Here is a 53,408-nt window from a genome sequence, read left to right as displayed (position 1 = left end):
GCACCCACGGCAACTCCACCACCGGCCGCTGCTCGATGCCGCGCACCGGTGGGCCCAGGGTGATCCAGGCCAGGTCGAGCGTGCCGTCGGCCAGCGCGTCGAAGCTGCCCCGGCCCGAACTCACCGTACGGAACTCCAGATTGACCCGGGGGTGCCGCCGCCGGTACGCGACGACCGCCTCCGACATGAAGTGCCGTACGGTCGTCGCCCCCGTCGCCACCCGCACATACCCGCTGTCGCCGTCGACGAGATCCCGCAGTTGCCGCACCGCCAGGTCCAGCCCGGATATCCCTTCGGCGGCCGCCGCCTCCAGCACCCGCCCCGCCTGCGTCGGCACCACCCCGCGAGGCTGCCGCTCCAGCAGCGCGACCCCGGTCTCCCGCTCCAGCCGTTTCACGTGCTGGCTCACGGCCGACTGCGTACACCCCAGCTCCCGCGCCACCGAACTGAGACTTCCGGCCCGGCACACGGCCACGAACACCCGCAGGTCGTCGAGAGTCATGACACCCAAGTTAATCCTTGGGGCTCGCCACAAATCCCAAGGATTGACTGGGCTTTGCCCGATGCACGACGATCCTGGACGGGCCCGGGCGGCAACCCGCTCCTCGCCCTCGCCGGATTCCGGACCGGTGCGGGGGAGGGAGCGGGTGCCGACCCAAAGACGACCGCGAGATCCGAAAGGACCGCACATGTCGACTCCCGTCGCTGTCGCCGAGTCCCTTCTGGCGGATCTCGGCGCCGGGACCGTCCCGCACCCCGGTGGCACCCTCCTCGCCCACCTGCGTCGCGTACGGACCCGCCTCGCCCGCTGGAGCGCCCGCCCGGCTCTCCAACTCGCTGGCCTCTGCCACGCGTTCTACGGCACGGACGGCTTTCCGACGGCCCTGCTGCCGCTCGACCGCCGTGGCGAACTGGCAGGGATCATCGGAGCGGAGGCGGAGTCGATCGTGTACCTCTATGCCTCCTGTGACCGCGCGGCCTCTTGTCCGACCCTCGCGGACGAGGGCTCGCCCTTCCGTGATCGTTTCACCGGTCACCTCCACGCCCCGGACACCGGCCTGCGCCGCGACTTCGCCGAGGTCACCGCCGCGAACGAACTCGACCTGGCTGACCACGATCCCGCGTTCCGCGACCACTACGGCGCCGACCTGATCGCCCTGTTCACCCGCTTCCGGCCGTTGTTGAGCCAGGCAGCCTGGGAGGACTGCCTGGCGCTTGACTGCACAGGACGGTGACCCATGAGGTGACCACTGACGCCGAGCCCTACGCGGCGGCCTTGCCGACGCCTCCCGGGGCCTGGTCACTCACACAGGTGATGTTGATCGATGGCCTGCCCGGTCGGGGAACGTGTGGGCTAGGTTCACGGCATGTCACGCTTCCGGCTGTACCCGACGAGCGAGGAGGCGAGCATCATGCTCGACCACTGCGCGCACGCCCGGTACGTCTGGAACCTCGCCGTCGAGCAGCACTCGCACTGGCACAAGGGGCGCAGGGCCGCGCCCGGCTTCGCCGAGCAGTGCCGCCAGCTCACCGAGGCCCGGCGGGAGAACGCATGGCTCGGGGCGGGTAACGCGGACGTGCAGCAGCAGGCCCTGAAAGACTTCGCCAAGGCCAAGAACGCCCGGTTCACCTCCGGGTTCGGTGAACCCGTCTGGCGTAAGAAGTTCCGGCATGAAGGCTTCCGCGTCATCGGAACCGACCGCGTACCGGAGTTCGAGGCGGACGGATCGCTGAAGCTGAATGCCAAGGGCAAGCAGGTCATGGGCCGCTGCGTGGTGGTGCAGAAGCTGAACCGGCGCTGGGCGCAGGTGAAGGTGCCCGGCTGCGGCTAGGTGCGCTTCCGCCTGTCCTGCAAGGGCAAAGGTGCCACCCTGCCCGCCGCGAAGACGTACCGGGTCACCTTCCACAACGGGCAGTGGCATCTCGCGTTCGCCGTCATTCCCGAGCCGATCGACGCACCCGGCACGGGGGAGATCATCGGCATCGACCGGGGTGTGAAGATCACCGCAGCCCTCTCCGACGGGCGGAAGCTGAACTGCCCGCAACTCACCGTCAAGGAACGGGCACAGATCCGCAAGCACCAGCGCCGAGCTGCCCGCGCCCCGAGGGGCAGCGAGGCCAAGACCGCAGGGTACGCCAAGGTCGCCAGGCTCAAGGCGCGCGAAGCCGGTCGGCGTAAGGACTGGTGCGAGAAGACCAGCACCATGCTCGCCCGCACCTATGGTCTGGTGCGGTTCGAGAAGCTGAACATCAAGAACATGACCCGCTCGGCGAAGGGGACGGTCGAGCAGCCTGGCAAGAGGGTCGGGCAGAAGGCCGGGCTGAACCGGGGGATCCTCGCCCAGGGCTGGGGGCTGTTGCGGCGACGCACGCGGGACAAGGCTCCGGGCCGGGTCGAGGACGTTCCCGCACCCTTCACCAGTCTGCGTTGCTCCGCCTGCGGTTGGATCGAGAAGAAGTCGCGCAAGAGCCAAGCCGACTTCGTCTGTGTGTCCTGCGGGTTCACCTGCAACGCGGATGAGAACGCAGCGAACAATGTCGCGGCAGGACAGGGCGGGATCCCCCGTCCCCGGCGGTCAGCCGGTGCCGGAGGGGTGACAGCGGCCGCCGGCCGTTCGAGCGCCCGTGAACCTCAACCTATCTGGGTTGGAATCCCCCTCTTTTAGAGGGGGAGGATGTCAAACGATGTACGACGTCAGGCGGCGGCGGGTTTGCGCACGCTCAGGAACGCCTGCGCGACCGTTTCGTCGAACGCCGGGTCCGGCTCGCGGACCGTCCGGGAGACGAGGGCGAATCCGGCCGCCGTCAGCAGCTCGGCGATGTCCTCCGGGCGGCGGCGCAGGAAGGTGAGCGCGACCGGGTGACCGAAGGGCCGGTCGTGGTGGCGGTGCTCGTCGCCGGCCTGGAACGCGACGAGCAGCGGCGCGCCCGGCGCCAGTACGCGGTGGAACTCGGCGAAGAGCGCCGGGAGCTGCTCCACCGGGGTGTGGATGGACGAGTAGAACGACATGGCGCCGGCCAGCGTGCCCTCCGGGATGTCCAGCTCCAGCATGGAGCCCCGCTCGAAACGCAGCCCCGGGTTCTCACGGCGGGCGATCGCCAGCATCGACTCCGACAGGTCGACGCCGAACACCGGCAGCCCCAGCGCGGCGAGATGCCCGGTCGCCTCGCCCGGCCCGCAGCCCAGGTCGGCCACCGGGCCGTCCCCGTCGACGAGTTCGGCGAACAGCGCCAGCATCGCCCGCTCCAGGGGCCTGTTCGCGAGGGCGTCCTTGAAGACGGTCGCGTAGTCCTCGGCGATGGCGTCGTAGAAGGTGCGGGTGGTGGTGAGGAAGTCGGCTTCGGTCATGGCCGGGGACCCTAGCGGAGGAGGACGGCTACTCGCCTCCGTCTTCCTGCTCGTCGGCCCGCATCCGGCCGACACCGACCCCGGTGCCGACGGCGACGCCCATGCACATCCCCACCGACAGCCCGAGGGCCAGGTTGTCGAAGACGGTCATCCCCAGGACGACGCCGATGCCCACGCCGAGGCTGAGCCCGACGGACATCCCCATCGCCAGTTTGTTGCCCGCGGCACTCCCGCCGCTCTCCCCGTGGTCGTTCTCTTCCCCGTTGGTCATCCGGCGATTCTCCCATGAGCCCCCCTCACGCCACCCCCGCCGCCCGCAGCAGCGCGGTGGCCCCGGCCGCCGCCAGCACCACCAGCGGGAACGGCGCCCCGCGCCACGCCAGCACACCCGCGACCAGCACCCCGACCGGCCGCGCCCACCCCGCGAAGCCACCGCCCTCCGTCAGCGCCCCCGTCGCCAGCAGCGCCACGAGCAGCACCACCGCGGCCGCCGACAGCAGCTCCTGGACGCGCGCGGGCAGCTCCACCCGCCCGTGCAGCGCCGGGCCGACCAGCCGGAAGGCGTACGTCCCCACCGCCAGCGCCAGGATCATGGCAACCGTGACGTTCACGCCGACGCCTCCCCACGGCCGTACCGGACCAGCCCCGCCAGTGCCAGCAGCACCGGCACCCCCGCCGGGACGGCCGGTGTCACCGCCAGGGCCAGTGCGGCGCCGAGCAGCGCGCACCGTCGTATACGGGCGTCCGTGCGCAGGGTCGGCAGGACCAGGGCCACCAGTACGGCCGGGAAGGCGGCGTCGAGGCCGTAGGTCGCCGTGTCGCCGAGCGCGGTCCCGGCGAGCGCGCCGGCGAGGACACCGGTGTTCCAGGCGGCGAACAGGCCGAGCCCGTTCACCCAGAAGGCCGCCCGGCGCTGTGCCGGGTCCCGCTGGGCGAGCGTGAAGGCCACCGTCTCGTCGGTGACGAGGTGGGCGCCGAGGAAGCGGGCGAGACGGCCGCGGCCGCCGATGACATCGGCGACGGCCAGGCTGAACGCGGCCGTCCGGGTGTTCAGGAGCAGCCCGGTCGCCGCCGCGGCCAGCGGCCCGCCCCCGGCCAGCAGCACGCCGACCGCGCTGAACTGCGCCGAGCCCGCGTACACGACCAGTGACATCACCACCGGCACCCAGACCGGCAGCCCGCCGGCGACCGCGATGGCGCCGAAGGAGACGCCGACGACCCCGCTCGCCAGCCAGACCAGTGCACTGTCGCGTACCAGAGGTGCCATCATCGGGGCCATGGGTGTTCGGAGAAGCGAACGCATGTTTTCCAGAATGAACAAGTGGAGGTCCGTTCGTCAAGGCGAACGAGCGTACCTGTATGCCGAACGACGGGAAGTGAAGCCATGAGCGAGCCCCCCCTCACCTGGATCGCCGCCTCGCTGCGCCGTGAGCGCACCCGGGCCGGGCTGTCGCTGTCCGAGCTGGCGAAACGGGCGGGGATCGCGAAGTCCACGCTGTCCCAGTTGGAGGCGGGCGGCGGGAACCCCAGCGTGGAGACGCTGTGGGCGCTGGGGGTCGCGCTCGGGGTGCCGTTCAGCGTGCTGGTGGAGCCGCCGGCCTCGGCGGTGCAGGTGATCCGGGCGGGTGAGGGACCCACGGTCGCCTCCGAGCGGGCGGACTACGTGGCCACCCTGCTCTCGGCCAGTCCGCCCGGCGCCCGCCGGGACATCTACCACCTGCGGGCGGAGCCCGGCCCGGCCCGCGAGTCGGAGCCGCACATTCCGGGGAGTGTGGAGCATCTGATCGTCAGCACGGGGCGGGTGAAGGCGGGGCCTCGGGGCGAGGAGGTCGATCTGGGGCCGGGCGACTACATGTCGTACCGCGGGGATGTGCCGCACTCGTACGAGGCGCTGGCGCCCGGGACGACGTTCGTGCTGGTCATGCAGCACATCTGAGAGGGAGCGGGGGCTCCGGGAAAAGGCAGGAGCCCCGCTGCCTTGCGGCGCGGGGCTCCTTGGGTACTGCTATCCGTTCCGGATCAGAGACGCTGCTGGCCTCAGATGGCGGTGACGTTCTCCGCCTGCGGGCCCTTCGGACCCTGGGTCACGTCGAAGGAAACCTGCTGGTTCTCCTCCAGCGAACGGAAGCCGTTCGCGTTGATCGCGGAGTAGTGAACGAAGACGTCGGGGCCGCCGCCTTCCTGGGCGATGAAGCCAAAGCCCTTTTCGGCGTTGAACCACTTAACGGTTCCGGTAGCCATAAGCCCTCCTTGGGCCCAAAGGGTTGCCCTGCTCCAGAACCTGCAAGTGTGAAAACAAGCGCCGCACATCTGCATACGTCTGAAAACGACTAGAGCCCGCGGTCACATGCTCCGCAGGCTCTGTACTGCAAGGGAAACCAAACTGCAACTTGCGGCGAGCCTAGCACGTGGGCAGCCGAAAGCAATAGAGGTCAAGATCACGTCACTCGGACGTTTGAAGGCCTGCGACATGTTGACGTCGGGTGGCTGTGGCGAGGGTGTCACGACCCTGAAGGCTGCACGCTACCTCATGGGGTCTAGTCTCGCGATGTGGACAATTCTCGCACCCGGCCGCGCGTGGGCCACATTCAGTTCCTGAACTGCCTGCCCCTGTACTGGGGGCTCGCGAGAACGGGCACCCTGCTCGACTTCGAGCTGACCAAGGACACGCCGGAGAAGCTCAGTGAGCAGTTGGTCCGGGGCGACCTCGACATCGGGCCGATCACCCTGGTCGAGTTCCTGCGCAACGCCGACGACCTGGTCGCCTTCCCTGACATCGCGGTCGGCTGCGACGGTCCGGTGATGTCCTGTGTGATCGTCTCGCAGGTCCCGCTGGACCGGCTGGACGGCGCCCGCGTCGCCCTCGGCTCGACCTCGCGCACCTCGGTGCGCCTCGCCGAGCTGCTGCTCGCCGAGCGCTACGGCGTCCGGCCCGACTACTACACCTGCCCGCCCGACCTCAGCCTGATGATGCAGGAGGCGGACGCGGCCGTACTCATCGGAGACGCGGCCCTGCGGGCGAACCTGCTGGACGGCCCGCACTACGGCCTCGAGGTGCACGACCTCGGCACGCTCTGGAAGGAGTGGACCGGCCTGCCCTTCGTCTTCGCGGTGTGGGCGGCGCGCCGCGACTATCTGGAACGCGAGCCGGTCATCACCCGCAAGGTCCACGAGGCCTTCCTCGCCTCCCGCAACCTCTCCCTGGAGGAGGTCGGCAAGGTCGCCGAGCAGGCGGCCCGCTGGGAGGCGTTCGACGAACGGGTCCTGGAGCGGTACTTCACGACCCTCGACTTCCGGTTCGGCGGCCCGCAGCTCGAGGCGGTCGCGGAGTTCGCGCGCAGGGTGGGGCCGACGACGGGATTCCCGGCGGATGTGAAGGTGGATCTGCTCCAGCCGTAAGGCGGCGGGGTGAGCGGGGTGACGCGAGGCGATTCCGCATTAACCTGCTGACGGTTCCTACGGGGGAGGGGTGGACGCCGATGCAGCCGCTCGGAGCGGACGAGCCCACGGTCGTCGGGCCGTACCGGCTGCTCGGCCGGCTCGGCTCCGGCGGGATGGGGCGGGTGTACCTGGGGCGCAGCGCGGGCGGCCGTACGGTCGCCGTCAAGATCGTGCATCCGCACTTCGCCCTGGACGAGGAGTTCCGCGCCCGCTTCCGCCGTGAGGTGGAGGCGGCGCGGCGGGTGGGCGGCGCGTGGACGGCGCCCGTGCTGGACGCCGATCCGGAGGCTGCGGTGCCGTGGGTGGCCACGGCGTACGCGGCGGGCCCGTCGCTGTCGTCCGCGGTCACGGACTCGGGCGCGCTGCCCGCGCATTCGGTACGGGCGCTGGGGGCCGGGCTCGCGGAGGCGCTGGCGGCGGTGCACGAACTGGGCCTGGTGCACCGGGATGTGAAGCCGTCGAACGTCCTGCTCACCCTGGACGGCCCGCTGCTGATCGACTTCGGCATCGCCCGCGCGATGGACGGCACGGCATCCCTGACCTCGACCGGCGTCTCGATCGGCTCCCCGGGCTATATGTCGCCCGAGCAGATCATCGGCAAGGGGGTCACGGGTGCGGCGGACGTCTTCTCGCTGGGCGCGGTGCTGGCGTACGCGGCGACCGGCGAGCCGCCGTTCTCCGGGGACTCGTCGGCGGCGCTGCTCTACAAGGTCGTCCACGAGGAGCCCGAACTCGACTCGCTGACCGGCGAGTTGCGGGACCTGGTGGCGGCCTGCCTGACAAAGGAACCGGCCGCGCGCCCCACCCCGGGCGAGGTGGCCCGACGACTCGCCCCCGAGGGCGCGACCCGGCTGGTGACGGGCGGGTGGCTGCCCGGGGCGCTGGTCGAGCAGGTCAGCCGGGGTGCCGTGCGGCTACTGAACCTGGAGGCGGAGACGGATGCCCCGTCGGGGGCGGATGCTCCGTCGGGACCGGACGTTCCGTCGGGACCGGTCGGGTTCAGCCGGCCTTCGGTGGGGGCGGGCGACTCGGTGGGCCTGGGGGCTGCGACGGCCGGGGGCGAGAGGGTCGGCGGGGCGGCGGCTGGGGGAGAAGGGGCCGGGCAGGCGACGGCCGGGGGTGAAAGGGCCGGGCAGGCGACGGTCGGGGGCGAAAGGGCCGGCGGGGCGGCGAGTGAGGGAGAAGGGGGTCGGGAGGCGACGGCCGCAGGAGAGGGGGCCGGGCAGGCGGCGGCCGGAGGTGAGAGGGCCGGGCAGGCGACGGTCGGTGGGCATGGTGTGGGGCCTGTGACGGTCGGGGAGTTCGGGCCGCCGCCGGTGATGCCGGTCCCCGGGGCTCCGGGCGCGCCGCCCGGCGCCGTACCGGAACCGCGGGACGCCCCGCCCGCAGCCGTACCGGAAGCGCGCGGTGCCTCGCCCCACGCGGACACGGCGCCGACTCCCGGCAAGCTCTCCGTCTCCGTCGCGGCGGCCTCGACGCCGGGGGAGGGCGGCCGTGGGCGGCGGGTGAGCTGCACGGTGGCGTTGGCGGTCGCGGGGGCGATGGCGGCGGTGACCGTGGGGTCGGCGTTCCTGTTCGACCTGTTGCCGGGCGGTGGGGACCAGGACACCAACGCGGGTGCCGACGCCTCCTCCTCCGAGGCGCCGGGCAAGGACACGAGCACCCCGGCCAAGGGCACCGTCCCCGCCCGCTACCTCGGCACCTGGGAGGGCAAGGCCACCGCCCTGAACGGCACCCTCCCGGCCGGCACCTTCCGGCTCACCGTGCACAAGGCCGAGGTCGGCGACGAGGTGGGCACCCTGCGCCAGACCGACCTGCTCGGCGGCGTCTGCAACGACGTACTGACCCTGAAGCAGGTGACCGCGAAGCAGCTCGTCGTGACGTCCGTGGGCCGCAGGAGCAACCACCGCGGCTGCAACCCGACCCCGCACACCGTGCGGATCACCCCGGCCGGCGACGACCTGGTGTACCGCTCGGAGAGCAGCGACGAGGGGAATCCCGAGGCGCGGCTGTCGAAGGTCGGGTAGCCGAGGCCGAGTAGCCGTAGTCGGGCAGTCGGGCAGTCGGGTAGTCGGGTAGTCGAGTAGTCGGAAGTCGAGCAGGGAGCGGTACGTGGGGGTCAGCACGTCGGCCGTGGTCGTCGCGGCCGGGCTGTGGGGCGCGGTGGCGGGTGCGCTGCTGCCGCGCGCCGCGTACCGGTTCTCCGCCCCGGAGGAGGAGGCCTGGCGGGACCGCTGCCCGGGCGGGCATCCGATCCGGGGGTGGATCGGGCGGGCCCGGTGCCGGCGGTGCGAGACCCCGGTGCCGTACGACCCCGGCGCCCCGGTGCTCATGATCGCCACCGCCCTCGTCTGCGCCGCCCTCGCCGCCGCCACCGGCACCCGGCCCGAACTGGGCGTCTGGCTGCTCCTCGCACCCGTCGGCGTACTGCTCACGGTGGTCGACCTCCGGGTGCGGCGGCTGCCCAACCCGCTGACCCTCCTCTTCCCCGGCGCCGCCCTCGCCCTGCTCGGCCTGGTCGCCCTCGTCCCCGAGCACGCCGGGGACTGGCCGACCGCGCTGTGGGCCACGCTCGCGGTCGGCGCCGGCTATTTCGTGCTGCACCTCATCAACCCGGACGGCCTCGGCTTCGGCGATGTGAAGCTCGCGTTCGGGGCCGGGGCGGTGCTGGGCTGGTACGGCTGGGCGACGGTCATGCTGGGCGCCTTCGCCGGGTTCCTGTTCGGGGCGCTGTACGGCTGGGGGCGCGTCCTGCTGCGGCGGGCCGGGCGCGAGTCGGCGATCGCGTTCGGGCCGTTCCTGCTAGCCGGGGCGTTCGCGGGGCTGCTGATCGGGGCGTTCGCGGCCTGAGGTCGGCGTCGCAAAAGCCCTGGCGTAGGCTGGTTCGGTCCGTCCACAACCCTTGACGAAAGGGACGCCCCCGGTGACCGAGAAGGCCGACCTCCAGTCTGTGCTCGACCGTGCCGCAGCGGGCGGGCGGATCACCCCAGAGGAAGCGCTCGACCTCTACCGCGACGCCCCGCTGCACGCCCTGGGCGCCGCCGCCGACGCCGTACGCCGCCGCCGTTACGCGGGCACCGAGCACATCGCGACGTACATCATCGAGCGCAACATCAACTACACGAACGTCTGTGTGACGGCGTGCAAGTTCTGCGCCTTCTACGCCGCGCCCAAGGACAAGGACAAGGGCTGGACCCGCGACCTCGACGACATCCTGCGGCGCTGCGCCGAGACCGTCGAACTCGGCGGGACGCAGGTCATGTTCCAGGGCGGTCACCACCCGGACTACGGCGTGGAGTACTACGAGAAGCACTTCGCCGCCATCAAGAGGGAGTTCCCGCAGCTCGTCATCCACAGCCTGGGGGCGAGCGAGGTCGAGCACATGGCCCGGATCTCCGGCGTGTCGGTCGAGGAGGCCATCACCCGGATCCACGAGGCCGGCCTCGACTCCTTTGCCGGCGCCGGAGCGGAACTCCTCCCCGCCCGCCCCCGCAAGGCCATCGCCCCGCTGAAGGAGAGCGGCGAGCGCTGGCTGGAGATCATGGAGGCCGCGCACAAGCTGGGCGTGGAGTCCACCTCCACCATGCTGATGGGCACCGGCGAGACCAACGCCGAGCGCATCGAACACCTGCGGATGATCCGCGAGGTGCAGGACCGCACCGGGGGCTTCAGGGCCTTCATCCCGTACACCTACCAGCCCGAGAACAACCACCTGAAGGGCCGCACGCAGGCCACGATCTTCGAGTACCTGCGGATGATCGCCATCGCGCGCCTGTTCATGGACAACATCGCCCATATCCAGGGCTCCTGGCTGACCACGGGCAAGGAGATCGGCCAGCTCTCCCTGCACTACGGCGCGGACGACCTCGGCTCGATCATGCTGGAGGAGAACGTCGTCTCCTCGGCCGGCGCCAAGCACCGCTCCAACCGGATGGAGATCATCGACCTGATCCGCAAGGCGGGGCGGGTGCCGGCGCAGCGGTCGACGACGTACGAGCACCTGGTCGTGCACGACGACCCGGCGAACGACCCCGTCGACGAGCGGGTCGCCTCCCACATCTCCTCGACGGCGATCGAGGGCGGCACGGCACACCCCGAGCTGAAGATCCTCGCCTCCAACTGATTCCAACCGACGTACTCGTGCTGACGATCCACGCGGACTCCAGGGGGCGGGCGCTCGCCGTCGAAGGCGCGTGGATCGCCGACGCCGGGCAGTTGACGGACCTGATCGCCGCCCATCCGCGGGCGCGCGTGCGGCAGTGGCCCGGCATCCTCACACCCGGACTGATCAACCTCCACGGCAACGAGCTGCTGGAGGAGGCGTACCACCCGGATCCACGCGAGTCCGCCGAGTTGGGCACCGACCCGCTGACGGGGGACGCGCTGGCGGCCCTCACCATGGACGACGCCCGCTGGGGCGCGAGCGCACGGCGGGGCCTCCAGCGCATGCTGGCCCACGGCACGGTCAGGGTGGCCTGCGAGGAACCGCGCAACCGAGCGGTGCGGGATGCCCTGCATCGATCCCGGTTGGCCATGGGCCGGTTGGGTCGTCCCGGGGGCACCCCCGCACTCGACCCGTACGACTCCGGATGGCCGGTGGAATTCGCGCAGGTCCGGGAGCGGCACTCCGCCGCCCGGTTCGCCGTGTTCGACGTACGCGACGAGGACGAGCTGGCGCAGCGCGGGGCGGGAACGTGCGTGGCGACGGTGGTGGACGGCCGGTTGGTCTATCGCCGGCGGTGAGTGCGCGCCCCTGTGGGGGCGCGGGGCTGTATCGATATGCGGCTCCGCCCGTGGGCGCGATCAACCACGAACAACCCGCACCCCGCGTACCACAGAACCACCCGAGCTCACCCCGAAAACGCCTCCCCAACCGCCCCGTCCTCCTGATCCACCGGATCGACTTCGCCGGACTCGCCCGTTTCCCCCGGCTGGATCCTGATCGCGGTCCTCGTCCTCGCGTGCGGATGGGTGGAGGACGTGGCGGCGAAGAAGAAGCCGGAGCTCGTGCCGGGCGGCCGTACTGCCACAATGGGCCCGTGACCCGCGCATCCCTGGACAAGCAGCCGCACGAAGTCGCCTCGATGTTCGACAACGTGGCGGAACGGTACGACCTGACCAACGACGTGCTGTCGCTCGGCCAGGACCGCAGATGGCGCAAGGAGGTCGCCAAGGCCGTCGACGCCCGCCCCGCGCAGAAGGTCCTCGACCTGGCCGCGGGCACGGCCACCTCCTCGCTGCCCTTCGCGCGGACCGGTGCCTACGTCGTGCCCTGTGACTTCTCCCTCGGCATGCTCCAGGTCGGCAAGCGCAGGCACACCTGGCTGCCGTTCACGGCGGGCGACGCGACGCGGCTGCCGTTCAAGGACGACGCCTTCGACGCCGTGACGATCTCCTTCGGACTGCGCAACGTCCAGGACTTCGACGCCGCGCTGCGCGAGATGTACCGGGTCACACGGCCCGGCGGCCGGGTCGTGATCTGCGAGTTCTCGCACCCGACCTGGGCGCCCTTCCGCACCGTCTACACCGAGTACCTGATGCGCGCCCTGCCCCCGGTCGCGCGCACGGTGTCCTCGAACCCCGACGCCTACGTCTATCTCGCCGAGTCCATCCGCGCCTGGCCCGACCAGCCGGCCCTGGCCGAGCGGCTGCGCAAGGCGGGCTGGTCGAAGGTGGCCTGGCGGAACCTGACCGGCGGGGTCGTGGCCCTGCACCGCGGCTTCAAGCAGAGCTGACCACGGGGTAGGGGTCGCCGGGCTCGTCGAGTTCGCGTTCCAGCCCGCCGGAGGGCGGCCGCGGTATGCGTGGCTCGCGTACGCCTCCGCCGCCCTCTCCCTCGCCGAAGTCGAACCAGATGTAGACCATCGAGTCCCGCGGCACCTCGGCACCGGGCTGGGGGTACTGGCGTACGACATAGTCGACGACGGTGAGGTGGAAGTCCGGCCGGTCCGGCGCGTTCAGGAGCAGGCCGTGCGACTTGGCCGCCTCGCGCGCGTCCATGGCCATCAGTCCGACGAGTTTCGGTACGCGCACCTCGGGCGTTTTGGGTGTTATGCGCACAGATGTCACCCCCAGCGGTACTGGCAGGGTAACCGGCCGGGGGTGCCGTCCGGAAGCTTCAAGTACCTTTCTGTAACAGTCGATTACTCTGCGTGAGACAGTCGTTGCGGGTGTCGGCGGGCAGCCCTTCAGCAGGGTGATCAACGCCGCTGAATAGACTGCCCATGTCCTGTGCCTGGTCGGCACACAGATTGCGAACTTGGGGAGATCCCGCCGTGACCGAGCCCCTCTCCGAAAACACCGCCGATGTCATCGTCGTCGGCGCGGGACCAGCCGGCTCCACGACCGCGTACCACCTCGCCAAGGCCGGACTCGACGTACTGCTCCTGGAGAAGACCGAGTTCCCGCGCGAGAAGGTCTGCGGCGACGGCCTCACTCCGCGCGCCACCAAACAGCTCGTGGCGATGGGCATCGACATCTCCGAGGAGGCCGGCTGGCTGCGCAACAAGGGCCTGCGGATCATCGGCGGCGGCGTACGGCTCCAGTTGGACTGGCCGGATCTGGCCTCCTTCCCCGACTACGGTCTCGTCCGCAAGCGCGACGACTTCGACGAGCAACTCGCCCGTCAGGCCCAGAAGGCCGGCGCCCGGCTCTACGAGCGCTGCAACGTCGGCGCCCCGATCGTCGACGACCGCACCGGCCGCATCACCGGCGTCCACGCCAAGCTCGGCGAGGAGAAGCGCGAGGTCACCTTCCACGCCCCGCTGGTCGTGGCCGCCGACGGCAACTCCACCCGGCTGTCCCTGGCGATGGGCCTGCACCGCCGCGAGGACCGGCCGATGGGCGTGGCCGTACGGACGTACTTCGAAAGCCCCCGCCACGACGACGACTACCTGGAGTCCTGGCTGGAACTGTGGGACCGCCGAGGGCCGGGAGAGGACCGCCTGCTGCCCGGCTACGGCTGGATCTTCGGCATGGGCGACGGCACCTCGAACGTCGGCCTGGGCGTCCTCAACACCTCCGACTCCTTCAAGGAGCTGGACTGGCGCGAGGTGCTGAAGGCCTGGTGCGCCTCCATGCCGGGGGACTGGGGCTACACGCCGGAGAACATGACCGGGCCCATTCGCGGGGCCGCGTTGCCCATGGCGTTCAACCGCCAACCCCACTACACGCGCGGCCTGCTGCTGGTCGGCGACGCCGGCGGCCTGGTGAACCCCTTCAACGGCGAGGGCATCGCCTACGCCATGGAGTCCGGTCAGATCGCCGCCGACGTCATCGTCCAGGCCCACGCCCGCTCGACGGCCGCCGGGCGCGAACTGGCCCTCCAGCGCTACCCGCGGGTCCTGAAGGACACCTACGGCGGCTATTACACGATGGGCCGCGCCTTCGTGAAGCTCATCGGCAACCCGAAGGTCATGAAGATCGCGACCCAGCGCGGCCTGACCCACCCGCTGCTGATGAAGTTCACGCTGAAGCTCCTCGCGAACCTCACGGACCCGACCGGCGGCGACGCGATGGACCGGATCATCAACGGGCTGAGCAAGGTAGCCCCACGTTCATGATGATTCAACCGGCATCGCTCCGCGCCGGGTTGTGCGCGTGTGGCCCTCGGGCTTAGTCCCTTCCCACCGTAGACATGAATCCGCCCGCCGGGGGCGCAGGCCCCGGCGGGCGGATTCAGCGTTTCGCGGTCTGCTATCGCAGGGTCAGCTCATCCCAGAGCGGCCCCGGGGCGACCTGAGGAGCGCAGTCGGGGCAGGCGTAGACGGTCACGCTCGGGCCGCTGGCGCGCTCGACACGGCTTACGGGAACGGGTGCCTCGGTCTCCCGCGAGCAGCGGCAGCAGTAGACGGTCATACGGCCACCGCCGCAGTCACGTCGTACTCGATGCCGAGGGTTGCGAGGGCCGCGGCGGTCCGCCGTTCCCTTTGCAGCCGGCGCTCGCGATCGCGTTCGTGGGCGATCAGGTACGGGCGAACGAGGGCGACCTGCTCGGCGTCGAGCGGACGCAGCCGCTCGACGACGTGCGGCGGTAGGGGCCGCTCGTTGTGCGACGGTCGCGAGGCGGGGCGCGGCGGGGTGGGGGAGAGGTATGCGGCGCTGTGGCGTCCGGGCCGTGTGTGGCCGAGCAGGGCTCTTAGCCAGTGGGTGAGCAGGGCGATAAGGTCGCGCATGTCGTCAGCTCCTCGATAGCTGGTGGCGCTGCCTCGGCGGCCGGTCCTACGCGGTCGCCGGGGCGTTCTTGGGCTCTATCTTGTCTACCCTCGTATACCTACGTCTACCAACGTTGGTCAACGCGGTCCAACATGGCCGGTTGTCTACCCTCGTGGCATGGCAGAGAGCGAGATCGACCACGGGTCGGCGACCCCCGTCTACATGCAGATCGCCGCCTACGTGATCGCGGACATCGAACGGGGCGAGATCCCGGTCGGTCGTCGCATCCCCTCGGAATCCGCGCTCGTGCAGCGCTTCGGCGTTGCGAGGGACACCGCCCGCGCGGCCGTGGCTCACCTGCGCGACAAGGGGTACGTGCATACCGTGCCGCAACGGGGATCGTTCGTTGTCGACCGGTCAGGGGAGGGCAGCGACTAGCGCGGCTCTACTTGCCTGACTGCCAGTAGTCCAGCCAATCGTGGGCCAGGCGGGACATGTTCTTTTTCCACGTCTGGGGATCGGTGCTGGCGATCTCGTCCCACGTGCGGGCGTTCGCCTCGGAGAACACCCGCACCGACGCGTCGGGCGCCGTTGCCCATGAGGGGAAGCGTTCGCGCGCCCACGCGTCCGCCGAAGATGCGGAGTGTCCGGCTTCCATCAGGCGCAGGATGAGAACAGCAGGGTCAATCCATGCCGCTCCACGGGTCGGCCATGCCCAGTCGATGAGGTGCGCGCGCGTCGTGATGAGCATGTTGTGCGGCGCGAGGTCCGTGTGAAGCAACGTGTCGCCGACGAGTTGCTCGACGCCGGCAGGGCCTGCGTATCCGCTCCATCTGTCCTCGGCGCGCTTGAGCTCGATGTCAGGGCATGGGGTGTTCTGTAGCTCCACCAGCGCACGGGCGACGAGCGGCAGGTCGGACGAACCAGGGGTGTAGTCGGCGTGGCGACCGACGAGGTGCTCGTAACCGATCAGGTCCCAGCCCGCGGCTTGGACGTGCCACAGCAGCCGGGGGCACGACGGCGGTAGGTAGGGGTTGATCGTGGCCTCGCGCTGCTGTGTCCGAGCCTGGGGGTGATCGGTGGGCACGCCCTTGACGAACAGGGTCGCGTCAGCGGTCTGAACAGTGGCGGCGATGCCGGAATTGGCGCCCGCGTCGGCGGTCTGGGCGCGCACTACCGGGCCGGTGTGCTGCTCGACGGCGTCGCGTGCGGCGAGCGGTAGGTCGTCCCAGTGGATGCGGTCTACTGGCATGTCGGGTTCCTGGGGGTGGACGGGCGAGCCGCCCCCGACCCTACGCGGGCGGGGGCGGCCCCGTGGTGCGTGCGGGATTTAGTACGGCTGGTCGTCGTCGGCCTGGCACGAGCAGCCGAGGCTCTCGGAGAACGTGCCGATCTCCTTGGTGATCCGGAACTCGTCGTCAGCGATCGGCCGGGACGTGATCGCGACCGGGAGCGGTCCGGGTGTGGCGGTCGGCCGGGGGGAGATCGCGACGAGGACGGGGCCCGGGGCGGCGGGCGGGGCCTGTTCCGTGGTGCGGGGCTCGATGGCGGTTGCCATGGTTCACCTCACTGGTTCGGGGTCGGGATGCTGGCAGTACATATTTCGTGGTGCCTTCGCCTCCTGGTAGAGCTTGGCCATGGGGCGGCAGGTGGTGCAGCCGCCCGGGTTGCCGTCGGCGTCTTTCTGGCCGAACGTGCAGCCGGCGCAGCCTCCGGTGCGAAGCTGTAGGCCGTCGGCGATGCCGCCGAGGCGTTTGAGTCCCTCGATGCCTTCCTGCATCAGCGGGATGTGTGGGTCGCGGCCGATCTTGCATATGGACGCGTGGCCGAACGGGTCGGCGTGAAAGAACGTGTGTCCGGCGTTGCAGCCGGTGAACGGCTTCCGCTTACGGAGGTACTTGGCGGCTTGTTCGGGGATCGGCGTCGCGTCGCCCTGGATGGTGGGCGACATGTTGGTGAACACGAACACCTGGCCGTACCGCTCGGCGAGCTTTTCCATGGCGATGAACTCGTCGGCGTTGTCCTGCGTGACGACGATGTTCAACTGCAAGCGCAGGCCGGCCTCGCGGGCGGCGTCGAGTCCCCGGATGAAGCGGCCGAACGCGCCCCGGTTGCGGGTGAATCCGTCGTACGTCTCCTCGGTGGCGCCGTAGACGCTCAAGGACAGGTGATGGGGCGGGCGCTCGGTGAGCGTCTCCAGGATCTTCGCCTTGTGGAGCTGCGATCCGTTCGTCGAGATCGTCAGCATGATGCCGAGGTCATAGGCGTACGAATACGCCTCGGGAAACTCGCGGTCGATCAGTGGTTCGCCGCCCGTGATCTGGAGCCACAGCACGCCGGCGTCGCGCATGATGTCGAGCAGCCGGACCTTGTCGGCCCACGGCATTCCCTCGAACCGCTTCAAGCCGAGGTAGCAGTGCGGACAGTCGTAGTCACAGCCCTTGTTGATCTCGTACGAGGCGCGCGCCATGCCGTAAGGCGAGGGAGCGCGTACGAGGACCGAGTCGTGCAGGGGCCGGTCTGCGGGGATGTCGAGCCCCCATGCCTGGCGGGCGCCCTCGACGAGCCACTGCGGGGCCTCGGCGCCCGTGCTGCTCGCCTTGCTGAGTTCGAGGTACCGAGCGAACGGGATCTGCACGCCGTTGTCGTCGCCGGGACGTAAGACGAGGTACTCGTCGAGGAACGGGCTAGCGATCAGTTCGGGCATGAGTCCTCCATCTGGAAGCGGAAGCGCGGCGGTGTCGACCCCCACCCGCAGGGGTGGGCGATGATGCGGCGGGTGCCGAAGACGTCGAAAGGGAGGCGTGGTCTTTCGCGAGCGTGGTGCGCAGCACGAGTTGGTCGAGGCGATGCAGGCAGCCGCGGCAGGCGTACATGTCGGCGTGCAGTCCGCTGGACTGGACGGGGCCGAGCCATGTCACCTCGATGTCTTCTCGGGCGCACCACAGCCAGCAGGCACCGAGGTGCCACTCGTGGCGATCCCACAGGGCGTGTACGTCGGGCTCGCCCGTCTCCGGGTCGATGTCGCGGCGGGACGGCCTGAATACGGCGTCGGCTTCGAGCAGGCGCACGGGGCGGAGAGTCGTCGCGTTCATGTGGTGCCGCCCAGGCGATCACGGACCCAGGCGCGCGAAGCGCGGCGCACGTACGTCTTGCCCATGAGTAAGCGGTCATTGACGGCGGCGAGAGCGAGGTAGTCCTCGACCCTCGCGAAATCGGCGCCCTGGGCCAACTCGTCGAGGCCCAGGGCGATCGCGACGGGTCCGCCATCGGCGACGAAGCGGGTCCACTCGCCCGAGCCGACGGGTACGCGCAGCCGGTAGTCGCACCGATCGATGTCGAGAATGATCGCGGTCTGCCCCTGAACACGGAGGCGGCCCCCGATGTCCGGCAGCAATTCGGAGGACGGGGCGAGACGGAGAGCGGCGGCGAGGCCGCGCATACGAGTTTCGATGACGGCGGGTGTCTCGTCACCGCGACGGGCCGGCGGGTGGGCGATGAGCAGAAACGCCACATAGCCCGGCGGGGTGACGTCAAGCCATGTCATCACGGCGACGGAGGCGAGTAGTCCCGCGTCTGGGGTCGGCAGCGCCGGCTCGGCCGCGGTCAACACGCGTCCCCCGCCGACGTCGTCACGCCTGCCTCGACCGCGACTTTGAACTCGGTCCACACGACCTTTCCGCGCGGCGAGCGCGGTTCGACACCCCACCCGTCGGCGAGGCTGCTCACAAGCAGCAGGCCGCGACCGTTGGGGTCGTCGACTCCCGGCTGCTGGGCACGTGGACGGCGGCGGGAGGGGTCGTGTACCTCGACGCGTAACCGTGCGTCGTTCTCGGTGAGCTTGACGAGGAACCGTTCGTTCGCGACGGTGCCGTGTCGTAAGGCATTGGTTGCGAGTTCGGAGACACAGAGCAGAACGTCGTCGACCTGGTCCGAGGCCGTGATGCCCCACTCCTTGAGTGTGGTCCGCGCGAAAGTACGGGCCTGCGGAACGGCGCGGGCATCGCAGGGGAACCAGCGGGTCATCTCGGACACGAGGCACCTCCTGTCGCTGCGCGATGCGGCGCTGAGGCACAGGCCAACGGGGATAAGCCCCGTTCCTCCCGCGCCCTCGGCCGAGGCTGGTCGGCGTCACGCGCGGTATCAACGTCGACGTCGTGCGCCATTGCTGAACTCCCGCCGCTTGGTGCTTGGTTCGTCGTACAGGCAACCGCGGCAGCGTGCAGAGCGGTACCGTCAGCAGGGGTGGCGGAAGGTGTCACTTAGCTACCACCCATGACCGAGGGGTAAGGGTTCACCATGAAGAATCCGAACGAGGATCTCGAACGCTGGCTCACGCGGTCGGGCATGAGTCGCAAGGAACTCGCGCGTCGCGTGAAAGCCGCAGCTCAGACGTGGGGACAGGCGCACATCACGCCGGACGCGACGACCGTACGGCGTTGGCTGGCCGGCGATCAGCCGCGCCCGCCCGTGCCCGAGATCCTCGCCGACGTCTTCTCGGCGCACTTCGGATACCGGGTCACAACATACGATCTCGGGCTCGGTGAAGGTCAGGCAGTCGAACGCTCGCTCATTTACAGCTCGTCCTTCGCGGTTACCGTGGAAGCAGTGACCGACTTGGGGAGGGCGGACGTGGACCGTCGCAACTTCTTGGCCGCAGCGCCGTTCGCCGCTGTGGCGGCCGTCGGACCGTCCCGCGACTGGCTGCTCAACACGCTTGACCAGCAACCGGAACCGGGGCCGCGGGTGCGTCTGGAGGACGTGACGGCGGTCCGGAACATGTTCGGTGAGTTCCAGAAGATGGACGTTCTACAAGGCGGCGGCTCAGGCCGACTCATCCTCGCCGAGTACATGAACCAGCATGTCTATCCGCTGCTGCGCCGCACTCACACCGAGGAAGTACGGCGGGCGCTGTGCGAGGCGGCGGCCGAACAGACGTACTTGCTGGGATGGATGGCGTACGACAACGGCGAGCACGGAACGGCACAGCGATACCTCATCCAGTCGCTTCGACTGGCCGAGGAATCGACGAACGCCGCGCTCGGCGCGCATGTGCTCGCCGGCATGGCCGATCAGGCGACGTTGCTCGGTAATCCGGAGGAAGGGCGCCGGCTCGCCCAGGCCGGTCGCGCCGGTCTCGGGAACGGGAACTCTCCCGCTTGTCTGGCCGACTTGTGGGCACTGGAAGCGCGGGCACTCGCCAAGCTCGGCGACAAGGCCGCGGCAGCTCATGCCGTGACCCAATCCGAGACGGCGTTCAGCCGAGTACGCCCGGAGAAGGAACCGGAGTGGGCGACGTTCATCGACCCCGCGTACCTGCACGGCGAACACGCAAACACCTTCCGGGACATCGACGATCCGGCGAACGCCGCGGAACACGCGCGCCAGTCCATCGACCACGCACGCAGGCAGCGGCGCGCGCGGCGGGGGGCGATGTCGCAGGCTGCGCTCGCGGTCTCGCACTTGCAGCGCCGGGACCTGGAGGCCGCGCACTCCGCCGGTCTGCGGACGTTGTCCCTGTCGCGTCAGGTGAAGAGCTCGCGCTGTGTCGAGGCGGTGCAGGACTTGCAGCGGCGGATGCAGCCGTACGGCACGCATCGGCTCGTCGCGGACTTCAACGAGCGCGCCCGCGAACTCGTCGCCGCGGCGTAACGACAAAGGTGCCCCCGCCCGCCGGCGCAAGGCCGGTGGGCGGGGGCGCTTCGTGCTTCAGGCTCAGCCCGATTGGGCGCGAGGTCGAGCTGTTGACTGATTCGCCAGGTACCAGCGTCCGCCAGCGTTGCTTGCTACCCCATGTTTCCGGAGGTACGACAGGCTCGCACTCACGGCGTCTGGCGTCGTAGGAAGCCCGTCCTCTGCCAGCTGATTGACGATCTCGGTGCGGGTGAGGGGGGAAACTGCCTCGGCCAGAAGCGTGCGAACGGCAGGGGTGATGCGGATCCGCCCTGTAGTGGGGGCTGTCTGGTTCGACTCGGCTTCCGGTGGAGTCGGCTTCGGTCCGCCTGTCAGACGTGCCAGGGAAAGGGACAAACCATACTCTTCGTCCCGCAACTGCTGAATGCGCTCGGAGGCTGCCGCAATCTCGCGTCTGACCTCAGCCAGTCGCGACCGTAGTGCCTCCGCCTCGTCCACGCGGCTCAAGTTATCAGGCGGTCGCCTCATACCCTCCCCCTTCACGCTTGACTTGACTTGACTTGAGTTCTGGGGATGCCGTACCCTCGTGAGGGTTCAAGAAGATGTTGCTGAGGTGTAAGCGCGAGGGGAGTGTCGGTGGGCCTTCAGGCGAACCGCGTCGTCGATCTCTTTTCCGGCGGCGGCGGCATGAGCTGCGGCTTCTACGCGCACCCCGCATTCGATCTTGTCGGTGCTGCCGACGTGGAGGTTGGAAAGCCGAGTACGGGGCACGGCGCGATCGGCTGCAACGACACCTACGAAGCCAACCTCAAGGTGCAGCCCCTGGCCGTGGACCTGTCGGTCATTACGGCTGACGAGCTGGCGGAGAAGATGCCGGCAGATGTGGAGGACCTTGAGGTTCTCTTGGCTTGCCCGCCCTGCACTGGTTTCTCTCGCGCGGTGTCGAAGAACTGGGCCGAGGATGACCCCAGGAATTCTCTGGTTGCGCGTGTGGCTGATCATGTGGCGCGCATGAGGCCTCGGGTGTTCATGATGGAGAATGTTCCGCAGCTCTTGAACGGGAACTTCCGGCACCACTTCGCCGCCCTTCGGGAGAACCTCCAGGGCATGGGCTACAAGGTTCACGCCTCCTCGCACGCGCTGTCACGCTTCGGACTCCCGCAGCAGAGGGAGCGAGCCCTCGTCATCGCTGTTGCATCCGACCTGCCCCTCTATACCCTCGAAGATCTCTGGCGGGGGTATGAGGTGAGCCCTCAGGCCGTTACGGTGCGACGCGCCATCGCGCATCTCCCCGAGGTCGCCTCGGGCGAGACCCACCCGGACGACCCCAATCATTCGAGCACCCTCCTCAAGGGTGAGTCGCTCGAAAGAATCGCCGCGATGCCTCACGACGGAGGTAGCTGGCCCGACCTGCTCGGAAATCCCGACACGGAGAAGTACCTGATCCCGTCCATGTGGAAGGCTGTCGAGCGGGGCCGGCTGAACTCCTATTGTGACGTTTACGGGCGCATGTCCTGGGACAAGCCCGCTGCCACCATCAAGCGTGAATGCTCGCACGTTGGCAACGGGCGTTACGCTCACCCCGAACAAGATCGTCAGTGCACGGTTCGTGAACTTGGCATCCTGAACGGGTTCCCATCTGACTACATGTTCACCGGTGGAAGCCGTAAGAACCTCTACCGTCAGATCGGCGACGCAGTCCCCCCTCTTGTTTCACACCAGCTCGCGTGGGTCGCTCAGTGGATCCTCACCGGCGAGAAGCCCGATCTCGATCAGGTGGTTCTTCCCAAGACCTCGCTGCGCGCGGACGACTTCGTTGCTGCGGAATCGGCGCAACTCACACTTGTGTAAAGAGGGTCAGCTCATCACTGTCAGGTTTGGACACAATCCATGAGCCGTGGTGGGTGCAGTACTTTGTCTGGTACCAGAGTCGAACCTTTTCCACGCTGGAATCCAGAAGCATCCTGAAGACCTTGTCCCCATTGGTTGGGTGCGAGAAGTCCGCGCCGAAGCTGATCCCCGGCTTTCCGCCGCGGTCCTTCTTCGTGAACATCTCAGGGGTGGCCGAAGTGAAGCAGTCGAGCAGGACCTTTTTCGGTACCTCCTCCAAGGTGTAGGCGAAGCTGTCAGGTCGTGTTTCCGCGCGCAGGACTAGGATGCGGTCGTACCCGTCCATGTGACGGGGAAGGCGTTCACGAACCTCTGCTGCGCATAGCTCAGCAGTTGTTGCTTCGCGTACCCAACGGGCCTCGGAGAACTTTTCGATCTTGACCTGGGTAGCGCTCAGTCCTTTGGCGGCTTCCGTCTTCAGTGACCAGCGCTCGCCGTTCCCGAAGACGTCGTAAGCGGACTCTCCAGGCGCCGGGTTGAGATCGGCCTCGTTATGGCCTTGGGCAATCAGGCAACGCTTCATCGCGTACTCAAAGGGCTTCTTGTTGAGCGGCGCCTCGTGATTTGAGTGGTGGAGACTGAGGAGATTGGACATCTCCTCGGCAAATGCCGCATCTACGATGTCTACGCCTGAACCTGGGATGAACTGGACAGGGATGTTGAGGCTCTTGACCATTGATGCCACGGTCTCAAGCTGTCGCATCGACAGGTGGTTAAGCCCACTGGTGATCTCATTGGTTACCCGCTCACGGTCGCTGCTCATGCGCTGAGACTACGGTCAGCTGACCGCCTCGTCGAAGGCGTCGGCATGAGGCCGGGTCCACACCCCAGCGGCAAGCCGTGGCGGGGCTGTGTCTACCTGAGTTGGGCGAGCGTGGCGAGGGCGAGGCCAGCGAGGCCGACCAGGGCGCCGATGCTCGGCAGAGGCCAGCGGCGACGTTCGAGCTCGTCGACGCGCGCTTCGAGTTCGTCGAGTCGTTCGTCGGTCTGGTCGTGCCGTTGCGCGAGCAGGTCGAGCCGTCCGTCGAGGCGGGCGAATCCCGCTTCGACCGCGCCGCGGAGTCGCTCCAGTTCGAGGGCGACGTCGGACGGCGAGGGGTCTGTCACTCGGCGGCCCCCTTGTCCGTGCGGTCGAGGGCGAGCAGCTCGTCGTCGCGGTGCGGGGCGGCGCGCAGCCACCGGGGCAGCAGGCCGTCGACGATGGGCAGGGCCATCACGCGCGTGATGCCGGCGGCGACGGCGAGCACGACGCCGACGCCGGTTGCGGTCTGCGGGATGCCAGCGGCGTCGATGATGAGCGGGGCGCCGGCGGCGAGGGCGAGCACGGTCTGCACGACGGTGCGGACGGTGCGGCGGGCGGCGTCGGTCATGGGCGGTACCTCTTTCGTAGAGAAGGGAACGGGCCGCCCGCGGTGGGCGGGCGGCCCTTAGGGCGAGCGCGCTCGGTCAGACCGTGGGGACCTTGAGCGCGTCCCAGGAAGCGCGGCCGGGCCACCCGTCGGCGTCGTCGCCGCGGTAGCCGAGGTGGCGCTGCCACCGCGCGTACGACTGCCGGTCGGACTCGGTCCACTGCGGGCCGGGGCCCTCGCGGTAGGCGCCGCAGCCGACGGCGACGAGGCGCCGGCCCATGGCCGTGATGATTGGCGAGCGGGGGTGCTTCTTGAACCACGCGACGCCGGGGAAGGGCTCGTATTTGGGGGCGGGAGTCGGCTTGGGCCGCTCGGGCTCGCCGCCGAGACGGCGGTCGATCCGTGCGCGCATCTCCGTCATGGAGAACCCGCGCGGGTCCGTCTTCTGGTTCGTCCACTCCTTGTGTCCGATCACGGACGCGGCCGACCATCCGTAGGCACGGCAGATCGCCGCCGAGGCGCGCTCGATCGCGTCGAGCTGCGCCTCGGGCCACGGGTCGCGGCCGTCGCCGAGGTTGACGCACTCGAACCCGTAGAAGTGCGTGTTCCCGTCCGCGCTGCGGTCGTTCGGGGCTGGCAGTGCCCGCTCGTCGACGACGGCGGCGAGCACGTCGCGGTCGCCCGCCCCGGCGTGGTTCGCGCGCCCCGAGCTGATCAGGTAAACGGAGCCGTCCTTGGCGATCACCCCGTGACACAGCGGTCCGGGGAGGTCGGCGTATCCGTCGTAGCAGAGCCGCACCGAGTTGTCGGTGCCGGACGAAACGGTGTGGTGGATCATCACGCCGTTGATCGGGCCAAAGCTGCCCTTGTGGTTGCGGTTGTGGGTGCGCCACTGGCCGTACTCGATGACGCGTACGCCCTCGGCGCGCAGGATTTCGACGAGCCGATCGGGCGTGAAGGGGGTTGCCATGGGTGGGTGTCTCCAGACATGAAAAACGCCCTCGGCGACTGCCGGGGCGTGCGGTTGAAGGAGTAGGGCTAGACCATGGCGAGAGCCATGATTGCCGGGTCGAGGCCAACCTCGCCGGTCGCTTGGTTGACCGTGGCCGGTAGCGAGGTCTGCGAATTGAGGCACCACGCGCGCTGAAATGCCGTGCCCAGGAAGAAGTTCGCGGGCGCGCTCGGGGACTCGTTCTGAACGTGCATGTAGTAGAAATCCGTGGCGCTGCCTGCGGATAGCAAGAACGAGGCCCAGTAGCGGCCCGGGGCCAGAGTCGCCGTGGCCGTAAGCGGGATGGGCACGGCGCCGATATGGTTGTCGGCTCCGCCCGGGGCGGTGCCGGTGATCTGGCCGGCGGCCGGCAGGCTGGACACCAGGCCGGACGTTGCGACGCGCGTTCCTGCCTCGTTGTAGATGCCAGCGTAGAAGCGGGCGGCCGGGACGGCGGTGGAGCCGGCCCACCCTCGCGCGAAGATCACCACCCGGTTTACCTGGGTGCTCTCCGTGATGTTGATACCGCTCATGTAGACGCGCTGGAGTACCGCGGCCTTGGTCGTGGTCGGGTTGCTGACGTGCGCGGGGTCGCACGACCAGGCCGCGAATCCGAGGGCCTGCGGTGTCCACACGTTCCGAGGGACGACGGTGGGGAGCTGTGCGACGGGGATACGGGTGGACGCGTCGAGGGACGCGACGCCGTTTGCGGCTCCCCGGGTGGTCGTCGCGAGGGCGCCCACCTGCGCGGCGGTGTGGGTGTGCGAGGCGGTCGCCGCGCCCACGTCCGCCGCGGTGAGGGTGACGACGCCGGTGTACCCGTTGACGGACTCGACGGCGCCCCCACCCGAGGACTCCGGGAGCTGGGCGGCGGGAACCTTCCCGGACGCGTCGAGCTGCGCCACACCCCCGGCGGCGCCGGCCGCGGTCGAGGGGATCGCTCCGACGTCGGCCGCGGCGAGGACGACGTCGGCCTGCGACTTGCCGTTGACGGACTGGACGACGCCGGCCGGACCGGTGGGGCCGGCCGGCCCGGTGGCTCCCGTGGGGCCAGCCGGCCCCTGCGGGCCGATGGGTCCGACGGGGCCCTGCGCACCCTGCCCACCGGTGGGGCCGGCCGGTCCCTGCGGTCCGGTGGGACCGATGGGGCCCGGATCACCCTTGGCGCCGGCGGGGCCTACGAGGGAGACGAGCCACTGCTGCTCGGTGCCGGCGAATCCCTCGGCGACGGCGACCTCGTACGCCGAGGCGCCCCGCACGGCGACGTATTGCGGTTTGCTCGGGTCGCGCGGGGCGACGTCGGCGAGGTCGACCTCGGGCTGCTCGGCCGGCAGCAGCAGCGCGTACGAGCGGCCGGGCTGGATACCGGCGAGCTGCTCAGTGACGGTGTACGACCAGTCGGCCGGGTCCATGCCCGGCGCGTCGGTTGCTGGCAGCGTGACCTCGATCGCGCCCTGTGCGTCGAGCTGGGCAACGACCGGGCCACCGAGGATCACGTCGGCTTGCGGGAACGTGACCTGACTCGGCGCGCGGAAGACGCACGACCCCGACAGGGGGCGGCCGTCCGGTGACAGGAAGCGCGCGCGAACCGTAACGGTGGGGATGGACTCAGGCAGCACTGTCGGCGGGCCCCTCCTCTCGCTGATCGGTGGAGATGTCCGCGCCGGCCTCGAACGCGACGGCAGCCGCGGCGGCGGTGCGCGTGGGCACGTCGGGCGCCTCGTCGGCGGTGAAGGTGTTACGCGTGTAGGCGGAGAACATGCGGGTCTCGATGGCGCCCGTTGAACTGCTGTTGCGGTGCTCGATCTGAAACACGACGTCCTGCCCCCACTCGGCCCCGTCGAGCGGCTGAGTGATGGTCTTGTTGAGCCACGTCGAGCCGCTCGGCACGGTCCACGTTCCGAGGGTCTGCGTGGTGCCGCCCGGTCTCGCGTAGTTGACGCGTACCTCGCCGCCGGCGCTGGAGATGGTGGAGAAGTTGAGGACGGCGACCGCGTTCTGTGCGGGGCCGCGCCCAATCCATGCGTACTGCCATGACGTCGTGCCCTGCATGGCCGAATTGGGGGTCGGGTACATGGGGAACGGCAGCCATGGCCGGCCGAGGAATCGATCGCTGTAAAAGTCGTCCATGACGAGGACGCGGTCGGGGGAGTCCCGATCACGCGACCACATGCGAATCATTTGCCGGTCGGTCGCGACATCGTCGCCGACGGTCAGAGCCGCGGTGCCGTTCTCGCGTCCGATGCCGACGCCCCAGTCTCCTTGCGGTGTCTGGCCGACGATGAACGTGCGCTGCCCGGCGGGGGTCTGGGCGATGAGCTGTCCGCCCTCACCGATGATGATGTCGCCGTGCAGGACCTCGGTAAGGGCGGGTCGGATCTGTGAGCGGCCGGCGAGCTCGCGCACCTTGCGTTCGAGCTCGCGGATTCGGTCGAGTAGGTCTTGTGGGATCGCAGCCACTAGGCAGCCTCCAAGTACAGGCGGGCGGTTTCGGGCCGGCCGCGCAGGGGTGGAGAGATCGCGAGGCCGACGACGCGGTATCGCTCGTCGAGGCCCTCGGCCCACCACAGATCGCGAATGCGGAGTCGGATCGTCGCGCCGAGCAGTGCCGGCGACAGGGCGACGCGGTCGAGCGCGACGGTTACCTCGGGGATGGTGCGGGGGTGCAGCGAAGCGGCGAGGTCTGCCCGTGCGTGGGCGGCGAGGGTGGCCGTCTCGGTAACGGTGGAGTAGTCCGAGGTGCCGTCCAGCCGTGGCCAGCCGGCGGCGAGTTCGTCGTCGGCGACGAGGAGCTCGGACATGAGGGGTACGGATTCCTGCGCCTGGTTGCGGTTGTCGCTCGCGCCTCGCGTTTGCCACACATTCGCCTGCACGGTGGCGTCGATCGGCCACCCGTAGGCCAGCACGGGGCCCGGGTGGTCGAGCACGATCTCGGATGTGCCAGCCCGGATGGTTGGTGAGCCGAGCTGTAGTCGCTTGATGCGCCGGCCGCTGCCGGGGTCGCGGTGGCTTGCGATGCGCCACTCGAAACCGTTCTCGACTGCGCCGAGTTGGTCGATCAGTTCTCTAATGCGTGGCTGGTCGTAGCGGCTGAACGTACGGTCGCGCACCACTCCGGAAAGCTCAGGGTCGTACTCGATGCCGATGTCGCCCCCGGGCAGGCTGGCGACGTAGTCGAGTAGCGCGCGGACGAGGTCGAATTGATCGGTCTGCTTGGCCTCTTGGGTGTGGAACAGCACGCGGTGATCGAGGTAGCTCGCCCACCCGCCAGCCTGTACCTGAAGGCCGAGAAAGCCGCGGTCATCGCTCGCGAGGTTGGCTGTCCACAGCACGCCGCCCCACCACAGCTCGGGCCCGCGCTCGATCCACAGGGCGGTACGGCCCGGGACCACAGCCGCCCGTGCGCGGGCGGCGAGCTCCCGGTTCGGTAGAGGGATCGTCGCCGAGGCGGCGCCTACCTTGCCGATGTAGTCGTCGAGGGACACGTCGCTGATCGGCAGCGCGTCGAGGACCTGATCGCTTCGCAGGTCGCACAGCAGCGCCCGGTACGTGGGAGCGGGCAAGGCTCACCCCCCTTTACGCGTCGAGCGGGTACTGCACTCCGGACAGGGCGGCCCAGGTGGTTACTCCCGAGCTGCTGATGAGTCGCAGTTGTCCGGACGTCTGCGCGTCGAGCTTGATGTCGACGCCGCCGGCTGCGATGGGTAGGGACGTGAGCGCGGCCGGCCGGCAGTTCGCCGGCAGCACCGAGGCGAGCAGGTTTCCCGAGTTGGGGATCGAGCCGGACGTCGCCCAGGACACGCCGCCGCGGAGCTGGAGGAACGGAACGCCGGCGAGCGTGATGCGTCGGTATCGCACGGTGCCCTGCGCGTTGCCGCTGTTCGAGAACCCTGCGGCGAGCGTTACCGCAGTCCACCCGACGGACGGTTCGAGGGGCTGCCAGGCAGTACCGTCCCAGCGATCGAGGCCAGCCCCGTTGTCGCGGTACTGGCCCGGGTAAGCGCCGGCGAACGACAGTCCCCACCCGCGGGGGATGATCCCGCCGTACGAGGCGGTGTACCGCCGGCGATCGGCGAGCGCGCTTGCCCACGTGATCCCGCCCGTGCCGGCCGAGGCGCCGGCTGGCACGGTGATGTCCCACAGCCGCAGCGTGCCGGCCGGCAGCGTGGGGGCGGTCGGCGTCGCCCTCGGTTCCCCTTGGATGACCTCAACAGCGACCGCGGTCTGCTCGCTGGTGTCGTATAGCCCGTCGGACACGTGCAGCACTACCGAGTCGATCCGGGCGTACTGCGCGTTACCTTCAACGAGTGTCAGAGTTTCGGGACTGGTGATCGCAACCGGGTAGGCACCTTGAGCGGTGGTCCCCTGCACGATGGCGCGGCCGGTGCCGATCTGCACCTGCATGGCGGTGACCCCGGTCGCGGCGAAGGGGTCGCCGCCGGCGATCACGCCGTCGCGGCTCGTCATGGCGGTCTCGGGCGCCATAGTCCCCAGGGGTACGAGGCGCGTGTCTTCGCGGGTCTGCCCCGCCGGCAGCAACCATCCGGCGCGCACGGTCACAGGGCGGTCACCTCCTTACCAGTAGGCCGAGCGCCACCTGATCGAGCACGAGGCGCGCGGGTCGACGGACCCAGGGGCGGCGCGGAAGGACAGCGACGCCGTGCCGGGGGCGAGGGTGAACGTGTTCTCCGGGACGCTGCGCGCGGTCGCGGTGTAGAGCCGGCTCGCGGTGCGGTTCAGGGTCACCGTGCCGGCCGCGGTGTCGACGAGCAGCGTGTCGTCGGCGGCGAGCTCGATGTCGTATTCGAGGACGTCGCCGGTGCGGAGATTGGTGATCGAGGGCAGCGCCACGGGGCCGCGGAAGCTGATCAGCGGGTGCGTGAGCGCGTCGCCCTCGTTACGGGCGACGACCGTTCCGGTACTTCCTGGTTCGCCGAACACGAGCGGGTACGCGAGGTGCTCGGGCCCGGGGTCGAGGTGCCAGTCGAGGCCGGCCTCGGCCATGGGCAATCGGGTCTCGACCTGTTGCTCGACGAGCGCGTACCGGCGTGGGTCGGATGCCTCCCACTGGATAGCGGCACCCGTGATGGTGCCGACCCGGAAGCCGATGCCAACAGGCACGGCGCGGCGGACGACGCGGGCGCCGGCGAGCAGCGGTCCGCGCTCGTCCAGCCACACGACGAGCGGCAGCTCGGCGTCGACGACCGGCGTCGCGGCGTTCAGCGCGCTCAGCGTGGTCCCGATCGTGGCGGCCGGCGCGCGCACGATCACGTCGTCGACGGTGATCATGCGCGGCTGAGCGAGCAGGCGCCCGGGATAACTTCCGTGCGCATCACTGCGGTTGACGCTCCCGGAGTCCAGGGCGGGGAGTTCTTCCCAGCCCGACAAAGAGCGCCACCGGAACGGGGTACCGGGGCCGAGCAGCAGCTCGTCGCCGTATTGGATATGCCCTGGGGTGGTGACGCGGTCGCCCGCGGCCATGCCTCACCCCCTCTGTTTCATGTGCCAGGCGAGCGCGGCGGCGTTCTGTTCGGGCGTGCCGGTGCTCGCAGCGTGCCAATGCTCGATGCGCACCGTGGGGCCGGCCGGCGCGGCGAGGCCGAGCGGCCCCTGCGAGTCGTACGCCGCAGCTCCGGCCGGGGTAAGGGCCGGCATCCTCGGTGAGGGGATGAGCGTGCGCATGGTGCGGTCGACCGCGCCCTGCCCGGAGCGAATACCCTTGACGACGCCGGCGGGAATCCAACGGCCGATGTCCCGCGCCATCACGCGTGACGGTGAATTGATGCCAAGTGCTTTGGCGATTGGCCCCGGGATCATGTTTTTCGCGAACGAAATTAGCTGGTTTTTCAGCCACGTTCCCATACTTCGGACGCCGTTTAGGAGACCTCGGATTAGGTCCTTCCCTTTGTCGTACAGCATCGATCCGAAGTTGCCGAAGAATCCGGCGATCTGGCCCGGCAAGCCGCGAACGTAAGCGAGCATCTCGCCCGCTTTCTTCCTCGTTCCATCCTTGATCGACTGCCAATGCTTGATAATCAGCCCGATCAAAGTGAAGTTGAGAAAGAAGGAGAGGAGCTTTCCGGGGATTCCCTTTACGAAGTCAACCGTCGCATTCCAGACGCGCAAGGTTCCCGATTTTATGGAATCCCAATGTTTGATGATCAAGCCAACCAAAGTGAAGTTGAGGAAGAACTCGACGAGTTTCTCGCCAACCCACTTGATCTTTTCCCAAATCCAGTCCCAGGCAGCGAGCGTTGCGTCGCGGATCGTGTCCCAGTTGGCGACGATCAACGCGACGAGACCCACAACCGCGGCGATCACGAGGGCGACGGGGCCCATTGCGATCAGCCAGGCCGCGGCCATGCGCGCGGCCTGTATGAGCGACTGCGTACCCATGAGCACCCATGCGCCCACCACCCGCAGCGCCGCGCCGCCTGCTGCTACGCCTTGCGCGAGCCAGCCGGCGACGATCACGGCGTTCGTGGCTACGAACCGAGCTGCCGCGGTGATGCTGGCGGCGGTCTGCGTCGCCCAGCTCGTTACGGTGGCGACCGACGTCGTGTACGCCTGCGTGGCAAGGCCGATCAGCGCCGGCAGCATGACGAGCGTGATGATGCCGGCGACGATGCCGAACGCGACGCCGTGCTCGGAAACGAACTCCGCGCCGGTCGCGAACGCTGAGCCAACGGCGATCGCTCCTTCGGCCGCGGCAGACAGTGCCGGTACGACGAAGTTGCCGACGACGCTCACAAAGCCGTGCTCAAGAGTGCGGGACAGTTCCGTGACGCGTGTCGCGGCGTTATCCCGCATGGTGTCGCCGGCGCGCTTGGCGGCACCATCGACCTTGCCGAGCGCGTCAACAGCCGAGGACGGGTCGAGCGCGAAAAGGGCGCCGGCGAGGTCCTCGGCCTGCGTGCCCAGCAATTGAACGGCCAGACGCGAGCGCTCGGTCGGGTCCTTTACCGCCCGTAGGCGGTCCATGATCTGATCGAGCGCCGCATTTGCGGCCGGACCACCCTTGGTGAACGCCGCGGCCATTTGGTCCGCGTTCAGTCCAAGCGCCTTCAGCCCCTCGGCCGCCGAGCCGTCCTTGACTCGGATATTCAGTTCTTTGAACGCGTCAGCGACGATATCGGCGTCGCGCGCGCCCGCGTTGAGCCCCTGCTGAATGAGGCCCATCGCTTGCTTTCCGTTGACCCCCAGGTCACGGAACTGTGTTCCGTATTCGCCGAAGACGTCTAGCAGATCCTCGGCCTTGTTCGCTCCGTTCTGTGTTCCCTTAACGAGGATGTCGAACGCTTCCTCAGCGTTCGCCGCCATTCCCGTTTTGAGCATTTGGCCAACCGCGGCCGAGGTGGGGCCGACTTCCTCGCCCATGATCTGCGCGACCTGGGAGAGGCGACCGCCTACCTTTTCGAGCTCCTTCTGCGTCGCGTCCGCGGGTACGAGGCCCTGCTGCCACAGGGCCTTCAACGCCTCGTTGGCGTCGGCGACTGAGTCCGTGTACCCCTTGCTGTAGAGGGTGCCGGCCGCCTGGCCGAGCCGTTTTGCCTGTGCCGGGTCGGCGCCGAGCTGCGCGGCGAGGAGGCTGTTCGACTTCTGCTCGTCGAGTGCTTTCGTGACTCCGCCGAGCAGAGCCGCGCCGACGGTCGCGCCGAGGGCGGCCCACCCGAACGCGCTCAGCTTGTCGCGCAGTCGGCCGCTGGCCTGATCGGCTCCGTCCTCGGCACCGTCGGCGAGCCCCTCGCCGAGCTGCTGTCCGGCGCGGTCGCCGGCTCGGGCGGCCTCGGCGGTGATGGCCTCGGCCGCGGCGACGACGCTTTGCTCGGCGCGCGCGAGGCCCTGCTCGGCGCCGGTGTCGTCGACGTCGATCGTCGCGAGCAGCTCGGCCACGGTGAGCGCCACAGCAGATCACCCCCCATCGGCCGGGCCGGCCGGTAGGCCGGTGATTGCTGCGATCTCCGCCGGGTCGTCGACCTCGCGGGGCGTACGGGCCCACGCGCGGGCGAACTTGGCCTCGGCCGGCAGTCCGGCGACGAGGACGAGGAATCGGCGGGTGGACAGGGCGGCGAGCTGCGCGGCGGTGAGGCCGTACTCGCGGGCGAGGTCAGCCTCGACCGCGGGCCAGTGGGTTAGGACCGCGCGCCAGAACGCGCCGGCCTGCCCTTCTTCTTGCTCGCCCGACGGGCGGCTCGGTTCGGGGCCGGCGCCGCTTTTCCCTCCTTGGCGGCTTCCTGCTCGTCGTGCAGCTCGGCGGCGCGCTGCATGGTCATCGAGCCAGGCCGGCGGACGTTGGCGGCGGAGTAAATCAGCACGACGCCGAGCTGACGGTCGGTCATCCCGCGTTCGGCCCACGTGTCGAGGGCTCCCTCGCCGAACAGCGTCGCGAGCATGGCGCGCACGTCCTCGGGGTCCGAGCTGTGCTGTACCTGCTCCATCTTGAGCGTGAACAGCAGCGGCAGGGAGTCGGGCAGGGTGTACTCGCGCCCGTACAGGGTGAACGTCACCCGGGGCCGGGCGGGGGCCTGCTCGGCGAAGAACGCATCGAAGTCTGCGGACTCGACCTCGACGAGCTGCTCGGGGGAGTCGCTCACGCGTCACCCCCCGACTTGCTCGCCAGTGCCGTCACGGTCGTACCGCCGGATACCGGGGCCGACGTCGGCTTGCCGCTCCTGGTGATCGTCGCCGACCATGAGGTCTTGTCGTTGGTCTCGCCGCCCTGCTCGCCCGGGGTCATGGTGGCGTCCCAGATGACCCACTGCGTTTGGCTGTTGTGGCGCCAACGCACCTTGTTGTGCGAGTCGATACCGAGGCGGTGCGCCCAAACCTCGTCGACGTACGCCTGCCCGACGTCGCGAGCCTTGGTGGTGGGGTTGATGCGGTACTGCCCCTCGATTTCGAGGGTGGCGCCCCGCTGCATCACGTCCTGCTCGTAATACCCCTCCGAGTCGAACGCGGTCGTCTCGGCCGTCTCCTCGTTTTCCCCAGGGTTGTGGGTAAAGCTGGTGAGTCCGGCGATCGGCAGCCACGTCTCGGTCTGTGCGTTGGCGTCGAGGATCTCGAACAGCCAACCGCGGGCGTCAATGGGCCGACTGTTCGCGGCCATGGGGACACCTCCTAATCGGGTCTGTGGGTGGTGGGGTTGGCCACGTCGAGGCGGACGTTCACCGTGTGCTCGTGCCGGCCCGAGGCATCGGTGCCAATCGGAGCCGGCGCCTGCGCGACGGCGAGCACGAGCCATGTCCCGTCGGGCAGTTCGAGGCCGGCGAGTCCGTGCAGCGCGCCGTACAGGGCCTCGGCGCGGCGGCGCGAGGTGCGCGGGTCCGCGGTGCCGCGCACGCGTACCTGAAGTGATCGGGTGTCGTAGCCGTTGCGGGCGTCCTGCTCGCCGGCCCCGTAGAGCCACAGGCCGACCGCTTCGGCTGGCTCGGGTGGCAGAGTCTCGATGAACGTGTCGCCGCTCGTGCCGGCGGGGTCGTAGGCGAGCAGCCCGAGCTCGTCGAGGTAGCGGGCGACGCCGTCGAGCAGGTCAGCCACGCATCGCCCGTCGGACCTCGGCGGCGATCAACTCGCCGATGGCGCCGGCCTCGCGGTTGGCCGGGTCCTCAAGGAACTTGGCCTTACGGCCCGGGGAGTGCCGGGCGGTGAGGTCCTCGTGCACGCGCGCGGCATACGGGGTGTCGTAGCTGACGCCAGCGACGAGGTCGCGCTCGTCGACGGTGGCGGTCCCGGAGCGTTCGAGGGTGCCCTCGGCGATCGGGACCTCGGTTCGGGACTCGGCGAGCAGGTGCTCGGCGCCGAGGCGCAGTCCGCGCGCGGCGCCGGCGCGGGCGCGGCCGAGGACTGCGGCGCCGTTCCATCGGATGCGGGTACGGGCACGGCTCACTCGCAGCTCACCTCCGTACAGGCAGGCACCGGGAGGTCCGGGGCGGTGTGGTGGGCGACGGTGAGCGCGGTTGTGGTGCGGCCGTCGGGCAGGGTCACGCGCGAGCCGGGCGGACAGTCGAGTTCGGGGCCAGCGATGAACGTCGCCGTAGCGGTGACGTCGCGCCCGTCCGGGGCGCGTACGAGGCGCGGCGAGGGGTCGACGAGGGCCGGCACGTCCTCGATCGCCGGCCGGTAGGTGGGCCCGTACGCCGAGTCGCCGGCGTACGGCTCGATCCGGATGCGGTGGCGCAGCAGGACCTCGGGAACGCGGGTCACCATGGGAACACCCGCCCCGGTGTGAGGCCGGCCCGTCGCAGCGCGCGCTCGGCGCGCGGGGCCAGGTCGACGCCGGCCGTCGCCGAGGCGCGCCGGCCGCGCCCGGACAGGCTGACAGGCCCGATCGACACGGAGTCCCACTGTCCGGCCGCGCCGGTGCCGTCGTCGCCTCCGGCGAGTTGGTACTCAACCTGTGCGCAGGTGGCGTCGGCGAGGGCGGCGCGCACGTCGGCGTCGAGCGGGTCGCCGTCCTCGTCGACCGGGTACACAGCGGTGAGCAGAGCCGAGTCGACGTCCTCGCCGGCCCGTGCGAGCAGCCGCTCGGCGTCCGCCGGTGCAGGCCGGCCGAGCCATGCGGCGAGCTGCTCGGGGGTGGCGTAGGGCTGCCGAGCCACGATCACCCCCTTGGCTTGCCGCGGGCAGCAGAACGGGCCGTCGGCTTCTTCGCCGGCGGCCCGTCCGTCTGCTCGTCTTCCGTTGTCGGCTGCTCGTCCTCGTCCTCCGACGGATCGTTTCCGCGGTGGTAGCGGCGGAGCATCATCACGCCGCCCCCTTCGTCCTGATCACGACGATTCCCTCGTCGTCGAGTCGGTGCGTCGCGTAGTGCACGTGGGTCGTGACCACCGTGGTGCGCGCGAGAATGTCGCGGTCGGTCTCGACGACCGGCCGGCGCTTGTAGAGCAGCCCGAGCGAGCCGCGCCGGATCATCAGCGCGTTGTACGTGGCGGGGTTGGTTCCGTCGCCCGGGGTGGTGGTGACGCGGTCGGAGACGTACACGTTCACGCCGCCGATCTGCCCGATAACGCCGCGGGGGATCACGGCGCCGGTGCCGAACTTGTCGGCGCTGATGAAGTTGGGGTCCTTGTAGATGCTCGCGCGCTGGAGCGAGTGAATCACGAGGCCGGCCATGTTCTCCGGCTCCCACTCGTCCCCGAACTTCGCGATGCCGTCGACCAGCACGTTCCACGACAGGGGCTCCGTCGCGGCGTTCACGGTGATTACGCCGGGGGCCTCGGCCGCGGCGGTGAGGTCCTTGTCGATCTTCCGGGCGATCAGTACGCCGAGCTGCCGCTGCGTCTCGGCGAACGGGTCGCCGAACGCGACGAGTCTCGCCTTATCGGTGATCTCGACCGCCTTGCCGGCTTCCTTGATCGTGGCCGAGTTGCCCGGGTCGGTACCGAGCTGCTCGGGGGTCATCGGCGTGCCCTCGGTGAGGTCCTCGGCCTCGGTAAGGGCCTTCCACTTGGGGAAGTTCACGGAGTCGCCGGGCTTGCCTTCGAGGGTGGAGTCGTTCACGGCCATGGTGCCGATGACCAACTTCCCCTTGAACTTGCCTTGGACCATGTCGGCCCAGACGTCCGGCACGATCATCTGTGCCGCGGTGGTCTTTCCGGTCGCCATGCGGCGGCCTCCTTACTCGGACGCGGCAGAGAGCTGCCGGTACAGGTCGGGGTCGGACTGGTGGAGTTCCACGCGCTGCGTGTAGGTCATGCGGGCGAACTGCTCGGGGGTGACCGTCTGCGGGGCGCCCGGGGTGAAGTCGGCGCCCCCCTTGGGCGGGGCCGGCGCGGTGGCCTCGGCGCGCAGCAGCGGGTTCGCCTCGACCGCGGCAGCGATCACGGCGTCGAGCCGCTCGGCGAACTTCGGGTCGGTCGGGTCGAGGGCGGCGAGCTGCTTCTCGACCGCGCGGGAGTCGAGCAGCCGCGCGGGGTCGGCGCCGGCCTTGTGCGCGGCCTGATGGGCGGCGAGCTCGACCCGGAGCTGTCGGGCCTCGGCGAGGGCGGCGTCGCGCTCGGTGGCGGCCTGCTCGGCGAGCTTGGCGGGGTCCTGCTCGCCGGCCGCGCCGTTCGGGTCGAGCACGCTGCGCAGTGCGGCGAGCAGGTCGTCGCGCTCGGCCTGCGCGCGCTGCGCTGCCTGCTCGGCCTCGGTGGCGCGCTGCTCGGCCGCCGGGTCGACCGCAGGCGCCGGGGCTGGCGCCGGAGGAACGGCCGGCGCGGATGGTGCCGGGGGCGTCGAGGCCGGGGTCGGGGGTGCCTCACTGCTCGGCGCCGGGGCGGGTGTCGGGGTGGGTTCGGACATGCGTGATCCGTCCTTCGGGGGGTGTGTGGGCATGAAAATGGGCCCGCCAAGTGGCGGGCCCTTGAAGAGGTGGGGCGGTCGAGCGCCTAGTCGGCGGACTCGTCCGGAAGCGGTCGCGCGCCGGCGTATCCGCGCACCCATGCCGAGCGGCGTAGGTCGCCCGCCGGGTACGGGCACGAGGTGACAGGGGCGCCGTTGCGGCCGGCCTCGGCGCCGGCGTTGATGGCTCGGGCGAGCTCGCCACGACTGCCCACTGCTGCCCCCCTTAGAGTCGGTTCTGCTGGTCATCACGCGACTTGCGCGCGGTGTCCGCGGCGGCGTTCCTCACGCCGGTGAGCTGCTCTGTGTACTCGGCGAGCGTAAGGCGCGGGTGATCCTGCCACCACCGTTTCAGGTCCTCGCTCGCTCGGGCATACGCGATGTGCGCCGGCCCACTGAACAGCGTTGCCGGGTCCACGCCGGCCGCGCGTGCCTTGCGGTTGAGAAGGTAGCCGTTCGTGGCGTCCTCGGCGGCGAGATACTGCGCCCACACGTGCTCGCGGTACATCTCCCGTATCTGCTCGCGGGTGTACGCGGTGCGCATCTGCAAGTCGGCGTACTCGCGCTCGGCGATCCATCGTTCCGTTGCGGACATGCCGGCGTACCAGTCCACGGACAGCCCGTTCCACGCGTCAGGTTCTTCGGCCGGCGCGAGGGCCTCATTGATGGCGGCCCGGTCGGCGAGCTGCCCCTCGACGGTGTGCGCGCCGACCGCTTCCGGGAGCGGAGCGGGCGGGTACCGGCGGTCGAGCTCGTCGGCGATCCGCTCGACGTCCTCGGGTGTCGCGTACCGGATCGCCCACCCGAGGACGTCGTCACCGACCGTGGACAGGTCCTCGGCGAGCCGGCCGTCGGGGAAGACCTTGGCGAGCAGCCGGCGCCGGTTGGCCTCGGCGGCGATCTCGACGCGCTCGGCCTCGTCGACGTTGCGGGCTCGGGCGGCGAGCTCGCGGTCGGATAGGCCGATCAGGTCGCGGCGGGCGGCTGGCAGGGCGGCGTCGACGTCGCGCCGGTCGAGCTCGGCCATGACGCGCAGCAGCTCGTCGTCGCCCAGGTGCGGGAATGCTCGGGCGAGCTCGTCGTCGCTGAACTGCGTAAGCGGCTCGGCGAGCCGCGTGCCGTCGGGGCGCAGACGTGAGAGCAGCTCGGCCTCGTCGCGTTGGTCGGCCTCGGCCTCGATGCGGTCGAGGTCGCGCTGATCGAGGACACCGGGTCGGATGGCGGCGCCGAGCTGCTCGTCGGTGAGCTCGGGCAGCGTCCGCTCGTCGCCGCCGCGGACGCGCGCGGCCTCGAACACGTCCGAGCCGGGGCCGGTCGGGGTGCCGGGCCGGCCGGCGGTGCCGGTGTCCGGAGGGAGGTTGCCAGCGCCGAGTTGCTCGCGCTCGCGCTGGCGGATGAGCTCGGGATGGTCGGAGAGGTGTCCGCGCATCCGTCCCTGCCACGCGCGCACGCGAGCCTCGGCCGCCTTCTTCGCCTCGGGCGTGAGAGCGGCGGCGGCGCGCTTCTTCCATTTCCTGATGTTGCGTTCGATGGCGCGCTGCTTCTGCGTCGCCTCGTACCCGTCGGGGTCCTCGGACGCGTCCTCGGGAACTCGGGTCACACCCGGGAGGTACGCGGCAACGCTGTGCCGGCAGTTGGGATGCTGAAAGCCTCGGGCCCGAGCCTCGTTGAGCGAGCCGGCGACGTGCACGCGTACGGTGCGGCCGTCCTCGGTGGCGTGCTCGACGGTGACATCGCGCGGCCCGTCGGGGCCGTCGATCGACAGCACCTTGCCCTCGAACGGTTTGCAGAGCGGGCATTCGTGCGGGGCGTTGGAGACGATGACGAGGTCGAGGCCAGTCGCGCGCAGTCGGTCGGTGTGCCCTTCGACGGCGGCTCGCCCGAGCGCGGTACGGGTGGCCATTTCGGCGTAAGAGGTCATCTGCCACGCGCGCCCGGAACGGTCGACGAACGTGCGGAACCCGCGGTCAGCGAACCGTTCCATCGCGCGCTGCGTGGCCTGACGGCGGGTGTCGATGCCGAGCAGCGGCGTTGCCGCTACCTCGGCGATCACCTGCCGGTACCCATCCTCGACGCCGCGGAGGATGCCGCGGTGCGTCTCGGTGACGAGGTCGACCGTTTCCTGAGCGAGCCGGTCGACGGCGCGCGTCGCCGGCGTCGTCTCGGCGATCCGCCGGGCGTCGTCGTCACCCAGGGCGCCGAGCTCGGCGAGGCCGGCCTGCGCCCCGACGTTGTACGCCTCGGCGACCACGTCCCACACCTCAAGGTCGACGGCAGTCGAGAGAACGTCGACGACCTGCTGCGCCGCGCGCCGTAGCGGCTGGATGTCGGCGAGCTTGGCCACCGCCCACCCTGGGGCCTCGTACCCGTCGGCGAGCTGTCGAGCGATGATCCCGAGCAGCCGCTGCTCGGCGTCCTCGTACAGGCTGCGGACGCCGGCGGACAGGTCCTCGACGAGGCCAGGGTGAATGGGCATCCCCACCCCCTGTAAGCCCAGGCACGCTGGTCGGTGGTGATCAGCGCGGGAAGAGATCACGGAGCTTCTGACTCGGCGAGAAAGGTGTTCGGCGCGGGCGTAGCCTGGAAGCTGAGCGCGTGGAGGTCACGTAATGAACCGTGCAGACTCTCTGGCCAGAGAAATTGATGTGCTCCGGCTGACCGGAAAGCTGAACGTTGACGATGAACCGGCCGAAGAATTGTGGAGACAGGGCGTCGATTCGATTTCCGGCCTACAAGTCGCCGAAATATTCGGACCTCACCTGCTTCATTACACGCTTGGGGTCCATCTGGATTCGATATACAAGACCGCGCGGATTGGGCTTCCGGGGCGCGGAGTCTGGCTCACGCCATCCCCTTATGGCGGATGTGTCGCGCCATATAACCTGGGTTTGAATTCTGGTCGAGATCTATGCATAACGGTCTTCGCGGAAGAAATTGAAGAGTTGTGGGGTCCCGGCACCTCCAAGGGGATGGTTCCGCCGTGGCCCGGTGGGGCGATAGAGTTCTACTCTCCTGACCCGCTGCCTGTCTCGCTTGCTAGGGCCGTCTACCCCCTCAAGTCCTGTGGAGATACGTAATGACGACGAGTGAGCTGATAGACGCGACGGCGAATGCCATGGATGAAGCGGCCAGGGGCGTTGTCGACAGGTCTCCGCAGCTCCGAAAGCCGATTTTGGGGTGGGATGGTGATCATCGCATATGGATTCTCCGTGACCACGATCCCGAGGATCACCTCTACAGGGAGGTGACCGCATCTTTGGTTACCCAGCCGACCGCCACCTATGAATCGGAAACATTCAGGTTGGAGATATCGGCTCGCGCATGGTCGACGTGGTATCGAAATGCGCCGCAGCAGGCTTCGGTTTTTAGCGTGACGGTGATGGACAAGTCCGATGTGCCGTCTGTTGAGCTCCTAGAAAGTCGGCTTGTTCGCGGGCTGGAGATGGCGCAGAACCTAGCCCAGCATGTAGAAAATGAATCGAACCATCTTGATCACCTTATTTCGAAGGTGGCGAAACGTCGATAGTGCGCTCATGGAAGTGCACCGGCCTGCATGGGATCGGGCACGGCCGTTCCGGTCTCGACGAGGATGCGGTCGACCTCGGCCTGCACGGCGTCGTCGTCCCAATCGGGGTGCAGGATGCGCACTCGCGTGTCGACGCTCACGGCCTGCGCCTGTGTAAGAAGCGACAGAGTTTGGGCGACGCTCGTCGGGTCCTCGCTCACCCCCTCCCCAAACACCACACGGGGCCGCTCGACGACGAGCGAGGGAGTGAACAGCTGGCGGTCGAGCATGAGCGCCACGTGCAGAATGTCGGCGAGGGCAGGCGCCCAGTAGCGCGACTTCTTCTCGCGGGTGGTCATGCTGCGCCGCATCCGGGCCTTGACCTCGGTCGCAGTCACCGCGCCCTGATCATCCATGCCGAACGTCGCTGGCGAGTAGCCGGCCGACTGTACGGCCTGGCGCACGATCGCGTCGGACGTCGCCTGATGCTCGGCGACCCTGATCGCGAACTGCGACAAGGTGATGCCGGCGCCCTCGGTGGGCGGGATGGACAGGGCGGCCCAGATTTCCCGGTCGTCGTCGAACGAGGCGCCGCGGCCGGGGCCGTGGTCGCGTAGGTAGGCGTCCGGGACGATCAGGCGTGCGCGGGCGAGCCGAATGTCGCGTAGCCAACTGGACCATGTCTCGTCCAACGCGTCCATGAGGTCATGCAGGGGCGCGTCGTAGTCGGACCGTCCGAACGGCGAGCCGCGGTGGCGACGGTTGGGCAACGCGTTGGGCACGTATGCGGCGGTGAGCGCGTCAACGCCGGTGGTGATGGTGTCGCCCTCGACGTCGAGGGAGTCGACGAGGCCGGCAGTATCGGGGTGCTCGGTGAGCGGCACGCGGGTGCCGATGCGGTCGGACGTCCCCTGATACAGCGCGTGGACGACGCGGCCTCGCTCGTGCCGTTCGAGGTGGCGCCATACGGTGTCGTTGTCGCTGCCGGGCAGCTCGCGCCAGAACGTCACGGCGCGCAGCGTCCCGTACGAGAACTCGGGCAGGGCGCGGTCGGGGTGCATGACGGTGAGCAGCGGACGGGCGGCAAGCTCGGCATCCCAGGTAACCCGGAGGAAGGTTCCGCCGAGCGCGGCACCGACCTCGGCGGCCTCAAGGAGCGTGTTCGCCAGTCCGCCGGCCTCGGTGATCTCTTCGAGCCGGCCCTGCGTGCCGGTGTCCGCCACGGTGAGCGCGAGGGGTTCGGCGAACAGCAACTCGGCCGAGGCCGAGGCGATGTCGCCGGCGAGAGGGATGTGCAGCTGGCCGTCGTCACCCTTGGTGCGGTCGGCCGAGCGGTGTCGGGCCCACAGTCGGCGCCGGCCGTCGCTGCGGCGCTGCCGCTCGGTGCGGTAGACCTCGGCGAGCCGGCGGCGGTCGCCCGAGTACCACGCGTCATTGACGGCGATCTCGCGGTACAGCGTGGACAGGTGGGGCGGCGGCCACGGGGCGCCGTTGTCAGGCAGGGACACGCGTCACCCCCTGTCTGCGTCGAGCTCGCTCGCGCGCGGTGGCGCGGCACTTGCGGCACTTCCGGGTGCCGTTGCCGGCCCGGTAGGTGTTGGCGCGGTCGAATGTGTGACCTCGGATGCACGCGGTTTGCCGCGCCCGTGCGGCGGCGTGCGACTCGCCGCGGAGCACGTTGGTTCGCTGCGTCACGGCGTCGAGGTGGTCGGGGTTGACGCACCCGCGGTTGCGGCACAGGTGGTCGATCACGAGGCCCTCGGGTATCGGCCCGACCATGGCCTCGTAGGCGACACGGTGCGCGTACTGGCGCTCGCCGGCGATCGAGATGCGGGCGTACCCGTTCGGCATCAGGTAGCCGGTCCATTGCCAGCAGCCGGCGGGGGTGTCGACGACGTGCGCGAGGAAACGGTCGCTCCAGTTGGCAGACATGCCTCGCCCCCCTTCGGTGCGCGCTCGGCCCCGAGGCGCCATCGAGGGGCGGCGGGGCGGTAGTTGGGGGACTAGGCGGCCTGCGTCAGCAGGTGGCGCCACTCATGCGCGGTGCTGTGCAGCACGTAGCGGGCGGCGTCGACGCTGTGATCGTTCGCTTTGATCGGCTGGTCTTCGCCGCGGGCGGCGGCCTCTTCCGACCACGCGTACTCGGGCAGCTCGTCGAGCAGCCCCTCGCATGAGCGATGGATGAGCAGCAGGCCGGCGTCGAGCACGTTCGACATGCTGCGGATGCCGTCGAGCACGCTGTTATCGGCCCGTGCGACTCCCGCGTGTCCATCGGCCCAGAGCTGCGCCGAGAAGCTCGTCGCGCTCGGGTCAATGAACGTCCACTCAGGCTCGACGCCGAGCTCGGACAACCAACCGCGGACGGCGGCGCTGTACTGCGCGTCGGTCATCTGCCGATGCCGCGCGCGGGAGTCGTACCGCCACTCGGCACACGCGTACAGCCGGTCGTCGTCGCCGAGGCCGAGCAGCACTGCGGAGAACGGATTCGTCGTGCCGTAGTCGATGCCGACCCAGTGCCGGCGCATGGTCGGCAGTTCGTCGACGACGTGCCGCTGCTCGTCGTACATGTCGTAGATCGCGCCCTCGGCGACGACCCATGCCCCGTCGATCATGCGCCGGCGCCATAGGCCGGTGTACTCGGCGGACAGGGCGGCGACGTAGGCCGGCGACAAGCTCGGGTTGTCGGCGAGACGGAAGTGCCATTCGGCGAGGTCCAGCTCGCCGGCCCGGTCGAGATAGCTCTTACGCAGCCAGTGCCGCGGCGAGTCGGGGTTCGTCGTGCACAGCAGCCTCGCCCCGGGTACGGACAGTCGCGCGAGCAACTGCACGAAGAACGGTTCAGGTACGAGGGTGGCCTCGTCGACGTAAGCCAGGCAGGCAGTCGCGCCGCGCAGCCGGCCCTCGGCGCGCGCATCGCTCGCGCCGATCAGATGGACTGTGCGGCCGAGGATCGTCGCGACCGTGGCGCCGCGGGTGTGCCGGATCTCCGAGGCGACGTCCGCCCCGAACAACTCGGGGTCGGACAACGGCTCGATGATGTTCCGCTCGATCGTTTGCAGCGATCGACCGCACAGCAGGATCAACCCGGTTGCCGGCGCGCGCCGGATCGCCAGCAGGAACGCCAGCAACGAGGCGACGGTCTTTCCCGACCGCACGCTGCCGTGCCATATGGAGATGCGCGCGGTGAACGACTCGCGGATGCTCCGGAGTTGCTTGCCGGACAGGGGGAGCGGCGCGGGCATCACACCCCCTGGCGGTCACCCCCGCTCGGCCCGAGCAGGGCGTCGGCGAGGCGGTCGAGCATCGAGGCGCCGCTGCTCCCTGTGCCAGTGTGGCGTGCGAGCTCGGCGACGCGGGCGTGCACCTCGGTAAGGGCGCGGGCGGCGGTGGCGTGGTCGCGGGCATCGCGGGCGGACTCGGCCGCAGTCGTCTTGGCGACCTGTCCGAGGGCGCCGTCGAGCGCCTCGTCGGCGAGCTGCTCGCGTCGCGCGGCGGCGTCCGCCCGGTGTGCCTCGGTGGCCGCCGCGACGCGGGCGCCGCCGGCGAAGGTGAGGCCGAGCCCGTTCGCGATCTTTGAGACGGTGGCGGCGCCGCGTCCGATCTCGCGGGCGATGGCGTTCCGGGACTTGCCCTCGGCGTGCAGGCGGCGCACGGCCTCGCGGTCGCGGTCGGTGATCGGTTCGGCCACGGTGACGCACCTCCTCGGCGGATGTGGGTCAACTGGCTGGCACTCGGCATACTGCTTCGGTGAGCACTTTTTGGGATCTTGTTATCAAGATCGGAACCGGCGCTCTTGCCGGTGCTGCCGCCGCCTACTTCCTTGCGCCATACGTGAGTCACCGGCAGGAGATCGGCAAGGCTCGCGCTGCGGCGCTACTGGCGCTTCGAGGCGAGGTGGTCAAGCTGCGGGCGCACCTCTCGTACTACTGGCACCGCTACACGTCGCAAAAGTCCTATCCGGGCGACTTTCTGCTGCCCGCAGCGAGGGCGCGGTTTCTCTGCGACATGGTCAAGCATGCTTGGGAGGTCGACCCCCGACAAAGGTCAAAGGTCCGCCGCCATCTGGTTCGGATCTTCGGAGAGTTGGACGTGCGCGCGGCCGAAGACCTGTCCATGGTGCCCATGAAGGACGAGAGGTTCCACGCCGCGAACGACACTGAGGTGTGGCAGGCGGCTCTCTTGGCCGGCTTCGAAGAGGTGGAAGCGCTTGGGCTTGAGATGAGCGGTAGCCTGCAAAGTTTCGTCGACGACGAGGCCAACGAGGACAAGTACCACCAACTTCAGTCGGACATTTCCGAGTTGCTTCGTGAAGTCGGTGGGGTTGATCGGCTCGACCAGTGAGGCGGCAACGCTTTCGGGCACGCCGGAGGCGCCACCCACATTAGGTCACGGAAGGGTAACGGTGCAAGTGGTTGCGGGGACGGGGCTCGGGGCGGTGCGCGGCGACGAGCTCGCAACCCCAATTCTTGGACTGGTGGGCGGAGTTGTGGTTAGCCTGGCTGTAAGCCACTGAGACGGTCTGACCGAACAGGTCGGGGGTTCCCGCCGCCTTGTGTCGTGTACGCGTGCACGGCGCCGTCGACGCAAGGGCCCCGGGGAATGCGCACCCCGGGGCCCTTCCCTATGCGCGTGTCACGCCGCTGGCGCTGGAGCGTCACGCTCGCTGGTGGCTTCCAACGCCGCGACCAGGGCGACGAGGTCACCCCACCCCCACACGCGCCGCCCCCGCTCGTCGAGCGGCACGGGCGCGGCGCACTCGGGGCCGGTCGAGCAGGTCACGCTCGGGGCAGTGTCCGGGGCGGTGTGCAGGTCGAGGTCGCCGCCGCACCACGGGCACGCCCGGTCCGGTACTGGGGTGCTGCGCGCGTCGAGGCCGAGCGTCCGCAGCAGGCGCCCCTCGGCAATCCGCACAGTGCGCCGTGCCTCGTGCAATAGGTGCTCGGGCAGGGGAGAGAACGGGGGCGCGGCGAGGGTGCCGTCGAGCCGCCGCTCGGGGGTGGTGTCCTCGTCGAGCACGCGTCCCTCGACCCACACGCACGCGAAGTGCAGGCCGTGCGCCCTGCTGCCGTGCGCGTGCCGGATGTCGGCCGCGCCCGGGTCGGCGAACTCCCAGCGCCGCGGGTCGCGCTGCGCCCCCTGCTCGCCACGCTGGACGGCGGCGGCGAGGGTGTCGGCGAGACCGAAGATCATCCGCTCGACGGCGAGGCCGGTGTCGAGGGCGTCGAGGTTGGCCGGCGCCGGGTGCTCGCGCAGAACGAGCGGGGCGCGGTCGACGACGTCGAGCTGCTCGTCGTCGACGGCGCGCAGCGTGTGCGCGAGCTGCCGCGGGGGCCACATATCGGCGGGCGGGGTCTCGACGGCGAGCAGCAGCTCGGCCCACTGCTCACGGATCGTGCGCAGGGCCGCGACCGTCTCGCGAGCGGCGGCTGCTCGGTTCATCGGCTGCTCTCCTCGTCGTCCTGCTCGGACTCGATCTCGTCCTCGCCCGTGCACGCGCGCCGGATGTCCTCGACGAGCTGCTGCTCGCCGTCGCCCACGATGGCGGCGAGCTTGTCGGCGAGCTGCTCGACGCGGGCGAGGCGGGCGGCGTAGCGGTCGCGGTCGGCCTCGGTTTCGACGAGGCACTCGTCGGCGGCGGTGAGGGTGCGGTGCAGCCGCATCGCGGCGACCTGCTGTCCGCCGGCGCTGCGCCGGAACGTCTCGCACTCGGCGACCTCGGCCTCGACGTAGCCGCGCAGCGCGGCGGAGTCCTCGGGGGTGAGCACGCCGCGGTCGGCGCGGGCGAGCAGCAGGCGCAGCCCCTCGCGGCGGGCGGCGCGCTCGGTCTCGCGCAGCTCACGGCGCCCCCGACGGGAGTCGCTTCGGGTACGGGTGCGGGTGTTCATCGGTCCCCCTCGTTCAGTGCGGTGCAGGTGGTGCAGTCGGGCGGGCAGGCGCCGCGGGTGTCGGCCGGATGCCGTCTCAGGGGCCCGGGGTCGCGTCGGCAGGCGAGGCGACCGAGCGGCAGACCCGAGGCGACGACGAGCAGCACGACGAGCGCGGCGACGACGTCGGCCGTCATGGGGTCGGGTCTCCCTTCGTACGGGCACGGCTGGTGAGGCGAGCGACGAGGCGCCGAGCGCGCGAGGTCTCCCGCGCGCGAGGCGCGACCGGTCGCGCGTGCCGGGTCGTGGTGATCTCCCATCCGTCCGCGGCGAGGCGGTCGGACAGGCTCTGTGCGGTGAGCGCGGCGAGGTGGGGGTGCACGTCGAGCTCGTCGGTCAGGTGGGCGGCGATGAAGGCGCGCGCGGCGGCGGGGGTCATCGGTGGTGTCCTCCGGTGGTGTGGCGGGCGCGGCTCTCGCGCGGGGCGGGTGGCTGGCACATGAGGCGGGCGAGGCGGACCCGCTCGGCCTCGTCGCGCTCGTCCTGCGTGCCGAGTTGGGCGACTACGGCCTCGATGCGGGAGGGGTGTACGCCGCTGATCTCCCGGTGCCGGCGGTAGCCGCTGCGGCAGCGCTTGCCGATCTCGGCGCGGCAGTGCGGGCACTTGGCGCCGAGCGGGTCGGGCAGTCCCTCGGCGACGAGGGCCTCGCGCTGTGCCTGTGCTGGCCGGAAGGGGGCGAGCTCGCGTGCGACGTGCTCGGGCATGTACCGGCGCGGCCCGGTGCCGACACCCGCGACCAGGGCGGCGAGACGTTTCTGCCCGGCGGGGTTGATCTCGGCCCGGTACTGGGCGGGCGGGGTGTGCCCGGTCGCGACCGCGGCCCGGGTGCCGAGCAGTTCCTCGCGCCACGCTGCCGGGTCGTCGGGGTCGGCGGACGGTACGGGGTCGGTGTGCCGGTTCATGAGTTCGGCGCGGTGCGGTGCCCATGCGGCGAGTACGTCGTGCGGCTCGACGGGCCGGTACTGCGCGGACCGGTCGGCGCCGCGCTGTTCGTAGTAGCGGCGCACGGCCTGCGAGGCGTCCCAACCGGTGTCGGGCAGCGTCGCGGGTACGTCGGCGAGGGCGGTCGTCCAGTCGGCGATGGTGCGGGCGGACTGCTGCGGGTCGGCGAGCGTGCGGCGCACGCGGGAGTCGAGGCGGCCGGCGTACGCCAACAGGGCGGCTATGTGGTTGTCGATCACGGGGTGCCCTCCTTCTGGGCTTGCAGCAGGGCGAGGCCGGCGGCGAGGTTGTCGGTGTAGGCGGCGGGGTTCGGTGATCGCAGGGGAACGACGTTCGGGCCGGGGCGGGCGGCCGGGGCGCGGTCGAGGTCGCCCCAGACCTTGACCCAGTAGCGGGCCGGTTTCGCCTCGGTGCCGGGTGCGGTGCGGGCGGCGGCGCGCTCGACGAGGGCCTCGACGCCGTGCGCCTGGACGAGGCGCCATACGTCGCGCTGCTCGCCGAGGCCGAGCGACCAACGGACCGGAATACCGGCGGCGGCGAGCGCGTCGCCGAGCGCGTGCAGTTCGGGTATCAGCGGGGACCGGGTCGCGCGCGGCTGCCGCTGTTCTGCTTGGTGCTTGAGTTCTCTTGCGTTCTGGGGTCCGGATTCCGGACCGGTGGGGGTCCGGTTTTCGTACCCCTCCGGTCCGGTTTCCGTACCCCCGGGGGTCCGGTTCTCGGACCGGTCCGGATTCTGTACCGGTCCGGATTCCGGGCCCCCGAGACGGGTCTCGTCGAGCGCGCTGCGGACGTGTCCGACGGCGCGCGGCAGGTGATAGACGGTCTCTCCGCGGGGCCCCTTGGCGCCCTCGACGACGCGCAGTTCGTCGCTGGCGAGCAGCTTGTCGACCGCGGCCACGACGGACGAGCGGGCGGCGTTGGTGCGTCGCACGAGCATCGTCGTACCGGCGTAGGCGGTACACGTGTCATGGGGGCACTTGTCGGCGATGGCGAGCAACACCATGCGGGCGGTGCCCTTGGCTGTGGACTGAGTCCACACCCAATCCATGGCGTCGAGGCTCAACTGTCCGTCTCCTAAGCGGGGTTGGTGATCCGGGGGGTTCGGGCCGTCCGGCGAGGGCGGCGGGCGTATGGGCGGGACATCGGTAGCCGGTGAGGTAGTGGCGGACGCCGTCGACGGCCCGGCAGTGGCGGCGGGCGGCGCCGACCCAGTGGCCGCACCTCATGCGGCGAGACGGACGTCGTCGAGGCGGTCGAGCAGCAACCGCAGGGCGGCGGCGGCCTGTTGGGGGACCACACCGTTCCCCAACGCCTTGAGCCGCGCCCCTCGGGACAGACCGTCGACGTCGGTCACGTGACCCTCGTCCAATCCCATGAGCCACTCGACGAACGCGGCGCTCAGACGGTCGTGTTCGTCCACAGGCTGTGGAGTCGGACGGGTGAGCGCCTCCCAGCGCGCGACGGCGGCGGCGTACTGGCCCCAGTCCGTACCGCCGTCCTCGGGTGATGGTCGGGCGGTGGTGAGCGAGGTCATGACGTGCGACAGGTATGCCTGATGTCCGGTGGCGGTCCGTTGCTCGGCTGTTTCCCGGCTCGCGTTGTGCTCGCTCGCCTGCGGGGTGGGCAGCAGGGAAACCGCGGTTCGAAGGTCCGGGCCGCCATCCCCATGGGCGGCGGCGCCGTTGGTGTCCGACGTGCGCGGGGTGGGCAGCAGTCGGACGGCGAGCCCGAGTGGTAGCCCCATGTCGCCCATCTCGGGGTGCCGGGCCTTCATGCGTTCACGCCGCGCTCGCCACACCGCAGGGTCGATCGCGTCCTGCACGAACGTCGCCGTGGGCGTCGGTAGCAGGCCGCGCCGCGATGAACACCCGCTCGCGACGGTGCGCAGCGCCGATCTCCGACGCGCGTACGCAACACCATTCCGCGTCGTACCCGAGGCGGGCCAGGTCGCCGAGTACGGCACCGAGTGCTCGCAAAGGAGGCTCAGCGCTTCCGTCTCCCACACACCACGGGCAGGGTTCCACGCTGCTATGCGCCGTCGCCGAGAGGAGGCCGCGGACATTTTCGATCACCACCAGGGAGGGGCGTAGGGCTTGGATCGCTCGGGCGACGTGCAGCCACAGACCGGAGCGGGTGCCCTCGGCGATGCCGGCGCGGCGGCCGGCGAGGCTGACGTCTTGGCAGGGGAATCCGGCGGTCAGGACCTCGACGGGCTCGACCTGGTCGAAGTCGACGGCGGACAGGTCGCCGAGGTTCGGTACGTCGGGCCAGTGATGGGCGAGGATCGCCGCCGCGTTCGGGTCGATCTCGCAGTGCCAGACCACCGAGCCGCCGAGCACTTCCCGCACGCCCAGGTCGAGACCGCCGTAACCGGAACAGAGGGAACCGATACGCGGTCCGTCCATCACTCGCCGCCCGCCGCGGGCGGCTCGGCGGCCTCGGGCCATCCGGCGAACTCCGCCGGGACGTCCTCGACTGCGGCCTGCCGCTCGCCGGCGGGCGCCTGCTCGACGACCTCGCCCTCGATGTAGTCCGGCGGCGTGTCGAGCCCTTCGGGCGACATGTCGCGCCGCACCCCCTCGTCGTGCGCGACGGCGCGGGCGAGCTCGGGCGACTTGGGCAGCAGCTTGAAAAGCTGCCGGATCACGGTCTTACGGGCCATCGCGTCGTAGTCCGTCGACCACGGGCCCGAGTCACGCGACTTGCTGCGCTGCCGGATCGCCTCGACGTCCTCGACGCTCATCACCACGAACGCCGAGCCGCCGTTCGCCATCTTCGCGACGGCGTAATAGTCGGTCGGGCGCCCGCGGTCGGACCGGGCCGGCTTGTGCCGCAGGACCGGGTCGAGGCCGTACTCGAACTCGAACTCGTCGTTCTCGTAGACAGTGTGGGCGGCGAGCCCCGCGGCGGCGGGGTGCTGCCAGAACAGACGGATCATGCCCTGATAGCCGATGACGAGCTGCACCTCGTAGGCGCGGACACGCTTGTTCCAGAACGGCAGCAGGTACGCCTCGCCCAGCGCCCCGCCCGGTTCGAGGCCAAGCTGCGCGCAGGTCATCAGCGCGCCGCCGAACGACTCCTGCGTGCACTCGGCGAGGTGCTCGACCCTGCGCAGCTCGGTAAGGGCGATACGGGCGATGCGCTCGGGGTTGGCGACGTGCGCTGGCAGCGCGCGGGCGATCTCGCCGCGCATCGACTGCACGAACTGCACGAGGTTGGGCTGCTGGGCGACGGCGCCGCGGGTGGTCTGGCGGGCGGGCGGGTGGCTGCGGCGGGCGGCGACGCGCTCGGCAAGGTTGGTGCTCACGCTGCGGTGCTCTCCTTCGGAACGACGAGGCGTCGGGCGCGGTGCGCCCGGAACTCGTCGGGGTGCTCGGCGGCGAGGCGCTTCGTATCGAGCGCGTCGACGCTGTGCGTGTACTGGGCGGCGAGCTCCGGGTGAGCGGCGGCGAACCGTTTCGCCGAGAGCGGCCCGTTCTGCTTCCACGTGAAGGCGACGCGGCCCTGAACCTTGACGATCTCGGCCTCGCCGGCAACGGCCTTCAGACGGTTGTCGACCTCGCGCAGCTCGTCGGCGGTCCTCGTCTCGCGCGCCTTGAGCTCGCGGCGGCGTTCCAGCAGCGGCAGCACCTCGGCCGGATCGGCGACGGTCACGGCGTCGGCCTTGACCTTGTAGAGGTGGCCGAGCAGTTCCTCGGTCGCCTCGGAACCGTCCACGGGCGGCGGCGTGCGGTCGAGCACGCGCTGCCAGAACTCGCCGACCAAGGCGACGAGGTGCTCGACGAGCGTCTCGTCGCGCTCCACTCGGTGGATGACCAGACGGTTCCCGCCGAGCAGCGCGGCGACGTGCGCGTGCGAGAAGCCGGTCACCGCGAGGTACCAGTGCGTTTGCAGCGCCGGCCCGTCCGGCACGCTGAGCAGCCACTCGTCGAGCTGGAACGCGGACCGCGTCTTGATCTCAAGCAGGCTCGACGCCATCCGCTCGCCCGGCTCGATCACGTAGCGGTCGACGTTCGCCAGCATCCAACGGCGCTCGACGTGAGCGAGCATCCCCGGGCCCTCGACGACGCCGAGACCGGTTCGCTCGGCGAACACGCGGGCGATGGTCGGCTCGTGCTGGTGCCCCCAGAACGCCGCCTCTTCCAGCTCGGGGGAGCGCGGCACGTCTCCGAGCTCGCCCGTCTTGTCGAGGTACAGCTCTAGCGGCGAGGTGTACTTGCTCATCCCGAGAACGGCGACGATGTCCGAGCCGCCGATGCCCGTGCGCCGCGCGGCCAGCCACCGCTCGCGGTCGAGACCGGGAGGGGCGACGACGACGCCGGTCGGCGTCACGGCCGCCGTGGGTGCGGTCGTCACTGCTCGCCCCCGACGTACCGGGCGTAGACACGGTGCTCGGTGCGCCCGCCCTCGGTGACCGTGCGAGCGACAGCCTCGAACGATCCCGCCGGGGCGTAGGCCGGCAGTCGAGCGTCGCGGATCGCCTGAGCAGCGGAGGCAGCGCGCGGCAGAGTGTCGGGCTTCCGCACGACACCCCACACCCTCGGGTGCGCCCGCAGCTCGCGGGCGATCCGCGCGTGCTTGGTGTTGCGCTGCTTCGGCGGCGGACCGACGAACTCGACCTGACTCACGCTCTGCTCTCTCCTCACGCTGCGGACTGCTGCTCGGCACGCTCGGCGCGTGCCTGATGAACCAGAGGGGCGACTATTCGGCGGATCAACGCGATTTGCTCGTCGGTCGGCTCCGGCCAGTCCTCGGGGCTCGCCGGCGTCGTCGGTGGTGTGTGCGCTGTGGTCACGGCTCCCCCTTCCGATGTGTTCCATAATTCGAACAGCCAAGGGTGTAAAGCGCATGAAAGCGCCCGTCCGACTGTTGCACATCTCGAACACCCGTAACCGTAGGTGGGGGGAAACGGCACGTCAACGCAGTTCCAGGTGTGCGAATCGCGATGATCGCTGGTTAGATGAGACTGTTCGAGTTTTGCAACAAGAACGGAGATGAGAGCGTGTCGGACGCCGGCACCCCCCGCCCCGAGGACACCCCGTTCCCCAAGGGCACCCCGTTCGGGGACCTGCTTCGGCAGTGCATGAAAGAGCAGGGGCTCTCGTACCGCAGGCTCGCGGAGCGTGCCATCGACCCCGAGACGGGCACCGTGGTGGGGCACACGACTCTGCACCGGATAGCCCACGACAAGCCGATCATGGTTGATCCGGGGGTCATCGGCGCCGTCGCCGCAGCCCTCGGTCGCCCCGAGCGCGAGGTGCGCATCGCCGCCTCGCGGCAGTACTGCGGCCTCGTCGCCGACGACCCGTTCGGCGCAAGTACCGACGAGACGACCGTCGTCGTCGTGCACGCCCCCGGCATGGGTCGCGAGGACATGCCCAAGGTCGAGGAGCTGCTGAGGCGGTACGCCGCCGGGGAGCTGCCCCAGGAACTTACCGAGGGTGGTCAAGCGTCGAACTAGTGCGATCACTCCGGGTGGTACCCGCGTGACCTGCGGTGTTGTGCGGAGTAAGCTGACTCGGGCCTTTGACTCGGACATATGTTCGAGTCATGGGTCAGCCATGCCAACAGGGGGGCACAACCTTGATCCGCGTAACCCGCACCCAACTGGACACAGGAACAATCGCAGTCGTTCGAGCAACCCGAGACGGACTGACGATCGACGTAGACGGCCGCCACATCACCCCCACGGGCGCCGCAGGACTACAAGACGCGCTGAACAGCCTTGCCCCCCAACGAGCCGATACGGGCTTGGACGACGAGAGGCCAACCGCCGATTGATCAACAGCGGGGGGGGGGGGGGGGGGCCGCCCGCCCCCCCCCCCCCCCCCGCCGCGCCCAGCTCGACCCGTACGTCGCCCCCGTCGCCGAGCTGTTCCTGGGCGGCGGGGACACGACGGCCGTACG

At 69.9% G+C, this 53,408-nt stretch carries 66 protein-coding genes and 1 pseudogene (1 of these 67 running past the window's edge); 18 read left to right on the top strand and 49 right to left on the bottom strand.

Going from position 1 to position 53,408, the window contains the following annotated elements:
• Nucleotides 1–502, bottom strand: partial view of a LysR family transcriptional regulator gene (locus tag ACP4J3_RS33340; RefSeq protein WP_426539937.1) — the 5' portion only. The gene continues 386 nt to the left of window position 1, outside the view; only the first 502 of its 888 coding nucleotides appear in the window; the start codon lies at nt 500–502; its stop codon lies off the left edge, out of view.
• 187 nt (nt 503–689) lie between these two features.
• Here ACP4J3_RS33340 and ACP4J3_RS33335 point away from each other — a divergent pair, with 187 nt between their 5' ends.
• The 3 genes from ACP4J3_RS33335 (at nt 690) to ACP4J3_RS33325 (ending at nt 2,666) form a co-directional block, all read left to right on the top strand.
• Nucleotides 690–1,235 carry a DUF6817 domain-containing protein gene (locus ACP4J3_RS33335; protein ID WP_426539936.1) on the top strand — a complete coding sequence of 182 codons (546 nt, stop codon included), beginning with the start codon at nt 690–692 and terminating at the stop codon, nt 1,233–1,235.
• Between the two features lie 132 nt (nt 1,236–1,367).
• Nucleotides 1,368–1,832, top strand: coding sequence for a helix-turn-helix domain-containing protein (locus ACP4J3_RS33330; RefSeq protein ID WP_426539935.1), 465 nt, complete (start codon nt 1,368–1,370; stop codon nt 1,830–1,832).
• Nucleotides 1,833–2,666, top strand: a complete 834-nt coding sequence (locus ACP4J3_RS33325) for an RNA-guided endonuclease InsQ/TnpB family protein (protein ID WP_426539934.1) — start codon at nt 1,833–1,835, stop codon at nt 2,664–2,666.
• A gap of 29 nt (nt 2,667–2,695) precedes the next feature.
• Here the strand turns inward: ACP4J3_RS33325 and ACP4J3_RS33320 are convergent, their stop codons facing one another.
• From ACP4J3_RS33320 to ACP4J3_RS33305, 4 genes are read right to left on the bottom strand one after another with little or no spacing between them, the layout of a single operon-like run.
• On the bottom strand, nt 2,696–3,349 hold the full coding sequence (locus tag ACP4J3_RS33320) for a class I SAM-dependent DNA methyltransferase (RefSeq protein ID WP_426539933.1): 654 nt from the start codon (nt 3,347–3,349) through the stop codon (nt 2,696–2,698).
• 28 nt (nt 3,350–3,377) lie between these two features.
• Entirely contained in the window at nt 3,378–3,620 is a 243-nt protein-coding gene (locus tag ACP4J3_RS33315; RefSeq protein ID WP_426539932.1) for a hypothetical protein, read from the bottom strand.
• A 25-nt stretch (nt 3,621–3,645) separates the two neighbouring features.
• A complete protein-coding gene (locus ACP4J3_RS33310; RefSeq protein WP_426540022.1) occupies nt 3,646–3,942 on the bottom strand; it encodes an AzlD domain-containing protein in 297 nt (98 codons plus the stop codon).
• 14 nt (nt 3,943–3,956) lie between these two features.
• On the bottom strand, nt 3,957–4,652 hold the full coding sequence (locus tag ACP4J3_RS33305) for an AzlC family ABC transporter permease (RefSeq protein WP_426539929.1): 696 nt from the start codon (nt 4,650–4,652) through the stop codon (nt 3,957–3,959).
• An 81-nt stretch (nt 4,653–4,733) separates the two neighbouring features.
• Here ACP4J3_RS33305 and ACP4J3_RS33300 point away from each other — a divergent pair, with 81 nt between their 5' ends.
• Nucleotides 4,734–5,285, top strand: coding sequence for a helix-turn-helix domain-containing protein (locus ACP4J3_RS33300; protein WP_426539928.1), 552 nt, complete (start codon nt 4,734–4,736; stop codon nt 5,283–5,285).
• 101 nt (nt 5,286–5,386) lie between these two features.
• On the opposite strand, the gene ACP4J3_RS33295 is transcribed toward ACP4J3_RS33300, so the two are convergent.
• Nucleotides 5,387–5,590: a cold-shock protein gene (locus ACP4J3_RS33295; RefSeq protein ID WP_043442843.1), complete on the bottom strand. Its 204-nt coding sequence runs from the start codon at nt 5,588–5,590 to the stop codon at nt 5,387–5,389.
• 309 nt (nt 5,591–5,899) lie between these two features.
• On the opposite strand from ACP4J3_RS33295, the gene ACP4J3_RS33290 reads away from it, so the two are divergent.
• The 7 genes and pseudogenes from ACP4J3_RS33290 (at nt 5,900) to ACP4J3_RS33260 (ending at nt 12,525) form a co-directional block, all read left to right on the top strand.
• Nucleotides 5,900–6,748 carry a menaquinone biosynthetic enzyme MqnA/MqnD family protein gene (locus tag ACP4J3_RS33290; RefSeq protein WP_426539927.1) on the top strand — a complete coding sequence of 283 codons (849 nt, stop codon included), beginning with the start codon at nt 5,900–5,902 and terminating at the stop codon, nt 6,746–6,748.
• An 80-nt stretch (nt 6,749–6,828) separates the two neighbouring features.
• Nucleotides 6,829–8,817: a serine/threonine-protein kinase gene (locus ACP4J3_RS33285; protein ID WP_426539926.1), complete on the top strand. Its 1,989-nt coding sequence runs from the start codon at nt 6,829–6,831 to the stop codon at nt 8,815–8,817.
• An 85-nt stretch (nt 8,818–8,902) separates the two neighbouring features.
• A complete protein-coding gene (locus ACP4J3_RS33280; RefSeq protein WP_426539925.1) occupies nt 8,903–9,640 on the top strand; it encodes a prepilin peptidase in 738 nt (245 codons plus the stop codon).
• A gap of 73 nt (nt 9,641–9,713) precedes the next feature.
• On the top strand, nt 9,714–10,913 hold the full coding sequence (gene mqnC / locus ACP4J3_RS33275) for a cyclic dehypoxanthinyl futalosine synthase (protein WP_426539924.1): 1,200 nt from the start codon (nt 9,714–9,716) through the stop codon (nt 10,911–10,913).
• A 17-nt stretch (nt 10,914–10,930) separates the two neighbouring features.
• Nucleotides 10,931–11,533 (top strand): hypothetical protein, encoded by a 603-nt coding sequence (locus tag ACP4J3_RS33270; RefSeq protein ID WP_426539923.1) that lies wholly within the window; start codon nt 10,931–10,933, stop codon nt 11,531–11,533.
• A gap of 186 nt (nt 11,534–11,719) precedes the next feature.
• A pseudogene (locus ACP4J3_RS33265) lies at nt 11,720–11,833 on the top strand (acyltransferase family protein); the annotation flags it as partial.
• Nucleotides 11,830–12,525 carry a demethylmenaquinone methyltransferase gene (locus ACP4J3_RS33260; protein WP_426539922.1) on the top strand — a complete coding sequence of 232 codons (696 nt, stop codon included), beginning with the start codon at nt 11,830–11,832 and terminating at the stop codon, nt 12,523–12,525. The pseudogene ACP4J3_RS33265 and the gene ACP4J3_RS33260, both read left to right, overlap by 4 nt.
• Here the strand turns inward: ACP4J3_RS33260 and ACP4J3_RS33255 are convergent.
• Nucleotides 12,512–12,823 carry a PASTA domain-containing protein gene (locus ACP4J3_RS33255; protein WP_426540021.1) on the bottom strand — a complete coding sequence of 104 codons (312 nt, stop codon included), beginning with the start codon at nt 12,821–12,823 and terminating at the stop codon, nt 12,512–12,514. The genes ACP4J3_RS33260 and ACP4J3_RS33255 overlap by 14 nt on opposite strands.
• Nucleotides 12,824–13,014: 191 nt before the next feature.
• Here ACP4J3_RS33255 and ACP4J3_RS33250 point away from each other — a divergent pair, with 191 nt between their 5' ends.
• Nucleotides 13,015–14,352 carry a geranylgeranyl reductase family protein gene (locus tag ACP4J3_RS33250; protein ID WP_426539921.1) on the top strand — a complete coding sequence of 446 codons (1,338 nt, stop codon included), beginning with the start codon at nt 13,015–13,017 and terminating at the stop codon, nt 14,350–14,352.
• A gap of 291 nt (nt 14,353–14,643) precedes the next feature.
• On the opposite strand, the gene ACP4J3_RS33245 is transcribed toward ACP4J3_RS33250, so the two are convergent.
• A complete protein-coding gene (locus ACP4J3_RS33245; RefSeq protein WP_426539920.1) occupies nt 14,644–14,964 on the bottom strand; it encodes a hypothetical protein in 321 nt (106 codons plus the stop codon).
• A gap of 157 nt (nt 14,965–15,121) precedes the next feature.
• On the opposite strand from ACP4J3_RS33245, the gene ACP4J3_RS33240 reads away from it, so the two are divergent.
• Nucleotides 15,122–15,382 carry a GntR family transcriptional regulator gene (locus tag ACP4J3_RS33240; protein ID WP_426539919.1) on the top strand — a complete coding sequence of 87 codons (261 nt, stop codon included), beginning with the start codon at nt 15,122–15,124 and terminating at the stop codon, nt 15,380–15,382.
• Between the two features lie 7 nt (nt 15,383–15,389).
• On the opposite strand, the gene ACP4J3_RS33235 is transcribed toward ACP4J3_RS33240, so the two are convergent.
• From ACP4J3_RS33235 to ACP4J3_RS33215, 5 genes are all read right to left on the bottom strand, one after another.
• On the bottom strand, nt 15,390–16,196 hold the full coding sequence (locus tag ACP4J3_RS33235; RefSeq protein ID WP_426539918.1) for an aminoglycoside phosphotransferase: 807 nt from the start codon (nt 16,194–16,196) through the stop codon (nt 15,390–15,392).
• Between the two features lie 78 nt (nt 16,197–16,274).
• A complete protein-coding gene (locus ACP4J3_RS33230) occupies nt 16,275–16,502 on the bottom strand; it encodes a hypothetical protein (protein WP_426539917.1) in 228 nt (75 codons plus the stop codon).
• 3 nt (nt 16,503–16,505) lie between these two features.
• A complete protein-coding gene (locus tag ACP4J3_RS33225) occupies nt 16,506–17,651 on the bottom strand; it encodes a radical SAM protein (protein ID WP_426539916.1) in 1,146 nt (381 codons plus the stop codon).
• 384 nt (nt 17,652–18,035) lie between these two features.
• A complete protein-coding gene (locus tag ACP4J3_RS33220; protein WP_426539915.1) occupies nt 18,036–18,491 on the bottom strand; it encodes a hypothetical protein in 456 nt (151 codons plus the stop codon).
• 59 nt (nt 18,492–18,550) lie between these two features.
• Nucleotides 18,551–18,970 (bottom strand): ATP-binding protein, encoded by a 420-nt coding sequence (locus ACP4J3_RS33215; protein ID WP_426540020.1) that lies wholly within the window; start codon nt 18,968–18,970, stop codon nt 18,551–18,553.
• A 273-nt stretch (nt 18,971–19,243) separates the two neighbouring features.
• Here ACP4J3_RS33215 and ACP4J3_RS33210 point away from each other — a divergent pair, with 273 nt between their 5' ends.
• Together ACP4J3_RS33210 and ACP4J3_RS33205 are read left to right on the top strand one after the other, a co-directional pair.
• A complete protein-coding gene (locus ACP4J3_RS33210; protein ID WP_426539914.1) occupies nt 19,244–20,596 on the top strand; it encodes a transcriptional regulator in 1,353 nt (450 codons plus the stop codon).
• Nucleotides 20,597–21,214: 618 nt separating this feature from the next.
• Complete coding sequence (locus ACP4J3_RS33205; RefSeq protein ID WP_426539913.1) at nt 21,215–22,429, top strand: DNA cytosine methyltransferase; 1,215 nt, start codon at nt 21,215–21,217, stop codon at nt 22,427–22,429.
• On the opposite strand, the gene ACP4J3_RS33200 is transcribed toward ACP4J3_RS33205, so the two are convergent.
• From ACP4J3_RS33200 to ACP4J3_RS33105, 20 genes are all read right to left on the bottom strand, one after another.
• Complete coding sequence (locus ACP4J3_RS33200; RefSeq protein ID WP_426539912.1) at nt 22,416–23,231, bottom strand: hypothetical protein; 816 nt, start codon at nt 23,229–23,231, stop codon at nt 22,416–22,418. The genes ACP4J3_RS33205 and ACP4J3_RS33200 overlap by 14 nt on opposite strands.
• A 92-nt stretch (nt 23,232–23,323) precedes the next feature.
• Nucleotides 23,324–23,575: a hypothetical protein gene (locus ACP4J3_RS33195; RefSeq protein WP_426539911.1), complete on the bottom strand. Its 252-nt coding sequence runs from the start codon at nt 23,573–23,575 to the stop codon at nt 23,324–23,326.
• Nucleotides 23,572–23,838: a hypothetical protein gene (locus ACP4J3_RS33190; RefSeq protein WP_426539910.1), complete on the bottom strand. Its 267-nt coding sequence runs from the start codon at nt 23,836–23,838 to the stop codon at nt 23,572–23,574. The genes ACP4J3_RS33195 and ACP4J3_RS33190 overlap by 4 nt, the downstream gene beginning before the upstream one ends.
• A gap of 76 nt (nt 23,839–23,914) precedes the next feature.
• Nucleotides 23,915–24,787, bottom strand: coding sequence for a peptidoglycan-binding protein (locus ACP4J3_RS33185; protein ID WP_426539909.1), 873 nt, complete (start codon nt 24,785–24,787; stop codon nt 23,915–23,917).
• A 68-nt stretch (nt 24,788–24,855) separates the two neighbouring features.
• The gene (locus tag ACP4J3_RS33180; RefSeq protein ID WP_426539908.1) at nt 24,856–26,304 is read right to left on the bottom strand and encodes a hypothetical protein; all 1,449 of its coding nucleotides are present in this window, start codon (nt 26,302–26,304) and stop codon (nt 24,856–24,858) included.
• A 112-nt stretch (nt 26,305–26,416) separates the two neighbouring features.
• Nucleotides 26,417–27,268, bottom strand: a complete 852-nt coding sequence (locus ACP4J3_RS33175) for a hypothetical protein (protein WP_426539907.1) — start codon at nt 27,266–27,268, stop codon at nt 26,417–26,419.
• The gene (locus ACP4J3_RS33170; RefSeq protein WP_426539906.1) at nt 27,268–28,371 is read right to left on the bottom strand and encodes a hypothetical protein; all 1,104 of its coding nucleotides are present in this window, start codon (nt 28,369–28,371) and stop codon (nt 27,268–27,270) included. Before ACP4J3_RS33170 ends, ACP4J3_RS33175 begins: the two co-directional genes overlap by 1 nt.
• Before the next feature lie 13 nt (nt 28,372–28,384).
• On the bottom strand, nt 28,385–29,368 hold the full coding sequence (locus tag ACP4J3_RS33165; RefSeq protein ID WP_426539904.1) for a hypothetical protein: 984 nt from the start codon (nt 29,366–29,368) through the stop codon (nt 28,385–28,387).
• 15 nt (nt 29,369–29,383) lie between these two features.
• Nucleotides 29,384–30,289: a phage distal tail protein gene (locus ACP4J3_RS33160; protein ID WP_426539903.1), complete on the bottom strand. Its 906-nt coding sequence runs from the start codon at nt 30,287–30,289 to the stop codon at nt 29,384–29,386.
• A 3-nt stretch (nt 30,290–30,292) separates the two neighbouring features.
• Nucleotides 30,293–32,713, bottom strand: a complete 2,421-nt coding sequence (locus ACP4J3_RS33155; RefSeq protein WP_426539902.1) for a phage tail tape measure protein — start codon at nt 32,711–32,713, stop codon at nt 30,293–30,295.
• Between the two features lie 227 nt (nt 32,714–32,940).
• A complete protein-coding gene (locus ACP4J3_RS33150; RefSeq protein ID WP_426539901.1) occupies nt 32,941–33,402 on the bottom strand; it encodes a hypothetical protein in 462 nt (153 codons plus the stop codon).
• Nucleotides 33,399–33,914, bottom strand: coding sequence for a phage tail tube protein (locus ACP4J3_RS33145; protein WP_426539900.1), 516 nt, complete (start codon nt 33,912–33,914; stop codon nt 33,399–33,401). Before ACP4J3_RS33145 ends, ACP4J3_RS33150 begins: the two co-directional genes overlap by 4 nt.
• 11 nt (nt 33,915–33,925) lie before the next feature.
• The gene (locus ACP4J3_RS33140) at nt 33,926–34,345 is read right to left on the bottom strand and encodes a minor capsid protein (protein WP_426539899.1); all 420 of its coding nucleotides are present in this window, start codon (nt 34,343–34,345) and stop codon (nt 33,926–33,928) included.
• Nucleotides 34,338–34,694 (bottom strand): hypothetical protein, encoded by a 357-nt coding sequence (locus ACP4J3_RS33135; protein ID WP_426539897.1) that lies wholly within the window; start codon nt 34,692–34,694, stop codon nt 34,338–34,340. The genes ACP4J3_RS33140 and ACP4J3_RS33135 overlap by 8 nt, the downstream gene beginning before the upstream one ends.
• The gene (locus ACP4J3_RS33130; RefSeq protein WP_426539896.1) at nt 34,691–35,014 is read right to left on the bottom strand and encodes a hypothetical protein; all 324 of its coding nucleotides are present in this window, start codon (nt 35,012–35,014) and stop codon (nt 34,691–34,693) included. Before ACP4J3_RS33130 ends, ACP4J3_RS33135 begins: the two co-directional genes overlap by 4 nt.
• Nucleotides 35,008–35,406 carry a hypothetical protein gene (locus ACP4J3_RS33125; RefSeq protein WP_426539895.1) on the bottom strand — a complete coding sequence of 133 codons (399 nt, stop codon included), beginning with the start codon at nt 35,404–35,406 and terminating at the stop codon, nt 35,008–35,010. Before ACP4J3_RS33125 ends, ACP4J3_RS33130 begins: the two co-directional genes overlap by 7 nt.
• 145 nt (nt 35,407–35,551) lie before the next feature.
• On the bottom strand, nt 35,552–36,412 hold the full coding sequence (locus tag ACP4J3_RS33120; RefSeq protein WP_426539894.1) for a N4-gp56 family major capsid protein: 861 nt from the start codon (nt 36,410–36,412) through the stop codon (nt 35,552–35,554).
• A gap of 12 nt (nt 36,413–36,424) precedes the next feature.
• Entirely contained in the window at nt 36,425–37,090 is a 666-nt protein-coding gene (locus ACP4J3_RS33115) for a hypothetical protein (protein WP_426539893.1), read from the bottom strand.
• A gap of 86 nt (nt 37,091–37,176) precedes the next feature.
• A complete protein-coding gene (locus ACP4J3_RS33110) occupies nt 37,177–37,344 on the bottom strand; it encodes an Rmf/CrpP fold protein (protein ID WP_426539892.1) in 168 nt (55 codons plus the stop codon).
• 11 nt (nt 37,345–37,355) lie between these two features.
• Nucleotides 37,356–39,605 carry a phage minor capsid protein gene (locus ACP4J3_RS33105; protein ID WP_426539891.1) on the bottom strand — a complete coding sequence of 750 codons (2,250 nt, stop codon included), beginning with the start codon at nt 39,603–39,605 and terminating at the stop codon, nt 37,356–37,358.
• Between the two features lie 600 nt (nt 39,606–40,205).
• Between ACP4J3_RS33105 and ACP4J3_RS33100 the strand changes: the two genes are divergently transcribed.
• Complete coding sequence (locus ACP4J3_RS33100; protein ID WP_426539890.1) at nt 40,206–40,655, top strand: hypothetical protein; 450 nt, start codon at nt 40,206–40,208, stop codon at nt 40,653–40,655.
• A 5-nt stretch (nt 40,656–40,660) separates the two neighbouring features.
• Here the strand turns inward: ACP4J3_RS33100 and ACP4J3_RS33095 are convergent, their stop codons facing one another.
• The 4 genes from ACP4J3_RS33095 to ACP4J3_RS33080 all read right to left on the bottom strand — a co-directional run bounded on the left by ACP4J3_RS33095 (nt 40,661) and on the right by ACP4J3_RS33080 (nt 44,322).
• Nucleotides 40,661–42,142, bottom strand: coding sequence for a phage portal protein (locus ACP4J3_RS33095; protein WP_426539889.1), 1,482 nt, complete (start codon nt 42,140–42,142; stop codon nt 40,661–40,663).
• Complete coding sequence (locus ACP4J3_RS33090; RefSeq protein WP_426539888.1) at nt 42,129–42,566, bottom strand: HNH endonuclease signature motif containing protein; 438 nt, start codon at nt 42,564–42,566, stop codon at nt 42,129–42,131. The genes ACP4J3_RS33095 and ACP4J3_RS33090 overlap by 14 nt, the downstream gene beginning before the upstream one ends.
• A 71-nt stretch (nt 42,567–42,637) precedes the next feature.
• A complete protein-coding gene (locus ACP4J3_RS33085; protein WP_426539886.1) occupies nt 42,638–43,876 on the bottom strand; it encodes a PBSX family phage terminase large subunit in 1,239 nt (412 codons plus the stop codon).
• Entirely contained in the window at nt 43,876–44,322 is a 447-nt protein-coding gene (locus tag ACP4J3_RS33080) for a helix-turn-helix domain-containing protein (RefSeq protein ID WP_426539885.1), read from the bottom strand. Before ACP4J3_RS33080 ends, ACP4J3_RS33085 begins: the two co-directional genes overlap by 1 nt.
• Nucleotides 44,323–44,381: 59 nt before the next feature.
• Here ACP4J3_RS33080 and ACP4J3_RS33075 point away from each other — a divergent pair, with 59 nt between their 5' ends.
• The gene (locus ACP4J3_RS33075; RefSeq protein ID WP_426539883.1) at nt 44,382–44,975 is read left to right on the top strand and encodes a hypothetical protein; all 594 of its coding nucleotides are present in this window, start codon (nt 44,382–44,384) and stop codon (nt 44,973–44,975) included.
• Nucleotides 44,976–45,266: 291 nt separating this feature from the next.
• Here the strand turns inward: ACP4J3_RS33075 and ACP4J3_RS33070 are convergent, their stop codons facing one another.
• From ACP4J3_RS33070 to ACP4J3_RS33015, 12 genes are all read right to left on the bottom strand, one after another.
• Nucleotides 45,267–46,073, bottom strand: coding sequence for a hypothetical protein (locus tag ACP4J3_RS33070; protein WP_426539881.1), 807 nt, complete (start codon nt 46,071–46,073; stop codon nt 45,267–45,269).
• Nucleotides 46,070–46,519 (bottom strand): hypothetical protein, encoded by a 450-nt coding sequence (locus ACP4J3_RS33065; protein WP_426539879.1) that lies wholly within the window; start codon nt 46,517–46,519, stop codon nt 46,070–46,072. Before ACP4J3_RS33065 ends, ACP4J3_RS33070 begins: the two co-directional genes overlap by 4 nt.
• Nucleotides 46,516–46,695 (bottom strand): hypothetical protein, encoded by a 180-nt coding sequence (locus ACP4J3_RS33060; RefSeq protein WP_426539877.1) that lies wholly within the window; start codon nt 46,693–46,695, stop codon nt 46,516–46,518. Before ACP4J3_RS33060 ends, ACP4J3_RS33065 begins: the two co-directional genes overlap by 4 nt.
• Nucleotides 46,692–46,937: a hypothetical protein gene (locus ACP4J3_RS33055; RefSeq protein WP_426539876.1), complete on the bottom strand. Its 246-nt coding sequence runs from the start codon at nt 46,935–46,937 to the stop codon at nt 46,692–46,694. The genes ACP4J3_RS33060 and ACP4J3_RS33055 overlap by 4 nt, the downstream gene beginning before the upstream one ends.
• Entirely contained in the window at nt 46,934–47,740 is an 807-nt protein-coding gene (locus ACP4J3_RS33050; protein ID WP_426539875.1) for a zinc finger domain-containing protein, read from the bottom strand. The genes ACP4J3_RS33055 and ACP4J3_RS33050 overlap by 4 nt, the downstream gene beginning before the upstream one ends.
• Nucleotides 47,737–48,564, bottom strand: coding sequence for a hypothetical protein (locus ACP4J3_RS33045; protein WP_426539874.1), 828 nt, complete (start codon nt 48,562–48,564; stop codon nt 47,737–47,739). The genes ACP4J3_RS33050 and ACP4J3_RS33045 overlap by 4 nt, the downstream gene beginning before the upstream one ends.
• 159 nt (nt 48,565–48,723) lie before the next feature.
• Nucleotides 48,724–49,275: a hypothetical protein gene (locus ACP4J3_RS33040; protein ID WP_426539873.1), complete on the bottom strand. Its 552-nt coding sequence runs from the start codon at nt 49,273–49,275 to the stop codon at nt 48,724–48,726.
• A gap of 4 nt (nt 49,276–49,279) precedes the next feature.
• On the bottom strand, nt 49,280–49,906 hold the full coding sequence (locus ACP4J3_RS33035; RefSeq protein WP_426539872.1) for a DNA cytosine methyltransferase: 627 nt from the start codon (nt 49,904–49,906) through the stop codon (nt 49,280–49,282).
• A complete protein-coding gene (gene recT, locus ACP4J3_RS33030) occupies nt 49,906–50,808 on the bottom strand; it encodes a recombination protein RecT (RefSeq protein ID WP_426539871.1) in 903 nt (300 codons plus the stop codon). Before recT ends, ACP4J3_RS33035 begins: the two co-directional genes overlap by 1 nt.
• Nucleotides 50,805–51,857: a YqaJ viral recombinase family protein gene (locus ACP4J3_RS33025; RefSeq protein ID WP_426539870.1), complete on the bottom strand. Its 1,053-nt coding sequence runs from the start codon at nt 51,855–51,857 to the stop codon at nt 50,805–50,807. The genes recT and ACP4J3_RS33025 overlap by 4 nt, the downstream gene beginning before the upstream one ends.
• Nucleotides 51,854–52,129 carry a hypothetical protein gene (locus tag ACP4J3_RS33020; protein ID WP_426539869.1) on the bottom strand — a complete coding sequence of 92 codons (276 nt, stop codon included), beginning with the start codon at nt 52,127–52,129 and terminating at the stop codon, nt 51,854–51,856. Before ACP4J3_RS33020 ends, ACP4J3_RS33025 begins: the two co-directional genes overlap by 4 nt.
• Before the next feature lie 14 nt (nt 52,130–52,143).
• Nucleotides 52,144–52,296 (bottom strand): hypothetical protein, encoded by a 153-nt coding sequence (locus ACP4J3_RS33015; RefSeq protein ID WP_385861078.1) that lies wholly within the window; start codon nt 52,294–52,296, stop codon nt 52,144–52,146.
• A gap of 207 nt (nt 52,297–52,503) precedes the next feature.
• Here ACP4J3_RS33015 and ACP4J3_RS33010 point away from each other — a divergent pair, with 207 nt between their 5' ends.
• The gene (locus tag ACP4J3_RS33010) at nt 52,504–52,962 is read left to right on the top strand and encodes a helix-turn-helix domain-containing protein (RefSeq protein ID WP_426539868.1); all 459 of its coding nucleotides are present in this window, start codon (nt 52,504–52,506) and stop codon (nt 52,960–52,962) included.
• The last annotated feature ends 446 nt before the right edge of the window (nt 52,963–53,408 follow it).

The sequence above is a fragment of the Streptomyces sp. UG1 genome, from assembly GCF_049974585.1.
GTDB lineage: Bacteria > Actinomycetota > Actinomycetes > Streptomycetales > Streptomycetaceae > Streptomyces.
The sequence above is the reverse complement of the archived record's forward strand: the minus strand, read 5'-3'. Positions and strand labels throughout refer to the sequence as shown.

What these genes read in the sequence shown, in the direction of transcription:
- ACP4J3_RS33300 (WP_426539928.1), top strand. Translation starts at nt 4,734, where the DNA reads ATGAGCGAGCCCCCCCTCACCTGGATCGCCGCCTCGCTGCGCCGTGAG.
- ACP4J3_RS33100 (WP_426539890.1), top strand. Translation starts at nt 40,206, where the DNA reads ATGACGACGAGTGAGCTGATAGACGCGACGGCGAATGCCATGGATGAA.
- ACP4J3_RS33035 (WP_426539872.1), bottom strand. Translation starts at nt 49,906, where the DNA reads ATGGACGGACCGCGTATCGGTTCCCTCTGTTCCGGTTACGGCGGTCTC.
- ACP4J3_RS33065 (WP_426539879.1), bottom strand. Translation starts at nt 46,519, where the DNA reads ATGAACACCCGCACCCGTACCCGAAGCGACTCCCGTCGGGGGCGCCGT.
- ACP4J3_RS33305 (WP_426539929.1), bottom strand. Translation starts at nt 4,652, where the DNA reads ATGCGTTCGCTTCTCCGAACACCCATGGCCCCGATGATGGCACCTCTG.
- ACP4J3_RS33160 (WP_426539903.1), bottom strand. Translation starts at nt 30,289, where the DNA reads ATGGCCGCGGGCGACCGCGTCACCACCCCAGGGCATATCCAATACGGC.
- ACP4J3_RS33295 (WP_043442843.1), bottom strand. Translation starts at nt 5,590, where the DNA reads ATGGCTACCGGAACCGTTAAGTGGTTCAACGCCGAAAAGGGCTTTGGC.
- ACP4J3_RS33130 (WP_426539896.1), bottom strand. Translation starts at nt 35,014, where the DNA reads ATGGTGACCCGCGTTCCCGAGGTCCTGCTGCGCCACCGCATCCGGATC.
- ACP4J3_RS33225 (WP_426539916.1), bottom strand. Translation starts at nt 17,651, where the DNA reads ATGCCCGAACTGATCGCTAGCCCGTTCCTCGACGAGTACCTCGTCTTA.
- ACP4J3_RS33235 (WP_426539918.1), bottom strand. Translation starts at nt 16,196, where the DNA reads ATGCCAGTAGACCGCATCCACTGGGACGACCTACCGCTCGCCGCACGC.
- ACP4J3_RS33310 (WP_426540022.1), bottom strand. Translation starts at nt 3,942, where the DNA reads ATGATCCTGGCGCTGGCGGTGGGGACGTACGCCTTCCGGCTGGTCGGC.
- ACP4J3_RS33230 (WP_426539917.1), bottom strand. Translation starts at nt 16,502, where the DNA reads ATGGCAACCGCCATCGAGCCCCGCACCACGGAACAGGCCCCGCCCGCC.
- ACP4J3_RS33315 (WP_426539932.1), bottom strand. Translation starts at nt 3,620, where the DNA reads ATGACCAACGGGGAAGAGAACGACCACGGGGAGAGCGGCGGGAGTGCC.
- ACP4J3_RS33055 (WP_426539876.1), bottom strand. Translation starts at nt 46,937, where the DNA reads ATGACCCCCGCCGCCGCGCGCGCCTTCATCGCCGCCCACCTGACCGAC.
- ACP4J3_RS33070 (WP_426539881.1), bottom strand. Translation starts at nt 46,073, where the DNA reads ATGAACCGAGCAGCCGCCGCTCGCGAGACGGTCGCGGCCCTGCGCACG.
- ACP4J3_RS33115 (WP_426539893.1), bottom strand. Translation starts at nt 37,090, where the DNA reads ATGTCCGAACCCACCCCGACACCCGCCCCGGCGCCGAGCAGTGAGGCA.
- ACP4J3_RS33330 (WP_426539935.1), top strand. Translation starts at nt 1,368, where the DNA reads ATGTCACGCTTCCGGCTGTACCCGACGAGCGAGGAGGCGAGCATCATG.
- ACP4J3_RS33245 (WP_426539920.1), bottom strand. Translation starts at nt 14,964, where the DNA reads ATGCGCGACCTTATCGCCCTGCTCACCCACTGGCTAAGAGCCCTGCTC.
- ACP4J3_RS33145 (WP_426539900.1), bottom strand. Translation starts at nt 33,914, where the DNA reads ATGGCCGCGAACAGTCGGCCCATTGACGCCCGCGGTTGGCTGTTCGAG.
- ACP4J3_RS33105 (WP_426539891.1), bottom strand. Translation starts at nt 39,605, where the DNA reads ATGCCCATTCACCCTGGCCTCGTCGAGGACCTGTCCGCCGGCGTCCGC.
- ACP4J3_RS33320 (WP_426539933.1), bottom strand. Translation starts at nt 3,349, where the DNA reads ATGACCGAAGCCGACTTCCTCACCACCACCCGCACCTTCTACGACGCC.
- ACP4J3_RS33200 (WP_426539912.1), bottom strand. Translation starts at nt 23,231, where the DNA reads ATGAGCAGCGACCGTGAGCGGGTAACCAATGAGATCACCAGTGGGCTT.
- ACP4J3_RS33190 (WP_426539910.1), bottom strand. Translation starts at nt 23,838, where the DNA reads ATGACCGACGCCGCCCGCCGCACCGTCCGCACCGTCGTGCAGACCGTG.
- ACP4J3_RS33060 (WP_426539877.1), bottom strand. Translation starts at nt 46,695, where the DNA reads ATGACGGCCGACGTCGTCGCCGCGCTCGTCGTGCTGCTCGTCGTCGCC.
- ACP4J3_RS33215 (WP_426540020.1), bottom strand. Translation starts at nt 18,970, where the DNA reads ATGACCCGCTGGTTCCCCTGCGATGCCCGCGCCGTTCCGCAGGCCCGT.
- ACP4J3_RS33120 (WP_426539894.1), bottom strand. Translation starts at nt 36,412, where the DNA reads ATGGCGACCGGAAAGACCACCGCGGCACAGATGATCGTGCCGGACGTC.
- ACP4J3_RS33220 (WP_426539915.1), bottom strand. Translation starts at nt 18,491, where the DNA reads ATGACATGGCTTGACGTCACCCCGCCGGGCTATGTGGCGTTTCTGCTC.
- ACP4J3_RS33085 (WP_426539886.1), bottom strand. Translation starts at nt 43,876, where the DNA reads ATGCCCGCGCCGCTCCCCCTGTCCGGCAAGCAACTCCGGAGCATCCGC.
- ACP4J3_RS33210 (WP_426539914.1), top strand. Translation starts at nt 19,244, where the DNA reads ATGAAGAATCCGAACGAGGATCTCGAACGCTGGCTCACGCGGTCGGGC.
- ACP4J3_RS33090 (WP_426539888.1), bottom strand. Translation starts at nt 42,566, where the DNA reads ATGTCTGCCAACTGGAGCGACCGTTTCCTCGCGCACGTCGTCGACACC.
- ACP4J3_RS33040 (WP_426539873.1), bottom strand. Translation starts at nt 49,275, where the DNA reads ATGAAGGCCCGGCACCCCGAGATGGGCGACATGGGGCTACCACTCGGG.
- ACP4J3_RS33250 (WP_426539921.1), top strand. Translation starts at nt 13,015, where the DNA reads ATGTCCTGTGCCTGGTCGGCACACAGATTGCGAACTTGGGGAGATCCC.
- ACP4J3_RS33185 (WP_426539909.1), bottom strand. Translation starts at nt 24,787, where the DNA reads ATGGCAACCCCCTTCACGCCCGATCGGCTCGTCGAAATCCTGCGCGCC.
- ACP4J3_RS33285 (WP_426539926.1), top strand. Translation starts at nt 6,829, where the DNA reads ATGCAGCCGCTCGGAGCGGACGAGCCCACGGTCGTCGGGCCGTACCGG.
- ACP4J3_RS33335 (WP_426539936.1), top strand. Translation starts at nt 690, where the DNA reads ATGTCGACTCCCGTCGCTGTCGCCGAGTCCCTTCTGGCGGATCTCGGC.
- ACP4J3_RS33240 (WP_426539919.1), top strand. Translation starts at nt 15,122, where the DNA reads ATGGCAGAGAGCGAGATCGACCACGGGTCGGCGACCCCCGTCTACATG.